Origin of the sequence: Xanthomonas sp. CPBF 426 (genome assembly GCF_903989465.1) — a bacterium.
In the GTDB taxonomy this organism is placed as follows: Bacteria; Pseudomonadota; Gammaproteobacteria; order Xanthomonadales; family Xanthomonadaceae; genus Xanthomonas; species Xanthomonas euroxanthea.
Genome location: NZ_LR861805.1, coordinates 2643565 through 2699024, shown reverse-complemented (window position 1 = coordinate 2699024; position 55460 = coordinate 2643565). Strand labels below are relative to the sequence as shown.

Below are 55460 nucleotides of genomic sequence, written 5' to 3'. Positions count from 1 at the left end.
GTATCGCAATGCGGACGACGCGATTCCGCTGTACCTGGCGATCCAGCAGCGCGCCGGCGGCAAGGACGCGGCCAGCCGGCGCGGGCTGGAACAGGCGCGGCGTCGCTTGATCGAGCTGGGCGAAGCGCTGATCGAGCAGACCGACCGCCAGGACAGTGCACTGGAACAGGCGCGTGAGCTGGCCATCGTGGCGCTGGCGCTCGCTCCGCAGGATCCGAAGGTGCGTACGCTGCAACGCGCGGTGGAAACCGCGCAGCGGGTGCTGAGCTTCAACCGTGCCGGCGAGGAGGATCTGCGCGGCGGCCGCCTGGGCGAGGACGGCAACGGGGCGCTGGTGAACTTTCGCGATGCGGCGCAGCTGGATCCGGACAACCCGCGCACGCGCCAGGGGCTGGCTGCGGTGGAAAGCGGACTGCTGGCACGCGCCGAGCAGGCCGCAGAAGCGAGCGACTTCATCGGCGCGCGCTACTGGTTGCAGATGGCCGGGCAGGTACGTGAGCGCGCCCCGACCATTGCCGACGCACGTGCGCGCATCGAGCGCATGCGCCGTGCCCAGATCGCCGCCTTGCACGACGCCGGCCTGCACGATCTGACCTCCCCGCGCGGCCTCAAGGCGGCCGGCGAGACCCTGGCCGAAGTGCTGCGCATCGCCGACCCGGGCGATGCGGTGGCCGGCGATCTGCGGCGTCGGCTGGAATTGGCCACCCATTACGGCAGTTTCCGCCCCGGGCAGGTGTTTACCGACGGGCTCAAGGTCGGCGGGCGTGGTCCGCAGATGATCGTGGTGCCGCATGGCGCGTTCCAGATGGGCGCAGGCGATGCCGAGCCCGGCGCTTCCGACAACGAGCGGCCGTCGCATTACGTGCGTTTCGCGCGCGGCTTTGCGTTGTCGATCACCGAAGTGACGGTCGCCGAGTTCCGCCAGTTCGTCGAGGCGACCGGCGCCCGCCCGCGCGCCACCCGGCGCGGGCATTCGGTGGTGTACGACGAGCGCAGCGGCAACTTCATCCGCCGCAGCGGTGTGGATTGGCAGTCCGACTACAACGGCGCGCAGGCCGCCCCCAACAGCCCGGTGATGCACGTCAGCATCCGCGACGCCGAAGCCTATGCGAGCTGGCTGTCGGAACAGACCGGCCGCCACTACCACGTGCCCAGCGAGGCCGAATTCGAATACGCGGTGCGCGCCGGCACCACCGGGCGCTATCCCTGGGGCAATGCCGGCTCGCCGCCGCTGGATGCGGGCAACTTCACCGGCGGCAACGATGTCTCGCGCAGCGGCCGGCACTGGAACAATGGCTTTGTCGGCTACGGCGATGGCTTCTGGGGCCCGGCGCCGGTCGGCAGCTTTCGCGCCAACGCCTGGGGACTGCACGACATGGGCGGCAACCTGAGCGAGTGGGTGGCCGACTGCTGGCATGCCAGCTACCGCCGCGCGCCGGCCGACGGTGCGGCGTGGTTCAACCCCGGCTGCCGGCAGCGCATGATCCGCGGCGGCAGCTGGGCCAATTCGCCGCAGCAGACGCGTGCGGCCTGGCGGCAGTCGCAGGATTCGGACAGCACCAGCGCGCGGATCGGCTTTCGCCTGGCGCGCGGCATCTAGGGCGCAGTTGCATTGCCGCTGCGCATGCGCGGTCTGCGCCCGCATGGCCAGTGATCGCCGATCGCCATGTTGTGTGCCATACCCGCGTCTCGGGGCACGACATCGACGACGACGTGCACGGTCTTCCGCGTCGCGGCGGCCACACACCGAGGTGAGCGCGCTGGCTTAACCGCAGCGAACACCGACCGTGATCGCGCTGGAACCGGTCACCCTGGCCGCGGTCCAAGCGCCAGCGCTTGCGAGGATTGCGGTGATGGGCTGGGGAATCAAACTGTTTCGTTGGGTCGTCGCACTACTGCTGATCGGCGGCAGCGGCTACGCCGTGGCGCGGCATCTGCAGGACGGAAATACCGCCGGGCATTACCGCTCGGTGGAGGTGCTGCGTCCGGAAGGCACGCCGAAGGCCATGGTGGTGCTGTTGCCCGACAGCGGCCATGCGCAGGACGGCCAGCGGCTTGCCGAGATGCTGAGCAACGATGGCGCGCTGGTCGCGGTGATCGACACCGCCAGCTATCGCGAACGCGTGCGCGCGCATCATGCGGCCTGCAGTTCCCTGGCCGACGATGCCGAACGCTTGGGCAAGAAGTTGCTGCGCGCCGAGCATGTCGACGCATTCCTGCCGCCGGTCCTGGTGGGGCAGGGCGATGGCGCGGTGCTAGCGCGGCAGGCGCTGGCCTCGGCCGCGCCCGACGTGCTGGGTGGCGCGGTTGTCGCCGATGGCGGCGCCAGCACTGGCGGCCTGGCCTGCGCACGCGACATGCCCGATGCCAACCAGGGCTTCCTCGACGATCTGGTCGACGCTGCCAGCCCCACGCAGATCGCTGCCGCCACCCGCGGCCATTTCCTCACGGCCCAGGCGCACGGTGTGGGCGATCTGCCGCTGGTCGAACTGCATGCGCCCGGCAGCGACCGCATGGTGGTGATGCTGTCCGGCGACGGCGGCTGGCGCGAACTGGACAAGGGCATCGCCGCGCAATTGCAGCAGCAGGGGGTGTCGGTGGTGGGCTGGAACAGCCTGCGCTACTTCTGGGCGAGCCGCACGCCGCAGCAGGTCGGGGCGGACCTGGATCGGGTGATCGCAAGCTATCGGCAGCGCTGGCATATCCAGCACGTTGCCTTGGTGGGCTACTCGTTCGGTGCCGATGTGCTGCCGTTTGCCTATCCCGAGCTGTCGCCGCAGCAACGTGCATCGGTGCAGTTTGTCAGCCTGCTGGGCCTGGCCCATCAAGCCGATTTCAAGGTGCGCGTCGGTGGCTGGCTGGGCTGGCACAACGATGCCGAGCGTGATGTGGAGCCGGCGATCCAGTCGCTGGACGCGCATCGCCTGCAATGCATCTACGGCGATCAGGAAAAGGACACGTTGTGCCCGGAGCTGCGCGCGCGTGGCGTGCAGGTGGTGGCGCGTCCGGGCGGGCATCATTTCGACCACGATCCGGTGGTGCTGGCCGGGCTGCTGCTGCAGGGCTGGCGGCAGGCGGCGCAGACGCCCAGTCACGGATAAAAAGCGTGCGAGGCCTGCCGGCGGGCATGCGGAGCGGTCGGTGGCGCGTTGAAGGGCCCGCCCCAGGTGTGGCCCGCCCGGGTAAAGCGGGTGACGCCGCATCGGCGCTCCCTCTGTCCCAATCCACGACGATGCGGGGGCGACCTCGGTAGGCGCATCGTCGCCGCGGCACTGCGATGCGTGTGTCCTTGGCGATTGCCCGCGGCAACCAGGCAGCACGCGTGGTTGCCGCCCTCAGTCCTCGTTGCCTGGCTCGACCCGCACTTCGATGCTGCCATCGGCCAGCTGCGCACGCAGGCGTTCGCCGGCGCTGACTTCGGCGGCGCTGCGCACCACGCTGCCATCGGTGGGGCGGGTCACGATGGCGTAGCCACGCGCGACGGTGGCGAGCGGGCTGACCGCTTCCAGCGAGCGTGCCAGGCTGCGTAGCCGCAGCTGGTCGTGCTGCAGGCGCCGCTGCATCGCTGCCTGCGGATGCAGTGCACGCAGCCGTTGTTGCAGCGTGGCCAGGTCGCGTTGCGGGTTGTGCGCCTGCAGGCGCGCCTGCGACCGTTGCACACGCGCCTGCAGGCGCTCCAGCACCTGGGTCAGGCGCGCGCGCAGCTGGCGTCCGGCATCCTGCTGGCGGCGTTGCAGCAGCCGCAGCCGCGCCTGCGGACTGTGTGCACGCAGGCGCAGGGCGAGCCGGTCGGCGCGCTGCATCGCAGTGGCCAGCGCATGCTGCTGCAGCTGGGCCATGCGCGCATGCGCGCGCCGCACGCGCGCAACCAGCTCGCGCTGATCGGGCACCAGCAGTTCGGCCGCCACCGACGGCGTGGGCGCACGCACATCGGCCACGAAATCGCTGAGGCTGAAGTCGGTCTCGTGCCCGACCGCCGACACCACCGGCGTGCGCGTGGCGGCAATCGTGCGGGCCAGGCGTTCGTCGTTGAAGGCCCACAGGTCTTCCAGCGAGCCACCACCACGGGTGATCAGAATGACGTCGTAGCGCCCGGACGCATCGGCGCGCTGCAACAGCGAGGTGATCTGCGCAGCGGCGCTGTCGCCCTGCACCAGCGAGGGCAACAGGTCCACTTCCAGCAACGGAAAGCGGCGCGCCAGGACGCTGAGCACGTCGCGTACCGCCGCGCCGCTGGGCGAGGTGATCACCGCCAGCCGCCGCACATGCGCCGGCAACGGCTGCTTGCGCTCGGCATCGAACAGGCCTTCGGCGGCCAGGCGCGCACGCAGTTCGTCGAAGGCGCGCCGCAGGGCGCCTTCGCCGGCCTCTTCCATGTGGTCGAGCACCAACTGGTAGTCGCCGCGCGCTTCGTACAGCGTCAGGCGTCCGCGCGCGAGCACACGCAGGCCTTCGCGCGGCTGGAACTTCAGCCAGGTGCTCTTGGGCTTGAACATCGCGCAACGGATCTGTGCGCGCGCGTCCTTGAGCGTGAAGTACAGATGGCCCGAGGACGGGCGCGTGACGCTGCTCAGCTCTGCTTCCACCCACACCAGCGGGAAGCTGCCTTCCAGCAGGTCGCGCGCGAGCGTGTTGAGCTGGCTGGGGGTGAGGATCTGTTCGTTGCGGTCGGCCATCGCCGCATTATCCCGCAGCGGCGATGCGCATGCGTGAGCGTATCCGGCGCAAAGCTACAAACCGTGTTGCGCCAGCGCCCAGCCGACGTGTTCGCGTACCAGTTCCGAGTCGTCGTGGCGGCGCGCCTCCAGCGCCGCCAGCACCTCCGGCGTGCCGGGCGCATTGCCCAGGCCGACGGCGATGTTGCGCAACCACCGCTGATGGCCGCTGCGGCGGATCGGGCTGCCTTCAGTGCGGCGCAGGAATTCGTCTTCGTCCCAGGCGAACAGTTGCGGCAGCGTTGCCACATCCAGCTCGTTGCGGGCGCGGAAATCGGCTTCGTCGGTGCGCTGGGCGAACTTGTTCCAGGGGCAGACCAGCTGGCAGTCGTCGCAGCCGAAGATGCGGTTGCCGATCGGCTTGCGCATCTGCTCGGGAATTGCGCCCTCGTGCTCGATGGTGAGATAGGCGATGCAGCGGCGCGCATCCAGCCGGTACGGGGCGATGATGGCCTGGGTCGGGCAGATGTCGATGCAGCGCGTGCAGGTGCCGCAATGCGCGGTGGCCGGGGTGTCGATGGGCAAGGGCAGGTCGAGGTAGATCTCGCCCAGGAAGAACCACGACCCGCCCTTGCGATCGATCAGGCAGGTGTGTTTGCCGATCCAGCCCAGGCCCGCGTTACGCGCCAGTGCCCGCTCCAGCACCGGCGCCGAATCGACGAACACCCGATAGCCGAATGCGCCGACTTCGCCCTGGATGCGCTCGGCCAGTTTCTGCAGCCGGTTGCGCATCAGCTTGTGATAGTCGCGCCCCAGCGCGTACCGCGCCACGTACGCGCGGCTGCCGTCGTGCAGGGTGTTCCAGGCTTCGCTGTCGTCCTTGCGGCCGTAGTCCATGCCCACCGACAACACGCGCAGGGTGCCGGGCACCAGCTCCTGCGGGCGCGAGCGCTTGTCGCCGTGCTGGGCCATCCAGTGCATGGTCCCGTAAAGGCCTTCTTCCAGCCAGCTGCGCAGGTGTCCCTCGTCTTCGCCCAGCTCGATGCCGGTGATGCCGCAGCGCTGGAAGCCCGCCTCGCGCGCAAGCGCACGGATGCGCGCAGCAGCGTCGGTGGGGTCGGGACGGGCGAGGACGGCAGACATGGCGACAAGTATAGAATTCCCGGCATGTACGCACCGCTCGATCTTTACGACACCGCCGCCGCGCGCAGGCTGGACACGCAAGCCACCACGCTGCTCGGCGGCGACGGCTATACCTTGATGCAACGCGCCGGGCAGGCCGCCTGGCAGGTCCTGCTGGAACGCTGGCCACGGGCACGCCGCATCGTGGTGGTCTGTGGCACCGGCAACAACGGGGGCGATGGCTATGTGCTGGCACGCCTGGCGCAGCGGGCCGGGCGCCAGGTGCAGGTGGTGCATCTTCCCGGGCACGGCCCGGCCGCGCCGCTGGCGCAGCGCGCCTGCACCGACTATCTGGGCGTGGGCGGTGCGATCGACCTGTTTCCATCTCCGCTGCCGCAGGCCGATGTGATCGTCGATGCGCTGTTCGGCATCGGCCTCAACCGCGCGCCCGACAGCGAGACCGGCGCGTTGATCGATGCCATCAACGCCGCCGGCGTGCCGGTGTTTGCGCTGGATGTGCCCAGCGGCATCGATGCCGATCACGGCGTGGCCTTCGGTGCCGCGGTGCGCGCGGACGCCACCTTGCAGTTCATCGTGCCGCACGTGGGGCTCTACACCGGCGATGCGCTGGAGCATGCGGGTACGCGCGCAGTCGCATCGCTGGACGTGCCGGATGCGGCATTCGACGGGCTGACGCCGGCCGCGCACAGCTGGGACATCGACGCCCTGGCCGCGCAGTTGCGCCCGCGCCGACGCAATACGCACAAGGGCGAATCCGGGCGCGTGTTGTGTGTCGGCGGCAACCTCGGCAGCGGCGGGGCGATCATGCTGACCGCCGAAGCGGCCTTGCGCAGCGGCGCCGGGCTGGTGCAGGTCGCCACCCGCGCCGAGCATGTCGCGCCGCTGCTGGCGCGCTGCCCGGAAGCGATGGTGCGCGCGCTGCAGGCCGGCGACGACATCGCCGCGCTGGCCGATGCGGCCGACGTGGTCGCACTGGGGCCGGGCCTGGGCCAGGACGCCTGGGCGCAGCCGTTGTGGCACAACGTGTTGGCGTCTGACAGTGCCGTCGTCATCGATGCCGATGGCCTGAACCTGCTGGCCGCCAACCAGGTGCCGACGCGCGGCCCGCGCGTGCTGACCCCGCATCCGGGCGAAGCCGGCCGTCTGCTGGGGATGTCGACCGGGCAGGTTCAGCACGATCGGCTGGCTGCCGCAGACGCCTTGGCCAAACGTTTCGATGCCGTGGTGGTGCTCAAGGGCGCCGGCAGCGTGATCGCCGCGCCGCACGCAGTGCCGCGCATCATCGACGCCGGTAATCCGGGCATGGCGGTCGGCGGCATGGGCGACCTGCTGACCGGCGTGATCGCCGCCTTGCTGGCGCAGGGTTGGTCGCCGTTCGATGCGGCAAGCCTGGGTGCCCTGCTGCATGCCTGCGCCGGCGATGCGGCTGCGCGCGCGGGCGAGCGCGGCCTGCTGCCGACCGATCTGCTGCCCGAGCTGCGCCGCCTCGCCAATGCCGGAGCCATTGCATGAGCCAACTCAGCGCACACCTGGCCGATGCGCAGGCCACCGAAAGCCTGGGGCAGGCCCTGGCCGCGGTACGGCCCGCCCGCGCGATGGTGCAACTGCACGGCGATCTCGGCGCAGGCAAGTCCACACTGGCGCGTGCGCTGCTGCGCGCACTCGGTGTCACCGGCCCGATTCGCAGCCCCACCTACACCCTGGTCGAACGTTATCCGCTCAGCACCGGCGACGAGGCCTGGCACCTGGATCTGTACCGCATCGGACAGGCCGGGGAACTGGATTTTCTCGGGCTCGACGAGGGCAGCGCGAGCCTGTGGCTGGTCGAATGGCCCGAGCGCGGCGCGGGCGCGCTGCCGCCAGTGGACCTGGACGTGGAACTGGCGGTCGATGGCGAGGGCCGCAGCGTCACGCTGCTGGGCCGCAGCCAAACCGGGCGCGACTGGCTGACGCGGCTGTCAGGCCTGCCGCAGTTGCAGCGTCTTTTTGCCGGCTCACAACAACAATGAACGCCAGGTTGTGGATTATTAAGGGAAATCACCTTGCAATTCACACGCTCGGGTGATTGAATCCAGCGCCATGACACCGGGGTTCCGCCAGTTCTGTGTTTCCGCCCTGACCGCCAGCCTCAGCCTGGCGGTTTTTGCTGCGTGGGCCGGCGAAATCAAGGGTGTCGGCATCAGCACCGGTGCCACCGGCACGCGTGCCGAGATCCAGCTGGCCGGCAGCGGCGGATTCAAGACCCTGTCGCTGGCCAACCCCAATCGCCTGGTGGTGGATTTTCCCGATTCCTCCGGTGTGCGTGGCCTCAAGTTGCCGCCCGCAGCCGGCCTGGTGACCTCGGTGCGGACCGGCCAACCGGTGCCGGGCACCTTTCGGGTGGTCTTCGAAATAGCGACGCCGGTCACGCCGTTGAAGCCGCAGATGCAGACGCTGGGCAGTGCGTCGACCCTGGTGATCGAGTGGCCGGGCGATTCGCCGGTCTCCGCCGCCACGGTGGCCGCCAACACGACAACACCTGCGACGCCGCCGCCGCGCCCGGCCAATGCACAGTCCGAGGCGGCCCGCGCGACCGCTGCGTTGGCGGCGTCTGCGCAGCGTGCGTCGGTGGTGCCGCCTGCGCCGGCGCCCGCACCGTATGTCCCTGCCTCGGCCATGCCCAGCGTGACCCCGGCGCCGGTACCGACGACGGTGGCCACCGGCGTGCCGACACCGCGTCCAGGCACGGCCGCGGTAACCACCAGCACGTCCACGCCAGCCGGCACTGCCGGCAACCCCTCCAATCGCACTGTCGCCACCGCCGGTACGTCGCCAGCACCCGCGATGACAGGCAACCCCGCATCGCCGGCTGCCATCTTGAATGGCGGCAATGCGCCGATGGGCGTCGCGTCGGGTAATGCCGTGACTGCCACACCGAATACCGCCGGCGGCGTTGCCGCGGCGGACAGCGATGACCTGCCGCCGCGTCCGGTGCTGCCCAGCGAGGCCTCGCGGATCAAGATGGCACCCGGAATGCGGCCGCTGATCGTTGCGATCGATCCGGGACATGGTGGCCAGGATCCGGGCGCCATGGGCCCCACCGGCAAGCGCGAAAAGGATGTCACCCTGGCCGTCGGACGTGAACTGGCGCGCCAGATCAACGCCACGCCCGGCATGAAGGCCTACCTGACACGCGATACCGACGTGTTCATTCCGCTGCCGATGCGCGCGCAGAAGGCACGCGCCGCCAAGGCCGACATCTTCATCTCCATCCATGCCGACGCTGCCGAGAATCGCAGTGCGACCGGCTCGTCGGTCTATGTGCTGTCGACCAAGGGGGCTTCCTCGCAGCGCGCGCGCTGGCTGGCCGACAAGGAAAATGCCGCCGACTTGGTCGGCGGCGTGCGTCTGCAGCAGACCGAAAGCACGCTGGCCAATGTGCTGCTGGATCTGGCCCAGAGCGGCCACATGAAGGCCTCCGAGGATGCGGCAGGGCACGTGCTCGGCGGCCTCAAGCGGATCGGCAACAACCACAAGCCGCAGCTGGAACGCGCCAACTTCGCGGTGCTGCGCACCTCCGACATGCCGGCGATGCTGGTGGAGACCGCCTTCATTTCCAATCCGGACGAAGAGCGTCGCCTGATCGACCCGGCCTACCAGCGCAAGATCGCCGCGGCCGTGCTGGATGGCATCGATACCTTCTTCACCCGCCAGCCACCGCCAGGCACCCTGTTTGCCGCGCGCGCGCAGGCCGAAGCCGATGCCGGCGTCGGCACCGTGGCCGGCGGCAGCCGCTGAGCCGCTCGGCTATCATTCCGCACTGATTCCTTGATGACGGCGCCCGTGCGCCGCCGGATTGCCGTGCCGACGTCTGCCTTACCTGTTACACCCTCGATGCGCGTGGACCTTTGCGTCCGGCACGAGCGCCTGCGCTGATGGCGATCCGTCAGCTCCCCGAGATCCTGATCAACCAGATTGCCGCCGGCGAAGTCGTCGAGCGGCCTGCGTCGGTGGTCAAGGAACTGGTCGAAAACGCACTCGATGCCGGTGCCACCCGCGTGGATATCGAGCTGGAAGAGGGCGGCGTGCGGCTGATCCGCATCCGCGACAACGGCGGCGGCATCACCCCCGACGAACTGCCGCTGGCGGTGTCGCGGCATGCCACCAGCAAGATCGCATCGCTGGACGATCTGGAGACCGTGGCCACGCTCGGTTTTCGTGGCGAAGCGTTGCCGTCGATCGCCTCGGTCAGCCGTTTCACCCTGATTTCGCGCCGCCACGATGCCGAACATGGCTCCGCGCTGGAGATCGACGGTGGCCGCCTGGGCGAGGTGATGCCACGTGCACACGCGCCCGGCACCACGGTCGAAGTGCGCGAGCTGTTCTTCAACGTACCGGCGCGGCGCAAGTTCCTGCGTGCCGAGCGCACCGAGCTGGGGCATATCGAAGAGTGGCTGCGTTCGTTGGCGTTGGCGCGGCCCGATGTGGAGTTGCGGGTTTCGCACAACGGCAAACCCTCGCGTCGCTACAAGCCGGGCGACCTGTATTCGGATGCGCGGTTGGGCGAAACCCTGGGCGAGGATTTCGCGCGACAGGCCTTGCGCGTCGATCACAGTGGCGCCGGTCTGCGGCTGCACGGCTGGGTCGCCCAACCGCATTACTCGCGCGCCAGTACCGACCAACAGTATCTTTACGTCAACGGCCGCTCGGTGCGCGATCGCAGCGTCGCGCACGCGGTCAAGATGGCCTATGGCGATGTGCTGTTCCATGGCCGCCAGCCAGCCTACGTGCTGTTCCTGGAGCTGGATCCGGCGCGCGTGGACGTCAACGTGCATCCGGCCAAGCACGAGGTGCGTTTCCGCGAGGCGCGGCTGATCCACGACTTCGTCTACCGCACCTTGCAGGACGCGCTGGCGCAGACGCGCGCCGGCGCGATGCCCAACAGCAGCGCTACGGAAGGCACCGGCGATGTCGGCGCGGTGCCGGGGAGCATGCTCGATCGTCCAGGCTACGGAAGCGGAAGCAGTAGTGGCGGCGGTGGTGCCGGCTACGGCCAGTGGACGCCATCGCAGACCCCGCTGGGCCTGCGCGTGGATGAGGCGCGTGCGGCCTACAGCGCGCTGTATGCGCCGCCGCCCAGCGGCGCGCAGCAGCAGTCGGCACGCTTGCCCGAGGGCTCGGGAATGGGCTTGCCGGCGACTGCCGCAGACAGCGGCGTGCCGCCGCTGGGCTATGCCGTGGCGCAGTTGCACGGCATCTACATCCTGGCCGAGAACGCCGAAGGCCTGATCGTGGTGGACATGCATGCCGCGCACGAACGCATCGGCTACGAGCGGCTCAAGAACGCGCACGACAGCATCGGCCTGCACGCGCAACCGCTGTTGGTGCCGATGACGCTGGCGGTGGGCGAGCGCGAGGCCGACACCGCCGAGCGCGAAGCCGACACGCTGGCCAGCCTGGGCTTCGAGGTCACCCGCGCCGGCCCGCAATCGCTGCACGTGCGCAGCATTCCCGCATTGCTTGCCAACGCCGACCCCGAGGCGCTGTTGCGCGATGTGCTCGGCGACCTGCGCGAACATGGCCAGAGCCGGCGCATTGCCGGGGCGCGCGACGAGCTGCTCTCCACCATGGCGTGCCACGGCGCGGTGCGCGCGAACCGGCGCCTGACCTTGCCGGAAATGAACGCACTGCTGCGCGATATGGAAATCACCGAGCGCTCGGGCCAATGCAACCATGGTCGGCCGACCTGGGCACGGTTTACGCTGGGCGAAATCGATCGCTGGTTCCTGAGGGGGCGCTGATGGCTGCATTGCACAGGGGGAACCGCTGGCTGCTCGGCATGCTGGTGTGTGCGGCGCTGGCCGGCTGCGGCAAGGACGCACCGCCGCCGGCGGCACCGGCCGCACTCGACAAGGCCTTCCTGGCCGACAACGCCGCCTGGCGCGAAGCGCGCCTGACCGAGCTGCGCGCGCCCGATGGCTGGACCAGCCTGGTCGGCCTGCACTGGCTGTCGCTAAAGGCGCACTACATCGGCAGCAGTGCCGACAGCGGCATCAGGCTGGCGGTCGGGCCGCCCAAGCTGGGCATGGTCTCCACCGAGGCCGACACGGTCTGGTTCGTGCCCGAGCGCGGCGCGGCACTGAGCGTCGATGGCAAGCCGTTGACCGGCCGGATCCGCTTCCAGTCCGATCGCGACCGGCAGCCGACCTTCATCCATTTCGATGGCGGCAAGGGCGTGTTGAGCCTGATCCATCGCGGCGACCGCAACGCGCTGCGGGTCAAGCATGCCGACGCGCCGTCGCGCAGCCACTTCGCCGGGCTGGAGTACTGGCCGGCCGATCCGTCCTGGCGCATCAGCGCACGCTATGTGCCCAACGATGTCGGCAAGACCATTCCGATCGTGGACATCGTCGGCATCAGCAGCGAGCAGCCCAATGCCGGGGCCATCGCCTTCGAGCGCGATGGCAAGGCGTATCGGCTGCAGACCATCGGCGAGCCGGGGCGGCCGATGTTCGTGGTGTTCGCCGACCGCACCAGCGGGCACGGCAGCTATCCGGCCGGGCGCTTCCTGGACCTGGACGTGCCCGACGCCTCCGGGCATGTGGTCCTGGATTTCAACCGTGCCTACAACCCGCCGTGCGCGTTCACTCCGTTTGCGACCTGTCCGCTGCCGCCGCCGGAAAATCGCATCGACCTGGCGGTATCGGCAGGCGAGAAAACCTACAAGGTGCCGCACTGACGTGGAGACAGCGACGTGGTAGAGGCAAGCATGCGCACCCGGCTGGCCACCTGGTGCTGCGGCGCGGTGATCGCGCTGGGGCTGTGGGGCGGGGCAGCCGCGCCGACCTGGGCACGTGCCGGCCACGACACGCCTGCCGGTCCGCCGGTGCCGTTGTTGTGGAAGGTCGATGGCAAGGGCGGCACGCTGTATCTGCTGGGCTCGTTCCATGTGCTCAAGCCCAGCGATTACCCCTTGTCGCCGGATGTGATGCAGGCATTCGCCGAGGCCGACCGGTTGGTGTTCGAATTGCCGCCGTCCGATGCGCAATCGCCCGAACTGGCCGGCCGCATGCTGCAGGCGGCGCGGCGCAGCGACGGGCGTCGCCTGCAGGACGTACTCGATCCAAAGACCTGGCAGGCGCTGACCAGCTACGCACGCAAGCGCGGGATGCAGGTGGACAGCTTGCAGCCACTGGAACCCTGGTTCGTGGCGTTGACGATCAGCCTGGCGGAGATGAGCCGGCAAGGTATGGATCCGGCTGCCGGCCTGGACCATTACCTGATGGCGCAGGCGCAAGCCCAGGGTAAACCGGCCGATGGGCTGGAGCGCGCCCAGGAGCAGATTGCCTTGCTCGACGGGATGTCGCCCACCGAGCAGCATCAGCTGCTGGAAGAGGCGCTGGACGACGCCGGCACCACCGATCAGCTGCGTCAGTTGCACGCGGCCTGGCGCAATGGCGATGTGCACACCCTGTCCACGCAGATGGCCGAGCAGATGCGGCAGCACTATCCGGCGCTGTACCAGGACATCAATGTCGAGCGCAATGCGCGCTGGGTGCCGCGGCTGGAACAGCGGCTGGGCAAAGGGAGCGGGACCACGCTGGTGGTGGTCGGTGCGCTGCATCTGCTGGGAAGCGATGGAGTGGTCGAGCGCCTGCGCGCGCGTGGGTACCACGTGGAGCGGATCTGCGCGGCCTGCGCGGAGCAGGCTGGCCGCTGACTGGCGGCGCCGTGGAGCGTCTCACGCTCCAGGCGCCGCGCTTGCGTTACCCGCGGTTGCGGGCCTTGCCGGTGGTGCCGGCGCTACCGGCGGCAGTGCCGTGGGTGCCGGTGCCCATCGGGCCGCTGCCCATGCCGCTCGCCCCCGGCGGCGTACCAGGGCCGCCCGGACGCCCGAAACCGGCGCCGAAGTTGCGCTGGAACTCCTGCCACAACTCCAGGTTGCGCTCGGTCAGCTGGTTCATCATCGCCCACGGGGTCTGCCCGAGCAGGTTGCCCATCTGCTGGCGGAACTGCTGCTGCTGGTCCAGGAACACCTGCATGCTGCGCTCCAGGTAGTTGCCCATGAAGCCCTGCAGCGAGTCGCCGTAGAAACGGATGATCTGGCTCAGCAACTGGGTCGACAGCATCGGCTCGCCGTCCTGTTCACGGTCGGCAATGATCTGTAGCAAGACGGCGCGACTGAGGTCTTCACCGCTCTTGGCGTCGCGTACTTCGAATTCTTCGCCGTCGATGATGAGCTGGCGCACATCTTCGATGGTGATGTAGCTGGAGATTTCCGTGTCGTAGAGACGGCGATTGGGATACTTCTTGATGATGCGAAGTCCGGCCATGGAACGTTCACTCACAACGATAGTGCGCGCAGGATGGCGCACCGCAGCAGCCCTTGCAACCGCCGCAAGGCCTTATTTTCTTAAGCGGACACCAAAAAAATGCTGCGCAGCATGATTTTCAAGGCTTTTTCATGCTGCATCGCGAAGTTGCAGCAAACGTTACCAGCCCATGTGGTGGCCGCCATTGATATCCAGATTGGAGCCCGTGATCCAGGCGGCCTCTTCCGCCACCAGGAAGGCCACCGCATAGGCGATTTCCTCCGGGCGGCCCAGGCGGCCGGTAGGGATGTCGGCGACGATCTTGGCGCGCACCTCTTCCGGGACCGCCATCACCATGTCGGTGGCCACATATCCCGGCGACACGGTATTGACGGTCACCCCGAACGCGGCATTTTCGCGTGCCAGCGAGATGGTGAAGCCGTGCATGCCGGCCTTGGCGGCCGCGTAGTTGGCCTGCCCGTACTGGCCCTTCAGGCCGTTGATCGAGCTGATCTGGATCACCCGTCCCCAGCCGCGCTGGCGCATGCCTTCGATCACCGGACGGGTGACGTTGAAGACCGAGTTGAGATTGGTGTTGATGACGTCATGCCATTGTTCGGCGGTCATGCGATGGAAGGTGGTGTCGCGGGTGATGCCGGCGTTGTTGACCAGAATTTCGATCGGCCCAAGCGCTGCCTGGACTTCTTCGACCAGGGCGCGCGCATGCTCGGAAGACGCCACGTCGCCGCGGAACAGGGCGATGTCGTAGCCCTGGCCCTGCATGCGCTGCTGCCAGGCCTGAGCTTTTTCGGCATTGCGGAAGTTGCTGGCCACCCGGTGGCCCTGGTCGGCCAGGCGCTTGCAGATGGCGGTGCCGATACCGCCGGTGCCGCCGGTGACCAATACGACGCGAGATGTCATGACGACTCCAATGGACAGAAGAAAGACTGCGGCGGTCAGGGCACAGGCGCGCTGCCTGGCCCGACGCCGGTGCTGGGGCGCAATTTTAGTCACGCCGAGGCGGTGATGCGCGTCCGTTGGCATCCAGATGCAGCTGCCGGGGCAACCGCTGCGGCAAAAAATGCTGCACCGCATGCTGCAGCACGGTGTCAAGCGCGGCACGGCGCGGCAATGCCGCCGGATCCTGTCCCAGGACCGCCCAGGCGGCGTGCAGCGCAGGTTGTGGGTCTGCATCGTCGAGCGCAGGCGCGGCGTGCGACTTGGACAGCTTGCGGCCGGCGTGGTCCAGGATCAGCGGCAGGTGCAGATAGCGTGGCTGCGGCAGGCCCAGCGCGCGCTGCAGCAGCAACTGACGTGGGGTGGAATCGAGCAGGTCGGCGCCGCGCACGACATCGGTGATGGCCTGCGCGGCATCGTCGACCACCACCGCCAGCTGGTACGCCCAGTAGCCGTCGGCGCGGCGCAGCACCACGTCGCCGACATCGGCATGCACGTCCTGCACCACGTGGCCCTGCAGCGCGTCGTCGAAGCCGACCGGTGGCTGTGGCGGCACCCGCAGGCGTACCGCGCGGCGGGCGCCCAGCGGCGCCACGCAGGCATGGTGGATGCCGCCCATGCCGGCAAGATCGGCGCGGCTGCAGCTGCATTCGAAGGCCAGTCCCGCCTCCAGCAAGCTGGTGACGGCGGCGTCGTAGTGCGCGTGGCGGTCGGATTGATACAGCACCGGCAGGTCCGGGCGCAGGCCGAAGGCGGCCAGGGTGCGCAGTTGACGTTCGCAGGCGCCGGGCTCGGCGCGCGGTGGATCGATGTCTTCGACGCGCACGCACCACTGACCACCGGCGTGCCGCGCGAGCAGCCAGCTGCCGAATGCCGCCAGCAGGGAGCCGAAGTGCAGCGGGCCGGTCGGGGAGGGCGCGAAGCGGCCGCGGTAGAGGAGGGCTGGCATGATCGGCTGAATCGTCGGTCAGGTGATCGCTTGATTTCAAGCGCTGACGACCGCAGATCCGCTGCAGGTCATCCTGCTCGCGTGGAGTCATCGCACCATGTTCAACCGCATTTTCCTGTTCCTGCTGACCAATTTTGCGGTGTTGATGCTGGCCGGCATCGTGATGTCGGTCGCGGGCGTCAATCCTGCGCAGATGAGCGGCCTGCTGGTGATGGCGGCCGTGTTCGGGTTCGGCGGCTCGTTCATCTCGTTGCTGCTGTCCAAGTTCATGGCCAAGCGCAGCACCGGTGCGCAGGTGATCACCGAGCCACGCACGCCGACCGAGCGCTGGTTGCTGGAGACGGTGCGCCGTCAGGCCCAGGCGGCCGGCATCGGCATGCCGGAAGTGGCGGTTTACGACGGCCCGGAAATCAATGCTTTCGCCACGGGCGCCAACCGCAACAATGCGCTGGTCGCGGTGTCCACCGGGCTGCTGCAGAACATGAGCCAGGACGAGGCCGAGGCGGTGCTGGGCCATGAAATCGCACATGTCGCCAATGGCGACATGGTCACCATGGCCTTGCTGCAAGGCGTGCTCAATACCTTCGTGATCGTGCTGGCACGCGTGGTCGGCGGCATCATCGATAGTGCCATGTCGGGCAACCGCGATGGTGGCCGCGGCTTTGCCTACTACATCATCGTGTTCGTGCTGGAGATGGTGTTCGGCCTGTTCGCGACGATGATCGCGATGTGGTTCTCGCGTCGCCGCGAATTCCGCGCCGATGCCGGTGGTGCGCAGCTGGCGGGTCGCGGCAAGATGATTGCCGCATTGGAGCGCCTGTCGCTGAACCACGGCCAGAGCACCTTGCCCTCGCAGGTGCAGGCCTTCGGCATCTCCGGCGGTGTGGGCGACGGGCTGCGCCGGCTGTTCCTGAGCCACCCGCCGCTGGCCGAGCGCATCGCCGCGTTGCGTGCCGCCAACGGTGCGGCGATGTAAGACGGCGCTGCCAGATGCCCGCGTGGCGCATTGGTTCACGCCAGCCGACAAAAAACCCGCAGTACGCGGGTTTTTTGTTGGCTGGCGCGAGGTGCCAGCAATGCGGCTGCGGGCCTCAGCCGAACTCGTAGTTCATCAACGGCCCGGTCGGTGCGACGAAATCGCCTTGCACATAGTCCACTCCCGCGCTGAAGAAGCTGCTCATCGACTGCGCATCGGCCACGAACTCGGCCACGGTAAGGATGCCGGCCGGCTGCGCGCGCGAGGTGATCTCGCGGATCTTTTCCTGGCTTTCGCGGGCCGAGGCCACTTCGCCGGTGATGCCGCGATCGAGCTTGAGGAAGGCCGGCTGGAAATGCGCCAGCAGCTGGAATGAATCCAGGCCCGAGCCGAACTGTTCCAGCCCGACCTTGCAGCCCATCGCCGACACCGCCGCCAGGAACTGCTGGGCATTGCGCAGGTGCGTGAACACTTTCGATTCCGGCGTCTGCAACCACAGCCGTTCGCCCGGCACGCCATACACGGCCAGCTGCTCGCGGATGATGTCGACCATCTGCGGATCGGAAAACGAGTTGGGCCCGATGCGTACCAGCAGGTGCGTGGCGTGTCCCGCACGCTGCCGCTCGCCAAGCTGGCGGATCGCGCGCGCCACCACCCAGCGGTCGATCTCGGTGATCAGATCGTGTTCTTCGGCGATCGCCATGAAGGCGTTTGGCGACATCATCTCGCCGTTGCGCTCCAGCCGCAGGAAGACCTGATACAGCTCCAGCGGCTCGCCCTGTAGGTTGAGCACCGGCTGGTAATGCAGCAGGAAGCCGTCGCCGGCCAGTGCCTCGCGCAGCTGTTGCACCCAGCGTTCGATGCGTTCCTCTTCGGCCCGGTCGGCCGCTGCCGGGTCGTAGATGCTGACTGCATTGCCGCCCAGCTCGGCGGTGGTGCGTACCGCCTCGGTGCCGCGGTTGAGCACCTGCCCGATGCTGGCGATCTTCTCGCCGATCTGCACGCCGCCGATGCTCACCGTCACCGTGGCCGAGCGCGCGCCAATGCTGAAGACGTGCTGCGCGAACGCGTCGCGCACCAGTTCCGCCAATGCGTGCGTGCGCGCGTAATTGCCGTCCATCAGCAACGCGAAGCTGTGCTCGCCGAAACGCGCGGCGACCACGCTGTCATCGGTCACGCTGGCCACATGCGCGGCCAGGGCAGCGATCAGCGCGTCAGCCGAATCCAGGCCGATCTCGGGCAGCAGGCGCGCGTAATGGTCGGGCTCGATCAGCAGGAAGCCGGACTGGCCTTCGCTGCGGCCGGCGCGCGCCACCGCCTGTTCCAGTGCCACCATGAAGGCGGGGCGGTTGAGCAGGCCGGTGACCTGGTCGCGCTGACGCAGGTCCTCGACCTCGCGCGCCAGCTCCGGGTCGAATTCCTCGCGGCGGCGGAACACCACCTGGATGCACGGCTCGCCTTCATACGTGGCGGTGGCGAACTCCATCGTCGCCGGGAAGGTGTCGCCTTCCAGCCGGCGCGCGTCAACCTTGTACTGCGCCGGCGGCGGCTCGCCCTTGGACATCGCCTTGAGCAACTGCTTGAAGTCGTCGACGTACTGCGCGGCGATCATGTCCAGCAGCGACACGCCCTCGACATCGTCGAACGACTCGAAGCCGAACATGTCCAGGTACGCCTCGTTGGCACGGATATGCATGCCTTCGTGCACATAGGCAATCGGGTCGCGCGAGGAGGCGATCAAGGCATCGCAGCGCCGTTCGGTTTCGCGCATCTGCGCCTCGATGCGGCGCAGCCCGCGGCGTGCCTGCAGGTCGGCCCATTCCGAGCGCACCAGCGCCAGCAGGTGTTCGGGGCGATGACGCAGCACGATGGCGCGGATGCCATGCGCGGCGGCCTCGACCAGCGCGTCTTCCTCGATCCGCTCGGCCAGCAGGATGATCGGGATGTCCTTGCCGCTGCCGGCGATCTGCTGCTGCAACACACTCATCGGGATCTGCAGCGCCTGCCCGTACAGGGCCAGGTCGATCTGCCCCGACAGCATGCTGGCGAGCTCTTCCGGGGTCTGCGGTCGCGATGGGCGCACCGCGATGCCGCCGTTGCGCAACGCGGTCACGATCGCCTCTGCGCCTTCGACGCTGTCGTCGACCATCATCAAGCGGAGGGTGAGATCTTTACCTTTTTGCATGCGCGTTTCCCTGGCGACGGGCTTTAATATACGAAGGAACTCGACTGCGTCCATGTCTGTGGACAAGGCCGCATCCGGGGTGAGACTCAGGCCACGTTTGCGCCTGTGGACGTTGCATCAGGCTACGCTCCCGGCGGCGTGACCGGACGCCCATGCCCACTGAAAGTTGTAGCCGCCCAGCCATCCGGTCACATCCAGCACCTCGCCGACGAAGTACAGGCCGGCCACCAGGCGCGACTCCATGCTCGCACTGGAGACCTGGTGGGTATCGACACCGCCCAGCGTTACTTCAGCGGTGCGATAGCCTTCGGTTCCACTGGCGATCAGCGGAAAGGCGGCCAGCAGGTCGGCGGCGGCCTGCAACTGCGGGGGGTCGAGCTGGCGGACCGGCTTGTCCGGTAACCACACCTCGCACAGGCGCTGGGCAAACCGCCGTGGCAGCACGTCGGCCAGCACGTTGCGCAGCTCGGTGGCGCCCCGCTGGCGTTTTTGTTCGCGCAGCCATGCCGCGGCGTCCTGGCCCGGCAGCAGGTCCAGGCGCAGCTCGTCGCCGGGTTGCCAGTACGAGGAGATCTGCAGGATGGCCGGGCCGCTGACGCCGCGATGGGTGATCAGCATGAAGTTGCGGAAGCTGGCGCCGTTGCACTGCGCCTGGACCGGTACCGCCAGCCCGGACAGATCCTGCAGCCGCTCCTGGTGCTTGCCGCTCAAGGTCAGCGGCACCAGCCCGGCGCGCGTCGGCAACAGCGTGTGGCCGAACTGCTGGGCCAGCGCGTAACCGAAGCCGCTGGCGCCCATGCTCGGGATCGACAGCCCGCCGGTGGCCACAATCAGCGACTGCGCCTGCACGCGTCCCTGGCTGGTCTCGACGGTGAAGCCATCGCTGTCACGCTGCACCGAATGCACCTTGCAGTCGGTGCGCACCTGCACGCCGGCCGCGTCGCATTCGTCCAGCAGCATGCGCACGATCTGCTTGGACGAGATGTCACAAAAAAGCTGGCCCAGCTCTTTCTCGTGATAGGCGATGCCGTGGCGCTCGACCATCTCCACGAAATCCAGCGGGCTGTAGCGGGCGAGGGCGGACTTGCAGAAGTGGCGGTTGGCCGAGAGGAAGTTGCCCGGGGTGGTGCCGGTATTGGTGAAGTTGCAGCGCCCGCCACCGGACATCAGGATCTTCTTGCCGACCTTGTTGGCATGGTCGATCACCAGCACCTGGCGGCCGCGCCGGCCGGCGGTGAAGGCGCTCATCAGTCCGGCCGCGCCGGCACCGACGACCAGCACGTCGCAACGCGTGCTCATTCGGCCGGAGCTTGCCGCACCATCGGGGTCAGGGTGACGCTGCCGTGGTCGGCCAGCATCTGCACCTCGCCGTCCTGGATGATCACATCGAAGCGCATGCCGCGCTGGATCAGCGCGCCCAGCGCCTCGGTGGCCTGCGACTCCAGTTCGAGCACCCGCAGGTTGCGGTGCCGGCCCAGCGCGTTGGCGTGCTTCTTCCACCAGGTTTCGGTGGCCTGGCCGCCGTAGCCGATCACCACCACCTCGCGCGAGCGGTTGCAGGCCTTGCGCACGCGGCTCTCGTCCGGCTGGCCGAGGTCGATCCACAGGTCCGGGTCGCCGGTGTAGTCGCGCCGCCACAGGTCGGGTTCGTCCTCGTTGCTGAGGCCGCGGCCGAATTCCAGGCGGTCGTCGGCAAACAGCGCGAACGCCAGCAGCCGCACCATCAGGCGTTCGTCGGTTTCGGAGGGGTGCTGGGCCAGGGTCAACGAATGGTTGGCGTAGTAGCCACGGTCCATGTCGCTGATCTGGAGTTCCGCCCTGCGGACGGTGGCGGTAAGGGCCATCAGGATGCCGGTTGCAAAGGGCGCCCATGATACGCCCCCGCTGCAACTCCGGCGTGCGGCGCTCAGCTGCGCGCCACCTCGGCCAGCCAGCGGTCCAGCTGGGCGGCAAATGCCTGACGGTCGCGCGGATGCAGGGCCGCAGGCCCGCCAGTGACGACGCCGGCGCCGCGCAGTTCTTCCAGAAAGCCGCGTACTGACAGGCGCTCGTTGATGCTGTCGCTGGTAAACGGCTCGCCACGCGGGCTGACGGCGGCCGCGCCGGCCTGCAGGACGCGGGCAGCCAGCGGGATGTCCTGGGTGACGACCAGGTCGCCCGCAGCCACCCGTCCGGCAATGAGGTCGTCGGCCGCGTCCGGCCCTCCGGGGACCTGCAGCGCACGCACATGCGCCAGGCGAGGGGTCTGCAGGAAATGATTGGCGACCAGTGTCACGGCCGCGCCGGTCCGTGCGGCAGCGCGGAAAAGAATGTCGCGAATGACTGCCGGGCAGGCGTCGGCATCGACCCAGATCTGCGGGCGGGATGGCAGGGGAGGCGTATTCATGTGCTGAAATCGGGAGGGAAAGGGCCTGACAGGTGGTCGGATCCGGCCTGACAGTAAAAAATTTGACGCAGGGTGTCGCTTTTTGCTGGGAACACGAGTACTGTGCACGCACTGTGTTTGCAAGGGTCACCGTGAATCGTGGCCTGATGCAGCCGGATCGTTACAGATCTCGCTTCATCGTTCCGCTTTACCAACGCCTGCAACTCAGTCTCAGCTCCGGCTTTTCGGACGCTGCGATTTATCCATCTATAGTTCAGGAGTTTGTAAATGTCAGATCGTCAGAGCGGTACCGTGAAGTGGTTCAACGATGCCAAGGGCTTCGGCTTCATCACCCCGGAAAGCGGCCCGGACCTGTTCGTGCACTTCCGTGCCATCCAGGGCACCGGCTTCAAGTCGCTGCAGGAAGGCCAGAAAGTGACCTTCGTCGCCGTGCAGGGCCAGAAGGGCATGCAGGCTGACCAGGTGCAGGCGGTCTAATCCGTCTGCAACCGTAAGGTTGCCAAAAACGCCGGTCGCGCAAGCGACCGGCGTTTTTTATTGGGCGCAATCTGATCGATGCGCTAGAGCCGGGCAGATCGACCCGCGCAGGTGAGCGCAGCGATGACACGCGGCTCGGTAGCATAGGTGCTTTCCGCGCGCAGTCCCTGCCATGATCACTGTCCACCATCTCAACAATTCCCGTTCCCAGCGCGTGCTGTGGCTGCTGGAAGAACTGGCGCTGCCGTACCAGATCGTCCGGCATGAGCGCGATCCCAAGACCATGCTGGCACCGGCGGCCTTGCGTGCCATTCATCCGCTCGGCAAGTCGCCCATCGTCGTGGACGGCGATCTGACCGTGGCCGAGTCCGGCGCGATCCTGGAGTACCTGACCGAACGCTACGACACCGAGTGCGCCTTGTCGCCGTCGTCGCGCCCGCTGGAGTCGCCGGAGCGCCTGCAATTCCGCTACTGGATGCATTACGCCGAAGGCTCGGCGATGCCGCCGTTGCTGATGACCCTGATCTTCGGGCGCATTCGCAGTGCGCCGATGCCGTTCTTCGCCAAGCCGATCGCACGCGCCATCGTGGACAAGGCGATGGCGGGCTTTGTCGGTCCGCAGCTCAAGTTGCACCTGGACTGGATGGAGCAGTCGCTACAGGCACGCGAGTGGTTTGCCGGCGAGCGTTTCACTGCGGCCGACATCCAGATGAGTTTCCCGGTGCAGGCGGCTGCTGCACGCGGCGGCGGGCTGGAGAGCTATCCACGCCTGCGTGCCTTTCTCGCGCGCATCGAAGCGCGCCCGGCATATCAGGCCGCGTTGAAGAAGGGCGGCCCGTTCGCGCTGATGGGGCGCAAGCCGGCCGGGTGACATTGCGGTCGCCGTGTCGACCGTGCGCCCACAGAAGCTGCAGGTCACCGTGCCTTGACGGTGTCCTGCCAGGGTTGGCGATTCCCGACTCCCGGCTCCCCAATCCGTTACCGCCCCATCACGGCGCCCGACACTGCCGCAGGAACTGCAGCGTGTCGCGCAGCACCGGCGAGCGCTCGGGCGATTTGCGCAGTGCCAGCACCAGGCCGAGATGACCCATGCCCGGGTAGATCTTCAACTCGGCCGTGCCGCCCGTGCGTTGCAGGGCCTGCTGCAACGAGGTGCTGTTCTGCAGCTCGACCACGTGGTCGGCATCGCCGTGCAGCAACAGCATCGACGGTTCGTCGCCGCCAACGAAGTGCACCGGCTGCGACTGCTGTTGCGTCTGCGGCGCCTTGCCGAAGATCTCCACCAGTTCCGGGTCGCTGGTGGGCAGGAAATCGTACGGCCCGGCCAGCCCCACCACCCCGCACAGCTGGCGGGGCTGCAGGCCCTGCGTCTGCAGCCAGCGCGCATCGGTACCCAGAAGCGCGGCCATATGCGCACCGGCGGAGTGGCCCATCACCGCCAGGCGCGTCGGGTCGCCGCCATAGGCGTGGGCATGCCGATAGCCCCAGCCGGTGGCAGCGGCGGCATCGGACATGAAGCCTTGCGGCCCCACCTGCGGATACTTGCGATAGTCGGCCACCATCGCCACCACGCCCTGGCGCGCGAGTGCACGCCCGACCCAGCGATAGTTGGCGCGCGTTCCGCGCTTCCAGGTGCCGCCATAGAAGAACACCACCACCGGTGCATCCACCGCGCCACGCGGCTGGTAGACGTCCAGTGCCAGATCATGCGCCGCATCGAACACCTGGTCGCGATGCTCGACGATGCCGTCGCGGCTGGATGCGGCGTTGATGCCACCGAAGAACACGCTGCTGCAGGCGGTCAGCGTCAGCGAACCGAGCAACAGGAGGGCGGGGCGAAACCAGCGATAAGCGCGCGAAGGCATGGGCGATGTCTGTCGAAGGGCAGGGAGGAATAACGCTGTGGTTGTCGCCAGCATGTGCAGGACGAGTCCGCTTGCTGGGGGCCAGCTGATCGAAGATACGGTACGTGCGCAAAGCCGGATGCGTGGTTGCCCATGCGAAGTTCATTGTCCTTGGCCTACGCTGGCAGCCATGACGACCCTGCAATTTGACAACCGCCTGCGCCAGCAGCTGCCTGGTGATCCGGAACAAGGTACACGCCGCCGCGAAGTGCGCGCCGCATGGTCGGCGGTGGCGCCGACACCGGTCGCCGCGCCGCGCCTGTTGGCGTATTCGGCAGATGTCGCGCAACGGCTGGGGCTGGACGCCGCGGAGATCGGCAGCGCGCGCTTTGCCGAGGTGTTTGCCGGCAATTCGTTGTATCCGGGCATGCAGCCATGGGCGGTCAATTATGGCGGGCATCAGTTCGGGCATTGGGCCGGCCAGCTGGGCGATGGCCGGGCGATTTCGCTGGGCGAGGCGATCGGGGTCGATGGCGGCCGCTACGAGCTGCAGCTCAAGGGCGCCGGCCCGACGCCCTACTCGCGCGGGGCCGATGGCCGGGCGGTGCTGCGCTCGTCGATTCGCGAATTCCTGTGCAGCGAAGCGATGCATCATCTGGGTGTGCCGACCACGCGCGCGCTGAGTCTGGTCGCCACCGGCGATGCGGTGGTGCGCGACATGTTCTACGACGGCCGGCCGCAGCGCGAACCGGGCGCGATCGTGTGCCGGGTGGCGCCCTCGTTCATCCGCTTCGGCAATTTCGAGTTGCCCGGTGCGCGCGGCGATCTTGCGCTGCTGCGGCAATGGGTGGATTTCACCATCGCACGCGATTTCCCGCAGCTGGAAGGTGCCGGTGAGGCGTTGTACGCGGCATGGTTCGCGCAGGTCTGCGAGCGCACCGCGGTGATGGTGGCGCACTGGATGCGGGTGGGCTTCGTGCACGGGGTGATGAATACCGACAACATGTCGATCCTGGGATTGACCATCGATTACGGCCCCTATGGCTGGGTCGACGACTACGACCCGGACTGGACGCCAAACACCACCGACGCGCAGGGGCGTCGCTATCGCTTTGGCACCCAGCCTCAGGTCGCCTATTGGAACCTGGGGCGCCTGGCCCAGGCGCTGGCGCCGCTGTTTGCCGACCAGGCGCGGTTGCAGCAGGGCCTGGACCGCTTCCGCGATACCTACCTGGCCTGCGACCGCCACGACACCGCTGCCAAACTGGGCCTGGCCGACTGCCGCGACGAGGATCTGCAGTTGATCGATGCGCTGCGCGCGCTGATGCTCGACGCCGAGATGGACATGACGCTGACATTCCGCGGCCTGATCGCGTTCGCGCAGGAAAATCCTGATCCGGATCTATTGCACGAGGCGTTCTACGACCAGGACAAGCGCCTCGCGCATGCCGTGCCATTGCAGGCATGGCTGCAGCGCTACGCGGCGCGGCTGCGCCAGGACACGCTGTCGCCGGAGCAGCGACGCGAACGCATGCGCCTGGCCAACCCGCGTTATGTGCTGCGCAACTACCTGGCGCAGCAGGCGATCGATCTGGCCGAGCAGGGCGATGCGTCGGGCGTGCAGGAATTGCTGGAGGTCATGCGCCGGCCCTACGACGACCAGCCGGGCCGCGACGCGTTTGCCGCGCGGCGGCCGGACTGGGCGCGCGACCGCGCCGGTTGCTCGATGCTGTCGTGCAGTTCCTGACGCGCTCAGATGCAGGTATGTCGTAAACCCAGCGTCGTCAGGCCGCGCAGCCTAGAATAGGGGCGTCCCCACCGGCCCTGATGCCACTCCCACCATGACTGACTGCACCCGCTGCGCCGGCACCCATTCTTCCGGACCCAATCAATGGTCCGAGCGAATCCGCGACATCGCCGATTTTCCCAAGCCGGGCATCGTCTTCAAGGACATCACGCCGCTGCTGTCCGACGGCCCGGATTTCGCTTCCGCGCTGGACGAAATGGCGCAGCCCTGGCGCACCACGCCGCTGGATGCGGTGCTGGGCATCGAAGCGCGCGGTTTCATCCTGGGGGCAGCCCTGGCGCGCGAACTGCGCACCGGCTTCGTGCCGGTGCGCAAGCCCGGCAAACTGCCCGGGCGGACGCTGATCCAGGAATATGCGCTGGAATACGGTACCGATCGCATCGAGATGCACGAGGACGCGTTGCCGCGCGGTGCCCGTGTCTTGATCGTCGACGACGTGCTGGCCACCGGCGGTACGCTGCGCGCGGCCTTGGGTCTGGCCGCACAGCTGGAACTGGAAGTGGTCGGCGCGGCGGTGCTGGTCGAGCTGCTGGCGCTGCAGGGCCGCGAGAAGTGGGCCAACGATGTGCCGCTGCTGGCCACGCTGAGCTATTGATCCAGGCCTCTTTCCGACTGCGCGTCTCGCTGCTCTGACGGCCTGCAAACCGGCGCAACGGTCGTGCTGCCGTGTGCAGATCGCCCATGTGCGCCAGCGTGCGCTGTCGCCGCCGCGCGATCGATTGGTCGGCAGGATCTCTGCCGCAGCTTGGTTACAGCTTGCTGACCCGGAACCGGCGGCCCTTGATCTTGCCCGCATGCAGATGCGCCAGTGCCTTGGCGACGTGCGCGCGGGCGATGGCGACATAGGAGCGCGTGGGGTAGATGGCGATCTTGCCGATCGCCGCGCCCGAGAGCCCGGCTTCGCCGGTCAGTGCGCCGAGGATGTCGCCGGCACGCAGCTTGTCGGTCTTGCCGCCATCGATGCGCAGCGTGGTCATGGCCGCCTGCGGCAGCTGCGCGGGGCGGGCGGTGGCCAGCGGTGCGCGCGACCAGGTCAGCGGCTGGCCTTGTTCGGCTTCCAGCGCCTGCGCGCGGCCGGTCTCGCGCGAGGCCACCAGGCTGAGCGCCAACCCGCGCTTGCCGGCGCGTGCGGTACGGCCAATGCGGTGGCGGTAGGTCTCGGTATCGGTGGGCAGCTCGTAGTTGACCACGGCCGACAGGTCTTCCACGTCCAGCCCGCGTGCGGCCACGTCGCTGGCCACCAGCACGTTGCAGCTGCGGTTGACGAAGCGCACCAGCACTTCGTCACGGTCGCGCTGTTCCATGTCGCCATGCAGCGCGAGCGCGGAAAAGCCGAACTCCTGCAGCGAGCCGGCCACTTCGTCCACTTCCTTGCGGGTATTGCAGAACACCACGCTGGATTCGGGATTGAAGCGCAGCAGCAGGCCGGCGACGGCCTTCTGCCGGTAGGTCGGGTCGACCTCGAAGAACTGCTGGTCGATTTCCGGCGCGTTGTCGGCGCCTTCGACGGTGATTTCGATCGGGTCCTTCAGGATCTCGCGCGCCAGCGTGCGGATGATGTCCGGGAAGGTGGCCGAGAACAGCAGGCTCTGGCGGTGCTTGTCGCAGCGGCTGGCGATCTCGCGGATGGGTTCCTCGAAGCCCATGTCGAGCATGCGGTCGGCCTCGTCCAGCACCAGCGTGCGCACGCCGCCCAGATGCAGGGCGCGCTTGCGGGCCAGTTCTTGGATGCGGCCGGGCGTGCCGACCACCACTTGCGGGTCATGCGCTTCCAGCGAGGCCAGTTGCGGGCCCAGCGGCATGCCGCCGGTGAGCACCACCAGCTTCATGTTGGGGATGCCGGTGGCCAGCTTGCGCAGCTGCTTGCCGACCTGGTCGGCCAGTTCGCGGGTGGGACAGAGCACCAGCGCCTGCGCACGGGTCACTGCCGGATCGAGCTTTTGCAGCAGGCCCAGCCCGAAGGCGGCGGTCTTGCCGCTGCCGGTCGGCGCCTGGGCGATGACGTCCAGCCCCTGCAGGATCGGCGGCAGGCTCTGTGCCTGGATGGGAGTGAGGACGGTGTAGCCAAGGGCGTCGATGCCGGGGGCCAGGGCCGGCGACAGCGGCAGCGCGGAGAATTCGTTCATGGCGCATTTTAGCGGGAATCGGGAGTGGGGAATGGGGAATCGCAACGGCGAGGCTTTTTCCATTCCCGATTCACCATTCCCGATTCCCGTACAATCAGCGCATGCCCTTAATCACTCTGCAAAGCGTCGACTACAGCGTCGGCGGCCCCTTGTTGCTGGAAAAAACCGACCTCACGATCGAGCCGGGCGAGCGTATCGCCCTGATCGGCCGCAACGGCGCCGGCAAATCGACCTTGATGAAACTGATTGCCGGCGAGCTCAAGCCCGACGATGGCGAAGTGCGCGTGCAACAAGGCGTGCGCATTGCGCGGCTGGAGCAGGAAGTACCGCAGGGCACCGGCGGCAGCGTGTTCGATGTGGTGGCCGATGGCCTGGGCGAGCTGGGTCATTGGCTGGCCGAGTTCCATCAGCTCAGCCATGCCGAGGTGTTCGATGCCGATGCATTCGGCAAGGTGCAGGCCAAGATCGATGCAGCCGAAGGCTGGGCGCTGGATCAGCGCGTCAGCGAAACGCTGACCAAGCTGGAACTGGACGGCGATGCGGAGTTTGCGCGGCTGTCCGGCGGCATGAAGCGGCGCGTGCTGCTTGCGCGCTCGCTGGTGTCCTCGCCGGATGTGCTGCTGCTGGACGAGCCGACCAACCATCTGGACATCGAAGCCATCGACTGGCTGGAGTCGTTCCTGAAGAACTGGAACGGCAGCGTGCTGTTCGTCACCCATGACCGGCGCTTCCTGCGTGCGCTGGCCACCCGCATCGTCGAGATCGATCGTGGCCAGGTCACCAGCTGGCCGGGCGACTGGGCCAATTACGAGCGCCGCCGCGAAGAGCGGCTCAATGCGCAGGCGCAGGAAAATGCGCGCTTCGACAAGATGCTGGCGCAGGAAGAGATCTGGATCCGCCAGGGCATCAAGGCGCGGCGCACCCGCGACGAAGGCCGCGTGCGGCGTCTGGAATCGATGCGCAACGAGCGTGTGCAACGCCGCGACCTGACCGGCAACGTGCGCATGGAAGTCTCGCAGGGCGAGTCCTCCGGCAAGAAGGTGATCGAGGCCAAGGAGGTCGGCTTCGCATTCGGTGCGCGCACGATGGTCAAGGATTTTTCGACCATCATCCAGCGTGGCGACCGCATCGGTCTGATCGGCCCCAACGGCAGCGGCAAGACCACCTTGCTCAAGCTGTTGCTGGGCGATCTGCAGGCGCAGCACGGCGAGATCCGCATCGGCACCAATCTGCAGATCGCCTACTTCGACCAATACCGTTCCACGCTGCGCGAGGACTGGAGCGCGATCGAGAACGTGGCCGAAGGCCGCGATTTCATCGAGATCAACGGCAAGCGCAAGCATGTACATGCGTATCTGCAGGACTTTTTGTTCACGCCCGAGCGCGCCCGTGCGCCGATCACCCGGCTGTCCGGGGGCGAGCGCAATCGGCTGCTGCTGGCACGCCTGTTCGCGCAGCCGTCCAACCTGCTGGTGATGGACGAACCGACCAACGATCTGGACGTGGAAACGCTGGAACTGCTGGAAGAGCTGCTTGGCGAATACACCGGCACCTTGTTGCTGGTCAGCCACGACCGCGACTTCCTCGACAACGTGGTGACCTCCACCTTGGTGATGGAAGGCGAGGGCCTGATCGGCGATTACGTCGGCGGGTACAGCGATTCGTTGCGTCAGCGTCGCACCCCTGCACCCAACGCGATGGCGGTTGCCAAGGCATCGGCAACGGCGGCGGCGACCACGCCGGTGGCGGCTGTGGTGCCGGCCGATGCCGCGCCCAAGCGCAAGCTCAGCTACAAGGACGCGCGTGAGCTGGAGCAGTTGCCGGCGTTGATCGAAACCCTGGAGCAGCAGGTCACGGCACTGACCGAGGCCATGAACGACCCGGCCTTCTATCAGCGCGACAGTGCGGCGATGGCCGCGCACACCGCCGCATTGGGCGCCGCGCAGGCGCAGCTGGATGCGGCGTTCGCGCGCTGGAGCGAACTGGATGGTTGACGATCGGGCCGGCGCGCGACTGCATGCCGGCCCTGTGGAGGTGCGGTGCCGATAGCTGGCACCACACATCCATGACGCGGTGGCAGGCGTTGGGGCCGCGCGTCAGGTAAAACGCGGGATAGATGCCCGCCGCCACTCACCGATCGCCCGCGCAGTGTCGGTCTTGGTCTGTTCCGTGATCGCAGGCTGGTCTTGCAGACCGCGCCTAGTCGCAGGCACTGGCAGGTGCCACGAACGCCGCGAACGTGTGCCCGCGCGTGGCCCAGGCGGTAGCGGCCTGGTCGAGAATATCCAGTAAGGTGTCGCGGTCGTTCGGCGCAGTGCGCGCGAGTGCGTCGGCGCCGTCGATCAGCAGCGCATAGCCCTGCGCTGCCGGCAGCCACGCCAGGTCGCGCAAGGCATCGGAGAGCGCGTCCCAGTTGCGGCCGAAGCTGGCCGGGAAGTCCAGTTGGGTAGCCAGGCGCATCAGCAACCTGTGCTTGTCGCTGCAACCGGCCAGGTCCACGCGCAGGATGTGCAGGCCGGCATCGCGGGCGAGCGCGGCCATGGTGTCCAGATCGTCGGTGTCGGCTTGGTAGACGCCCGATTGCTGCGAGTCGGACAGATCCAGCGCGAAGTCGCCTGCGCTCATGGCGTGTGCTCCGGGGCCGGGCCCTGGAACGATTTGAAACTCTGGTAATGATCGTCGCTGTAATACCACGCCTGCGGCGGCGTGCCGCCGGTGACGATGCGGCGCGCGCCGCGATCGGGGCTGCCTGGCGTTTCCACGGTGTATTCGTGGTAGTAGCCGCGTGGGCGCGCGGGCAGGTGCTGCTCATGATTGGCGAAAACGCTGCCGTCTTGCGGATGCGGGAACGGGCCGCCGCGCTGGATCAGCACGATCGTGGCCATCGCTTCGGTCGGCAGAAACCCCGGCAACTCGTGCTGCCGGGATGGCCGTTCCGCCGGTGCCTCCGCGGCGATCGGTGCGCTCAGCTGCGGCGCGAAGTGCGGCTTGGGCGTCTGCAGTGCACGCATGCCCCATAACCCGGCCACGAGCAGCACGATGGCGACGATCAGCAAAGCGGGCTTGCGCATGAAGACGTTCCGGAGGCGACGGTATGGACGGCAGGGCAAGTATGCCGTTGCCCGACTGTGTCGACTTTGAATGCATAGCTGCGCCGGTCCGGTTCACGCCCAAGTAACCGGGGCATGGTGCAAGGTGTGCAGCGAACACGACGCGGCATGCGATGGGATGAAGTTTCCCTGCCACCACCCTTGGTAAGCGCCGCCGCCGTCCTTACCATCTACCCCGCAACGCCCGGTCTTCGCCGGGCGGCACGTCCAGGAGACACCCATGGCTTACACCCTTCCGCAGTTGCCCTACGCCTACGACGCGCTGGAACCCAACATCGATGCGCAGACGATGGAAATCCATCACACCAAGCATCACCAGACCTACATCAACAACGTCAACGCGGCGCTGGAAGGGACTGAGTACGCCGATCTGCCGGTGGAAGAGCTGGTGTCCAAGCTGAAGAGCCTGCCGGAAAACCTGCAGGGCCCGGTGCGCAACAACGGTGGCGGCCACGCCAACCATTCGCTGTTCTGGACCGTGCTGTCGCCCAATGGCGGCGGTGAGCCCAAGGGCGAGGTCGCCAAAGCGATCGACAAGGACCTCGGTGGTTTCGAGAAGTTCAAGGAAGCCTTCACCAAGGCCGCCGTCAGCCGTTTCGGCTCGGGCTGGGCCTGGTTGAGCGTGACCCCGGACAGGAAGCTGGTGGTGGAAAGCACCGCCAACCAGGACAGCCCGCTGTTCGAAGGCAACACCCCGATCCTGGGTCTGGACGTGTGGGAACACGCGTACTACCTGAAGTACCAGAACCGTCGCCCGGAATACATCGGCGCGTTCTACAACGCGGTGAATTGGGAAGAAGTCGAGCGCCGTTACCACGCTGCGATCGCCTGACGTCCTGCATCAGCGCTGAGTCCTGTGTAGCGCTGTGACAGTGACACCCAACGCACAAGGCCGGGAGCGATCCCGGCCTTGTGCATTTTGCTGCACGCTGTTGTAGGAGCGACCCTGGTCGCGAGAGGCTTTACCGGGAAAGCCCGTCGCGCTCGGGCGCGCTCCTACATCGTGCGGCGCCATTGGTTGGCGTGGAGCTGGAACGCACAAGGCCGGGAGCGATTCCGGCCTTGTGCATTCTGCTGCACGCTGTTGTAGGAGCGACCCTGGTCGCGAGAGGCTTTACCGGGAAAGCCTGTCGCGCTCGGGCGCGCTCCTACATCGTGCGGCGCCATTGGGCGGCGTGGAGCTGAAACGTACAAGGCCGGGAGCGATCCCGGCCTTATGCACTTTGCTCCAAGCTGTTGTAGGAGCGACCCTGGTCGCGAGGGCTTTACCGGGAAAGCCCGTCGCGCTCGGGCGCGCTCCTACGTCGTGCGGCGCCATTGGTTGGCGTGGAGCTGGAAGTACAAGGCCGGGAGCGATCCCGGCCTTGTGCATTCTGCTGCACGCTGTGATGTAGGAGCGACCCTGGTCGCGAGAGGCTTTACCGGGAAAGCCCGTCGCGCTCGGGCGCGCTCCTACATCGTGCGGCGGCGATTGGAGTCTGGGTTCTCAGGCGGCGATCAGAACTTGGCGTCGAACTCGCGGGCGTAGCCGGTATTGACGATGACCTTCTGCAGGGCGTCGCTGATCTTGATGTTGCCGGCCACGATCTGCTGCGTTTCCGGACCCATGTTGTCCATCCGCGGCGGGGTGGCGCCCTTGTAGTCGCAGACGCGGCCACCGGCTTCGCGCACCAGCAGCACGCCGGCCGCGATGTCCCAGGCTTTGACGCCGGCTTCGAAATACGCATCGGCGCGGCCACAGGCCACATAGGCCAGGTCCAGTGCGGCAGAACCGGTACGACGCACGTCTTCGGCCTGCACCAGCAGCGCGTCGACGCACTTCAGCTGCGCACTGATGCGTGCGCGCTCGCGCGGCGGAAAGCCGGTGTGGACCATCGCGCCTTCCAGGTCCTTGCGTTCGGCAATGCGGATGCGACGGTCGTTGAGCACTGCGCCGGCGCCGCGGCTGGCGGTGAACAGCTCGTTGCGCAACGGGTCGAAGATCACCGCATCGGTCGGCTCGCCGTTTTCCACCAGCGCGATGGACACGCAGTAATGCGGGAAGCCGCGCAGGTAGTTGCTGGTGCCATCTAGCGGGTCGATGACCCAGGTGTAGCGGCCACTCTTGCCGCCTTGCACGCCGCCTTCCTCGCCGAACACGGCGTACTCGGGGTAGCCGCGCTTGAGTTCCTTGATGATGACCTTCTCGGCATCGGCATCGACTTCGCTGGCGTAGTCCATGCGGCCTTTCTGCACCACATTGAGCGCATCGAGCTTGTTGATGCCGCGCAACAGCACATTGCCGGCGAGGCGGGCGGCTTTGACCATGACGGTGACGGCGGGTTTCTGCATGGTTAAAGCTCCCGTGAAGGCAGAATCGAAAATGGCGAAGGTAAAAGAGCGGTCCGGCACCAAAGCCGGCCGCGCAGTTTACCATCTACGGCCGAATCGCTCCCCAATCTCCGTTCATGTCCGTCAGCCAGCGCATCCGTTTCGTTCTTGTCGGCACCCAGCATCCAGGCAACATCGGCGCCGCCGCGCGTGCGATGAAGACGATGGGCGTGTCGCGCCTGGTGCTGGTGGCGCCGGAGCGTGCGCTCGACGAAGACGCCTATCGGCGTTCGGCCGGCGCCGAGGACGTGCTCGGCGAGGCGCCGATCTTCGCCACCCTGGCCGAGGCGGTGGCCGATTGCACCCTGGTGATCGGCTGCACCGCGCGTGCGCGCCGGGTCGCGCTGGAAGAGCTGCCACCGGACGCAGGCGCGCGCCGCGCCTGGTCCAAGGCCAGCGAACCGGCCGAGGTGGCGATCGTGTTCGGCCGCGAGCGTACCGGCCTGACCAACGACGAGCTGCAGCTTTGCCACGCGGCGCTGCATATCCCCTCCGACCCGGCGTTCAGCTCGCTCAACCTGGCGGCGGCGGTACAGGTGGTGGCATACGAAGTCCGGCTGGCGCAGCTGGCGGCGGGCGAGGCAGAGCCGGCCCCGGCAGCGGCTGCAACCGGCGGCGCGCTGCGCGACGGCCCGGCCAGCCATGCGCAACTGGAGGGCATGTTCGGCCAGTTGGGCGACACCCTGGACGAGATCGACTTCCACAAGGGGCGCGCGCCGGAGTCGGCGATGCGCAAGCTGCGGCGGCTGCTGCTGCGCGCGGACATGAGCGAGCAGGAGGTGCGGTTGCTGCGCGGCATTCTGTCCGATGCGCAGCGCATGGCCATGCTGGCAAAGCGCGCCGGAAGCTGACGTCTGTCACATCTCGAAAGATTCGGCTAGGCTGTCGGCGGCTCTAGGGGAGTGTCCGTTTTGCGCGGTCTACGATGGTGTCTGATTGCCTGCGGGCTGTTGGCGGGGGCAGGCCTGGCCGCGACGGCGACGGCGGCGCCTTCCCCGGTCTTGGTGCTTGGACGGATCAGCGACGATCCCGCCACGCATTACGCGCAACTCAAGCCCTTGCTGGATTACGTGGTGCCGCGCATGCGCGAGGTGGGTATCCGCCGTGGCGAAATCCTGATGGCGCCGGATGCGCGGCAGATGTCCAGTTACCTGCGGCGTGGCCGGGTCGACTGGGTCAGCGAGACCACCGGCGCGGCGATGCTGCTGGAACAGCGCGGCAGTGCGCATCCGCTGGTGATGACCGAGCGCGATGGCCTGCGCGAGTTCCACACGGTGTTCTTCGTCCGCCGCGACAGCCCGATCCAGTCGCTCAAGCAATTGCGCGGCCACACCCTTGCATTGCAGAACGCCTCCTCCACCAGCGGCTATCTGCTGCCGATGCTGGAGCTGGTGCGCAATGGCATCGCCTGCGACGTGCTGCTGTCGCCGGACGACAGCCGGGTGCCGGGCTCGGTGGGTTACCTGATGGTCGGGTCGAAATTGAATATCGCCGCGTTCGTGCATCAGCACCTGATCGATGCGGGTGCTTTCAGCAATGCCGACTGGGACGACGAGCGCCACCTGCCACCGGTATTCAAGCGCGACTTCCGCATCGTGCATCGCAGTGCGCCGGTACCACGCGCGGTGGAGATGGTGCGCACCGGCATGGACCCGGCGGTGGAGCGGCGGCTGCGCGTGGTGCTGCTGCAGGCGGCGTCCGACCCGAAGGCCGGGCCGGCCTTGAAGCGCTTTTTCGGCACCACCGCCTTCCACCCGCTGGATGAGGCCAGCCGCCGGCGCCTGGATGCGCTGAGCGCCGGGTTGCGACGTGTCAGGGATCACGTGGAATGACTCAGATGCGCTTCGGGCTGCAGGCACGCTTTCTCTTGGTGATGGCACTGACGCTGTTGCTGGTCGGTGCCATCCTGGCGTCGCTGCTGCAGCGCCAGAGCGCGATGCAGCGCGAGGTGCGCGGGCTCAGTGCGCAGATCCTGCACGAGCTGTTCGATCGCAGCCTGCGCACGCGCGGCGAGACCCTGGCCACCGAACTGGCGAACGGTCTGGCCAATCCGCTGTACTACTCGGACCTGGGCGCAGTGGGGGCCCTGGTGCGCAATGCCGCGCGGCAGCAGGTGGTGAGCTACGTGCTGGTATTCGACCGTCGCGGCCGGCTGGTGCACGACGGCTCGCCCAACCTGCAGCATTACGGTCAGGCCATGACCGACCCGCTCGCCTTCAAGGCGGTGACGGCGCGCGCCATGGTGTTGCAGTCCTCGCCGGAGGTGCTGGACGTGACCATGCCGATCAAGATCGGCGACCAGCGTATCGGCGGGGTCCGGGTGGGCATGTCGCTCGAGCGGGTGCGCAGGATCGAATCGGGCGCCAACCTGACCCTGGTGCAGAACCTCAACGCGATCGGCAAGCGCGATCTGGGCTGGCTGCTGGTGCTGCTGGCCGCGTTGGTCGCGCTGGGTGTGCTGTTGGCCATCTATGTGCAGCGCACCCTGGTGGCGCCGGTGCGGCTGCTGGCCGCGGCCGCGCGCCAGATCGAGCGTGGCGACTATGCGGTGCAGCTGCCGCCGCATCCGCGCAACGACGAGATCGGCGAGCTGATCTCCGCCTTCGGCCGCATGAGCGAGAGCATCGCCCGGCACGATCGCGAGGTGCGCCACATGGCCTATACCGATGCGCTGACCGGCCTGACCAACCGGCTGGGATTTCGCGAAGGCCTGGATCATCTGCTCAACACCGCCCGCAGTACCGACAGCAAGCTGGCGCTGCTGTTTGCCGATATCGACGACTTCAAGCGCGTCAACGACACGCTGGGCCACGAGGCCGGCGACGAGGCCTTGCTGCAGTTCGCCAGCCGGATCAGCCGCGCGGTCGGCGCATTGGGCGGCGACGATGCGATCCTGGCGCGCTTCGGTGGCGATGAGTTCGTGATCCTGCTGCAGAACGGCGATGTCACCCTGCTCGCCGCCCAGCTCGCCGACCGGCTGGTGCACGAGTTGAGCCGCCCCTTGAACGTGCAGGGCCGGGAGGTGTTCCTGGGCACCTCGATCGGCATCACGCTGTTCCCGGACGATGCCAGCAATGCCACTGCGTTGTTGAAGAACGGCGACATCGCGATGTATCAGGCCAAGGTCGCCGGCAAGAACTGCCATCGTTTCTACAGCCGCGCCGCCGACCATGCGGTGGAGCGGCGTGTGCACATGGAGCACGAGCTGCGCGGGGCCTGGGATCGCGATGAGTTGCGGCTGGTCTATCAGCCGATCTACCGCACCAGCGACCGTGTGCTGGTGGGGGTGGAAGTGCTGTTGCGCTGGCAGCACCCGGCGCTGGGCACGATTGCGCCGTCCACCTTCATCGATATCGCCGAGCAGAGCGGCCTGATCGAGGTGATTGGCCCCAAGGTGCTGCGCGCGGCCTGCCTGGAAGCGGCGCAATGGCCGGTGGTGGGCGATGGCCTGTTCATCTCGGTCAATGTCTCGCCGCGTCAGCTGCGCAGTGGCGACCTGATCGACACGGTGGCCGAGTGCCTGGCCGAGTCCGGCCTGCCGGCTGCGCGGCTGCATCTGGAGCTGACCGAAACGGCGGTGATCGGCGACGAAATGATGGCCGCCAGCCTGCTCGATCAGCTGCACCGCACCGGCGTGAAGGTCTGGCTGGATGACTTCGGTACCGGTTTCTCCGGCCTGAGCCACCTGCGCCAGGTGCCGGTGGACGGGGTCAAGATCGACAAGAGCTTCATCGCCGACCTGCAGCGCGACCCGGACGATCTGGCGCTGACCACGGCCATCATCGGCATGGCCCATTCGCTGGGCATCACGGTGGTGGCCGAGGGCATCGAGCAGGAAGCGCAGTTCAACCTGCTGCGCGAGCGCGGCTGCGACCTGGGCCAGGGCTACTGGTTCAGCCGCCCGCTGAGCCCGGCCGATCTGGTCAAGCTGATCGCGGCCGGCTGATCAGCGTAGGAGCGCACCTGGGCGCGACGGCGGGGCTTTACCGGGCAGCCGAGGCTTTATCAGGAAGGCTTCGTCGCGCCCGGGTGCGCTCCTACGGGTCCCGTGTGTGGCGGCCTTGGTTACAGCGGCCGCTTGCCGGTATCGCCGGGGATTTCGCGCACCAGGCGCGGCACCAGATAGCCGGACAGGCGCGCGGCCAGCTCGGTGTGCAAGGCGCGCGCGCGGGCATCGTCCACTTCGAAGTGCGCCACGCCGGCAACCCGGTCGAGCTGGTGCAGGTAATACGGCAGCACGCCGGCGGCAAAGCTGCGTTCGCTCAGTGCCGCCAACGCGTCCACGCTGTCGTTCACGCCGCGCAGCAGCACGGCCTGATTGAGCAGCTGCGCACCGGCCTCGCGCAGGGCGCGCATGGCGGCGTCCACCGCGCCGTCGAATTCGTTGGCATGGTTGGCATGGACCACGAAGGCCACCGGCCAGGGCAGGCTGCGCAGCCAGGCCAGCAACGGCGCATCGACGCGCTCGGGCAGCACGATCGGCAGCCGGCTGTGGATGCGCAGGCGTTTGACATGCCCGATGGCGGCCAGCGCGTCGGTGAGTTCGGCCAGCTTGCCGGTGGCCAGCGACAGCGGGTCGCCGCCGGACAGCAGCACTTCGTCGATGCCGGGGTCGGCCGCGATCGCGGCGACCGCGTCGCGCCATCCGTCGCGCGCGGCGGTTTCCTCGGCATACGGGAAGTGGCGGCGGAAGCAGTAGCGGCAGTGCACCGCGCAGCTGCCGGTGGCGATCAGCAGGGCGCGTCCGCGGTATTTCTGGATCACGCCGTCCGCAGTCTTGGCGGCACCATCGCCGACCGCATCCAGGCCAAAGCCCGGCACCAGCCGCATTTCATCGTCCAGCGGCAGCACCTGGCGCAGCAGCGGGTCGTGCCGGTCGCCACGGCGCATGCGCGCCACGAATGCCTGCGGCACCCGCAGCGGGAACTGGGCGGCGGCTGCGTCGCTGATCCCGGACGCCTGCGCCTCCAGGCCCAGCAGCGCCAGCAGCGCGCGCGGGTCGCGCACGGCGTCGCGCCACTGCTGCTGCCAGCGTGGCGGTTGCAGGGTGGGAGGCGGAGATGGCTGCAAGGCGAGGGGGGCTGCGGGTATCATATGCGGTCACAAAACCAATGCCCGCCGGTTGCGGCGGGCGCCCCATTCTAATCCGACCTGCCACGGCCTGTGGCAGGTCGTGGTCTTATCGAGGAGCTGCACCATGGCCACTGTTGGCATGAACGACGTCAAGAACGGCATGAAGATCCTGGTCAACAACGAGCCGGCGGTCATCACCGAGACCGAATACGTCAAGCCGGGCAAGGGCCAGGCCTTCACCCGCATGAAGTACCGCTTCATCAAGTCCGGCCGCGTGGTCGAAATGACCATGAAGGCGACCGACGACGTGGAAGTGGCCGACGTGGTCGATACCGACATGCGTTACCTGTACAGCGATGGCGAGTACTGGCACTTCATGGACCCGGAAACCTTCGAGCAGGTGCAGACCGACAAGGCCGGCATGGGCGGCGCCGACAAGTGGCTCAAGGGCGAGGAAGACTGCATCGTGACCTTGTGGAACGGCACCCCGATCTGGGTGCAGCCGCCGAACTTCGTCGAGCTCAAGATCACCGAGACCGACCCGGGCGTGCGCGGCGACACCTCCGGCGGCGGCGGCAAGCCGGCCACGCTGGAAACCGGCGCAGTGGTACGCGTGCCGTTGTTCGTCAACCAGGACGAGATCATCAAGGTCGACACCCGTTCGGGCGAATATTCGGCGCGCGTCAAGTAAGACGATGCGTCCGGGACACTGGCCTGAGCTAGCGGTACGCGGTGCCAGTGTCGGGTTGGGACTGTGGGCTACGCTGCTTGCGTGCCCGGCGTTGGCGCAATCGGCGGCCGCAACCTGCGACGCCGGTGACGTGGCCGCCGTTGCGGCCATTGCAACGTCCGGCGTCGTGGGCGGCGCTGCCGCCACGGTGCCGGTCGACCGTCTGGTTGCCCAGGCCTGCAAGCCGTGGCCGAACGACCCGGCGATCCGGCTGGCGGCACTCGCATTTGCTGGTGACACGGAGGCCGTGCCTGGCGAGCGCGACCTTGAGTTGCGCGTGGCCATGCTCGATGCCGCCAGCGGCAAGGTGCTGGCGTTCTACGCGCAGGCAATGGGGGAGGACGCCGCCTTCGAACTCGCTGCCGACAGCCTGCGGCTGGATACCGCGCGTTACGACCTGGCCAAGGGCGCGCGCGCGATCGGCCTGGTGGTGCGGAGTGCTGCGCGCGGGCCCAGCTGCCCGGATTTTTACAGCAATCAGGCGTTGACCCTGCTGGTGCGCGAGGGGCGCAGCCTGCGCCCGGTGCTGCAGCGCGATCTCTATGCATGGCGACGTGTGAAAGGCGAGCCGTGCAGTCTGGGGAAGGGCGATGTGATCACCGACGTCGCCAATCTGAGCGTGAGCATGGCGCCGCAGGGACATGCCGGCTATGCGGACATCATGCTGACAGCCAATGTGTCTACCGTGGAGAGCACCGCTGGCAGCGACACCGATACCGAACGCACCCGTCGCGTGCGCCAGGTGCTGCACTACAACGGCCAGCGCTATGTGCCGGTGGCCGATGGCGATCCCCGCTGGCCATTCGACAACTAACCTTTTATGGATCCGCTCATGACCAATGCCCCTCCCGAAGCGTGCGACCTGTTGATCGAAGCCGGTTACGTGGTGCCGATCGAGCCGCATGCGGTGGTGCTCGACGATCACGCGGTGGCGGTGCACAACGGCGTCATCGTGGCGATCCTGCCGACCGCCGAGGCGCGCCTGCGATTTGCGCCGACCCGGACCGTCTCGCGTCCGGAGGCAGCCTTGATCCCGGGCCTGGTCAACGCGCATACCCACAACCCGATGACGCTGCTGCGCGGGGTGGCCGACGATCTGCCGCTGATGGTGTGGCTGCAGCAGCACATCTGGCCGGTGGAGGCGGCGGTGATCGGGCCGGAATTCGTGGCTGACGGCACCACGCTGGCGATCGCCGAAATGCTGCGTGGCGGGACCACCTGCGTCAACGAGAACTACTTCTTCGCCGATGTGCAGGCGGCCGTCTACAAGCAGCACGGCTTCCGCGCGCTGGTCGGCGCGGTGATCATCGATTTCCCCACCGCCTGGGCATCGTCGGACGACGAATACTTCGCACGGGCCGGCGAGCTGCACGACCAGTGGCGCGACGATCCGCTGATCAGCACCGCGTTCGCGCCGCATGCGCCGTACACGGTCAACGACGCCAACTTCGAACGCGTGCGCATGCTGGCCGACCAGCTGGATCTACCGGTGCATCTGCATACGCACGAAACCGCGCAGGAAGTGGCCGATTCGATGGCGCAGTACGGGCAGCGGCCGCTGGCACGCCTGGACCGCCTGGGGCTGGTCAACGACCGCCTGATCGCCGTCCACATGACCCAGCTCACCGACGCGGAAATCCATCTGTGCGCCGAGCGCGGTGTCAGCGTGGTGCACTGCCCGGAGTCCAACCTCAAGCTTGCCTCGGGCTTTTGCCCGGCCTGCGCGCTGCAACGTGCCGGCGTGAATCTGGCCATCGGCACCGACGGCTGCGCCAGCAACAACGACCTGGACATGTTCAGCGAGAACCGTACCGCAGCGATCCTGGCCAAGGCAGTGGCCAACGATGCGACCGCGCTGGATGCTGCCACCACGCTGCGCGCGGCCACGCTGGGCGGCGCGCGTGCATTGGGCTTCGGCGACAGGATCGGCTCGATCGAAATCGGCAAGCAGGCCGATCTGGTCTGCGTCGACTTGTCTGCACTGGAGACCCAGCCGCTGCATCATGTGCTGTCGCAACTGATCTACGCCGCCGGCCGTCACCAGGTCACCGATGTGTGGATCGCCGGCAAGCCCAAGCTGGTGCAGCGCGAGCTCATCGACATGGATACCGCTGCCCTGGTCGCCAATGCGCGGCAGTGGCGCGAGCGCATCCGCACCGTCCGCGCCTGAGCGCGCGTCATCCCATCACGGAGCTCCGCATGAATCCGAATCCCCAATCCACGTCCAGCAACTTCCATCAGAGCGAACTGGACAAGTTCGCGGCATTGGCCAACCGCTGGTGGGATGCCGACGGCCCGCAGAAGCCGCTGCATGCGCTCAATCCGGTGCGCCTGGACTATGTGTCCGCACGGCTGGGCCTGGCCGGTGCGCGCGTGCTCGATGTCGGCTGCGGCGGCGGCCTGCTCAGCGAGTCGATGGCGCGCCTGGGCGCGCAGGTCACGGCGATCGATCTGGCGCCGGAGCTGGTCAAGGTGGCGCGCCTGCACAGCCTGGAATCGGGCGTGCAGGTGGATTACCGCGTACAGTCGGTGGAAGACCTGGCCGCCGAACAGCCGGGCAGTTTCGATGCGGTAACCTGCATGGAGATGCTCGAGCACGTGCCGGACCCGACCGCGATCATCCGCGCCTGCGCCAGCCTGCTCAGGCCCGGCGGCAAGCTGTTCCTGTCCACGCTCAATCGCACCCCGGCCGCGTTCGCGCTGGCGGTGGTCGGCGCCGAATACATCGCACGGCTGCTGCCCAGGGGCACGCATCACTACAAGGATTTCATCAAGCCGGCAGAACTTGCGGCCTGGTTGCGCAGCGCCGAGCTGCAGCTGGCAGACGTCAGCGGCATGCTGTACGAGCCGTGGCGCAATCGCGCGCGCCTGTCGTCGCGCACCGAGGTCAATTACCTGGCCTATGCGGTGAAGCCGTGACGAGCGGGGATTGGGCAGTGGAGATTCGGCATTCGCAACGGCACGTGCGTGTTTGATGTCGGCCGAATCGCAGGTTACCGATGACAGCAGGCAAGCGCAGAGCGGCGGGGCGGCGATGAGGTTTCCGCGTGCGGTGTTGTTCGATCTGGATGGCACCTTGCTGGATAGTGCGCCGGACATGCTGGCGACCGTCAATGCGATGCTGGAGGAACGTGGGCGTGCGCCGATGGCGTTGGCGCAGTTGCGTCCGGTGGTGTCCAAGGGCGCGCGCGCGATGCTGGCAGCGGCGTTTGCCGAACGCGATGCGGTCGAACGTGACGCGCTGGTGCCGGAATTCCTGCGTCGTTACGAAGGCTTGATCGGCACGCAGTCGCAGCTGTTCGACGGTGTCGACGAACTGCTGCTGCGGCTGGAGCGCGCCGGTTGCATCTGGGGCGTGGTCACCAACAAGCCCGAATATCTGGCCCGGCTGATCCTGCCGCAGCTGGGGTGGGAGCGGCGCTGCGCGGTGCTGATCGGCGGCGATACGCTGGCCGAGCGCAAGCCGCACCCGTTGCCCTTGCTGACAGCGGCCGAGCGCATCGGCGTTGCGCCGGCGCAGTGCGTCTACGTCGGCGACGACGAGCGCGACATTCTCGCCGCGCGCGCGGCGGCGATGCCGTCTGTGGCGGTGTTGTGGGGCTATCGGCTGCACGACGACGAGCCATCGCGCTGGCAGGCCGACGTGCTCGTGGCGCAGCCGCAGGCACTGTGGGACGCCGTGGCGTGGCCGCAGATCTGATCCTCTTTCGTTTTCTTCTGGACCCGCCATGAGCCAATCCAGCGCTCTCGACAGTTTTCTCGACAAGTGGCGCACCCGCTGGCCGGAGTGGTCGGTTGCCGAGCCATTCATTCCCGAGCCGCAGCGACGCCTCACGGCGGCCTGGTTTGCGCTGCTGCAGGAATGGGAAGACATCATGAACATCGCCGGCGACCCGTTGCCGGCCGACGCCAAGCTGGCATGGTGGCAGCAGGAGTTGCGCGATTGGTCGCAGCAGCGCTCGCGCCATCCGCTGGGGCGTGTGCTGGAGCCGGTGCCTGCGCCATGGGCGCAACTGGCCGATGCCTTGCCGGCCATGCAGGACGCGCGGGCGCAGCCGCAATCGCTGCAGCAGGCGTTGGCGAGATTGCGGGCCTTCGCCGACGCCGTGGTCGCCGTGGAAGCCGCGCTATTTGCGCGCACCCATCCTGGCGATGCCGCTGCGGTGGCGCTGCAATGGCTGGACGCCCGCCAGCGGGTGGCCGGCGACAGCGCCGCGCCCGGTGACATGACGCTCGCCGCATGGCGCACGCAGTTGCTGCGCGCCTGGCCGCGCAAAGCGGCGTTGGCGCGCCCGCATCGGGTATGGTCGCGGCTGGCCCGCTTGCGCCTGCAGCGCGAGCTTGCCGGCAAGGCAGCGTATCCACCGCCGGTGCAGCAGCTGTGGCATAGCTGGCGTGCTGCCAGCGGCGCCGACTGAGCGCGCGCATCTGCGGTTCCGTCAGTGCACGACCAACGACGTGGCGAAGGTGTCGCAATCCCAGGAAACGCCAACGCCTGTTGGCGTACCGCATCACACGGCTTGCCGACAGGCGAGGGTGGCAACGTCTACGCGTTGCGATCCGGCGACGCGGATGACCTGGTGTGGCAGCCGTCAGTCCGCGCTGCCGGCACCGCTATTGCCGTATTCGTAGCAACGGTTGGCCGAATTGACACAGGTGCTGCTGCAGTACGGGCGGCTGACGGTGGATGCATTGCATGGTGCGGTCTTGCGGATGTGGCTGCCCAGGCCGGAATTGCGCACCGTGACCTGGCCATTGGGCGAGCTACCGTTGACGTAGGCGGACAGGCTGCTGCCGATGCCCTCGTGCCAGGCGCGCCCAGGTCGGCGCGATACATTTATTTATATGAAGGTGAAGATGCATTTTTTAACTGAAACACCATTTATCGTCGGCATTTTAATGACTGCCATTGGTTTGTTCGTGATGTTTTCAATCTTCAAGCCTGATAAAAACGAGTTGGTGGATATAAGAAACTGGAAGACCAAGGGGGAATGGCATGGTGAAATAATGACTACCGAGCCTAAAAGTTGGTCGCCAACAGACACCAAGCATGGTGATGAATTCTTCTATGATTTCAAGGTATCACTTAATATTGCTGGAAAACGGAATCTACATACTGCGAAAGGGTTGGTAAGGCCAAACGACATTCATAAATTAAAGAAAGGCATTAAAGTCATTGTTAAATATAGTGAGGATAAGCCGCCAAAAGTCGCTGTAATTGATGTCTTGTACTAGTCCTTGCGGCAAGGAAAGGACACAAAAAAGGGCCTTGAGGCGCTATCCGCCGATCTGCGCTGTCCTACATCAGGCCGGCGGCGCGGGCGCAGCCGCCCACATGCACGGCCAACTTCGGCGCCAGCTTGGTGCGCTGGGTGGCGATGCTGGTGTACGGGATACGGTGGCGCATCGCGTAAGCCGCCGAATGTGTCGACAGATCGTGGGCCAGCAGGGCAATCCCGCTAATCTGCAGATCGGGCGGCAGGCCCAGATCACCCTGTATGGCTGCATTACCCAGCGCCTCTCTCAAGAGCCGTTGAGGATTCTCCGCAAGGTCATCGCGATTCAGATCAGCAAACGATCGATCAACGCCTGCTCGTAATCGTTGAGAGGCTGATTTTCGTAGAGCTTGTCGGAGGCGTCGACTAGCGTCCGGCCCTCGACTTCACGCCCACTTTCGCCATACACGTGGCCAAGGTTCTCCAGCGACTGCAGGTTGCCGTGCTTGGAGAAGGAAATCAGATACCAGCGCTCGGCCGCCTCGAGTTCGCCCAGGCGGTGGTAGGCCACCGCCAGATTGTGCTGGGCGTAGACGTGATCGGATTCCAGCGCCTGCAACAATGCCTGCCTGGCCTGCTGGTAGTCCTCGAGCTGCAGGTACAGCAGGCCGAGGTTGTTGTAGCCGTCGACATTCCCCAGCTCGGCAGCGCGCCGATAGGCCTGCTCGGCCTGCGGGTAGCGCTTGGCGTGCAGATGGACGTCGCCAAGCAGGTTCAGCGCCTCCGCATGATCGTGGCGCACGGCGTTGTCGAGGTGCTCGACGGCGGCGTCGTGATCGCCGTCCTGATAGGCCATGCTGCCGAGGTAGAAGTGGCTGCGGGGGCAATCGTACGCGGCGGCCTTCTGGAAGTATTGGCGGGCGGCGTCGTGATCACCCTCCTGGAAAGCCATGCTGCCGAGGTTGTAGTGGCTGCCCGGATAATCGTGCTCGGCGGCCCTTTGGAAGTGGTGGCGGGCAGCGTCGTGATCACCGTCCTGATAGGCCAAGATGCCGAGGTTGTAGTGGCCGCCGGGATAATCGTGCTCGGCGGCCATCTGGAAGTGTCGATGAGCGTCGGCGTGATCTTCACGCGCCAGGCTCACCGCGCCAACGCCGTTCATCCAGCGCGGGTCGGCGGGGCACGCCTTGGCAAGGGTCTGGAAGGACTCCAGCGCGGTGTCCAGATCCTGCTCGCGAAAGGCCGCCCACGCCTGCTCACTGAGCGCGGTCGCCTGCTCGTCACTGAGGTTTTTTTTATTCATGAACCACATGATGTTTCCTGCCTTGCGAGCAGGTCAAGGATGTGTGCCGTGAGCCGGGTATTTCCGATGCGACGTACTACGTCTGGAAATCCAGGTGCGGCGGCACGGAAGCCTCCGACGTGCAGCGGCTGCGTGATGTTGAAGCCGAGCACGCCAAGCACAAGTGGATGTATGCCGAGTTGGCGATGGAAAACCATGCGTTGAAGGATCTGATCGCAAAAAAGCTGTAGACCCGGCGCATAAGCGCCCGCTTCTTGCCTGGCTCATTGAGCAGCATGGCTGCGGCGAGCGCCGGGATGAAGCTCAATCAGCGTCGTGGCAGCAGGCGTCGGGTCCCTACGCGCTATCCCCAACCGTTGGCGTGCGGAGCAAGCTCCAATGCCGAGCGGCCTGGCAGGCGAGCTTACTGACATGGTTGCTACAGCTGCCCGGTGTCGAGGCGCAATGTTCAAGGGCTTGCTGGCATCACGCTCTGCAAGGTGACAGCGTCGCAAACACGCAGCATGGGCGGTCGCCATTTATGCAGGTGCACCATTGCGGAGGGGCCGATCGCGTTGCCGCCGTGTGCAGGCGCGAGTGCGCATCGTCACATGCCGTGGGCAGGGAGACTTCCAGACTGAGCCACCCGCGTAGACACGCGCATGTGAGATAGCGAGATGGCAGATCCCAAAGAGCTGCAGGAAAAATTCTGGAAAGCCCTGAAGTCCGATCGCACCGTGATGCTGGGCCTGGATGGCGTGGAAGATGGGCATGCACGCCCGATGACGGCACAGATTGAAGGCGATAGCGGTGGCCCGATCTGGTTCTTCACCTCCAAGGACAATGCGCTGATTGCCATGCTGGGACAGGGCCGCCGCGTCATCGGTGCCTTCAGCAGCAAAGGGCACGACCTGTTCGCCAGCATCAGCGGCTCGTTGCGCGAGGACACCGATCCGGCCGTGGTCGAACGTCTGTGGAACCCGCATGTCGCGGCCTGGTATGAAGGCGGCAAGGACGATCCCAAGCTGGCGCTGCTGCGCCTGGATACCGATCACGCGCAGATCTGGCTCAACGGTTCCAGTCTGCTGGCCGGCATCAAGGTGCTGTTCGGCGTCGACCCGAAGAAGGATTACCAGGACAAGGTGGCGGACGTTCCGCTGCGCTGAGGCCTGAACGATGCAGGCGCGATCTTCGCGATGGCGCCTGCATCGTCTTCATTCACGTGCTGTCGCTTGCGCAAGTTCCGGCCCGGTTGTGAGGCTGGGTCGGCACTCGCGGCTGACTGCATGCAGGAACGCCAACGGCGCCACGCGTCCATGTGCCGTGCGCCTTCCACAGGAGAAGCGAGATGCAACAGATCGAAATTGGTCAGATGGTGTTTTTGCGCGACGGCGAAGTCGGCGTCGGTGCAATTCGCGAGATCCGCAAGGATGGCGCCGAGCTCGTCGTCAATATCGAAAACGGTGGCGACTTCGTGCTGCCGGCGACGGTGGTGCGCGATGTGCATTCCGGCAAGGTGATGCTGGATGTCGAACAACTACCGGAAGAGGTACGCAATGCCTTGCGTCACCCACACGACAATGAATTGCCGACCAGCACCTACGCGGCCAGCGATCCGCAGGATGGCGCGCTCAAGTAGATCGGCTAACGTCGACTACGTTCGACATCCTGCGGCAAACCATCGGGGAGTAGAAACGTCCGTGGTGCGGCGTCGGACAGGCCGGCCGACGGCAGCGCCGGTTGCTCGGCCTTGTCCTTGAGTTGCACGCCGGACAGCTTGCGTCGGAACGATTCGCGCAGCAGATACCCGAGCTTGTGGGTGGCGTCGGCGTAGCTCAGTCCTTCGGTGCGGATGTTGGAGATGCAGTTGCGCGCTGCGTCGGTCAGGCCCACCCGCGGGGTGTAGGTCAGATACAAGCCCAGGCTGTCGGGCGAGCTCAGGCCTGGCCGTTCGCCGATCAACACGATCACCAGGCGGGCCTTGAGCAGTTCGCCGACCTCGTCGCCGATGGCGACGCGGCCTTGCGCGACCAACACCACCGGCGCCAGCGACCAGCCTTCGTGCGCGGCCAGGGCGTCGACATGTTCCACCATCTGCGCTGCATGCCGATGCACGGCCAATGCAGAGAGTCCGTCGGCGACCACGACAGCCACATCGTGCCCGCCGCCATGTACGGCGGTCAGGCCACGCAGATGCGCGGCCGCCTCCTCGCCCAGGCGCCGGCCCAGATCCGGACGTTGCAGGTAGGCATGCCGATCCACCGCCGCGCTGTGCAGCAGAATGCTGTCGCGCCCACGCTGTTTCAGCGCTGTTTGCAGTGGCTGTGGATCGAACGCCAGATGCACCGCATCGCGTGCCTGCGCATGCGCCAGCTGGAAATCCAGGTGCGCGGCGGTCGGCAGGCTGGTGCCGACGCGTCCCAGCGCGATGCGCGCCGGTGTGAGCCGGCGCAGGTGTGCCCAGGCATCGCGTGGTGGGGTGGTCGGATCGCTCATTGCGCGCCGCCGGTGTGCAACTGCTCCAGCGCACGCCGGAACGGTGCGGGAAGCTCGCTGCCGAGTTCGAAGCGGCCATCGCGCAGCCGCAGGATGCCTTGCTGTTCCAGCCAGTGTTCGAACTCGGGCGCGGCGCGCAGGCCGAGCGCCTGGCGCGCATACAGCGCATCGTGGAACGAGGTGGTCTGGTAGTTGAGCATGACATCGTCCGAGCCGGGAATGCCCATGATGAAATTGATGCCGGCGGTGCCGAGCAGGGTCAGCAGCACGTCCATGTCGTCCTGATCGGCTTCGGCATGATTGGTGTAGCAGATGTCGCAGCCCATCGGCACGCCGAGCAGCTTGCCGCAGAAGTGATCCTCCAGCCCGGCACGGATGATCTGCTTGCCGTCGTAGAGATACTCCGGGCCGATGAAGCCCACCACCGTGTTGACCAGCAGCGGCTTGAACTGCCGTGCCACCGCATAGGCGCGCACCTCGCAGGTCTGCTGATCGACGCCATGATGCGCGTTGGCCGACAACGCGCTGCCCTGGCCGGTCTCGAAATACATCACGTTGTCGCCGACGCTGCCGCGCCGCAACGCCACCCCGGCGTCATGGCCTTCCTGCAACAGCGCCAGATTGATGCCGAAGCTGGCATTGGCCGCCTCGGTGCCGGCGATGGACTGGAACACCAGGTCCACCGGCACGCCGCGGTTGATCGCCTCGATGGTGGTGGTGATATGCGCCAGCACGCAGGACTGGGTCGGGATCTGGTAACCGCTGATCACCGCATCGAGCATGCGCAGCAACGCGGTGGTGGCGGCCAGGCTGTCGCTGGCAGGATTGATGCCGATCACCGCATCGCCATTGCCGTACAACAGGCCGTCGAGCACGCTGGCGGCGATGCCGGTGGCATCGTCGGTGGGGTGGTTGGGCTGCAGGCGTGTAGACAGCCGCCCGCGCAAGCCCAGCGTGTTGCGAAAGCGCGTGACCACGCGGGTCTTCTGCGCGACCAGGATCAGGTCCTGCACGCGCATCAACTTCGAGACCGCTGCCACCATCTCCGGCGTCAGCCCGGGTGCCAGTGCGGTCAGCGCCGCTTCGTCGGCCTGCGCACTCAGCAGCCAATCGCGAAAGCCGCCGACGGTGAGGTGCGCCACCGCGGCAAACGCGGCCGCATCGTGCTGGTCGACGATCAGGCGGGTGACCTCGTCCGCTTCATACGGCACCACCGCTTCCTCGAGGAAGTGCCGCAGCGGCAGATCGGCCAGCGCCATCTGCGCCGCCACCCGCTGCAGCCCGGAGTCGGCGGCGAGCCCGGCCAGTTGGTCGCCCGAGCGCGGCGGCGTGGCCTTGGCCAGCAGTGTCTTGAGATCGGCAAACCGGAAGCGCTCGCCGCCTGCGCTGAACGCGAACCCGCTCATCTGGCACTGGCCGCCGGCGTGGCCTGGCCGCGCAGGCTCAGCACGCAGCACAGCCCGCCGAACAGCAGCAGGCCCACGAAGATCAGCGCCACGATCGGGTTGAACCAGACCATCGCCACCAGGCACACCAGCGCCAGCAGCAGCGCGATGGCCGGCACCACCGGATAGCCCGGCGCGCGAAAGCTGCGCTCCAGCCCGGGTTCGGCGCGCCGCAGCTTGAACAGGCTGAGCATGCTCATCACATACATCACGATCGCGCCGAACACCGACATGGTGATCATCGCCGCGGTCAGCGACATGCCCTGGATCTTGACCACGCTGTCGCTGCAGATCGCCGCGATGCCGATCGCGCCACCGGCCAGGATCGCCCGATGCGGCGTGCGAAAGCGCGACAGCCTGGCCAGGCCGTGCGGCAGGAAACCGGCACGCGCCAACGCGAAGAACTGGCGCGAATAGCCCAGGATGATGCCGTGGAAGCTGGCCACCAGGCCGAACAGGCCGATCCACACCAGCATATGCAGCCAGGTCGAACTGTTGCCGACCACCGCCTTCATCGCCTGCGGCAACGGGTCGTTGATGTTGGAGAGCTGACGCCAGTCGCCGACCCCGCCTGCGAACACCATCACGCCCAATGCCAGCACCACCAGGGTGAGGATGCCGGCGATGTAGGCACGCGGAATCGTACGCTTCGGCTCCTTCGCTTCCTCGGCCGCCATCGCCGCGCCCTCGATCGCCAGAAAGAACCAGATCGCGAACGGGATCGCGGCGAAGATGCCGGAGATCGCCGCCGGGCCGAACGTGTTGCTGCCGGCCCAGCCGTTGGCGGCAAAGCGCGCAACGCTGAACCCCGGCGCCACCACGCCCATGAACACCAGCAGCTCGATCACCGCCAGCAAGGTCACGATCAGTTCGAAGGTGGCGGCGATCGCCACACCGACGATGTTCAAGCCCATGAAGATCGCATACGCACCGATCGCGGCGATGCGCGGGTCCAGGGTCGGGAATTGCACATTGAGATAGGCGCCGATGGCCATCGCAATGGCCGGCGGCGCGAACACGAACTCGATCAGCGTGGCCAGGCCCGCCAGCATGCCGCCGTAGGTGCCGAATGCGCGCAGGCTGTAGGCGAACGGCCCGCCCGCATTGGGGATGGCGGTGGTCAGCTCGGTAAAGCTGAAGATGAAGCAGGTATACATCACCGCGACCAGCAGCGTGGTCACCAGAAAGCCCAGCGTGCCGGCGGTGCCCCACCCGTAGCTCCAGCCGAAATATTCGCCGGAAATCACCAGACCCACGGCGATCCCCCAGAGTTGCCAGGTGCCCAGGGTGGGTTTGAGCTGCTCGTTGCGCATGTCGCACATCTCCTGCGGTCGGGGGAGGGGAGATGAAGCGGTCCGGCGCCTAAACGCGGGACCGACCGCCAGCGACCGCCCGCCCGCTGCTGCAGGACGACGATCCACGGTCGTTCCGGTTATACCCCAAAGGCCCGCGGCGAACACGAGCACGGCGGGTGGGGCGCAGCGACCATGCCGCCACGCTCCGGCCTTGTTCGGATCCCGACGCTCCGACTATTGATTGCGTTCCAGCACCAGTAACGGATCGATCCGCACGTCGAACCAGTTCATTCCCCAATGCAGGTGTGGCCCGGTGGCGCGCCCGGTGGCACCGACCGCGGCAATCACCTGGCCTTGCTCCACCCGGTCACCCACCTTCACGTCGATGCGCGACAGGTGCAGGAAATTGGAGCTCACCCCGAAGCCATGGTCCAGCAGCACGGTGCCGCCGGTCAGGTACAGGTCCGGCGCGGCGAAGGTCACCACGCCGGCGGCCGGCGCCTTGACCGGCGTGCCGGTGGGCACGGCGATATCCATGCCCGAATGGCCGGCACCGGGCTGGCCGTTGTAGACGCGTGCATTGCCGAAGCGCCCGCTGATGCGGCCCTGCACCGGCCAGATGAAGGCTTGCGCGAAATCGGGGCGGGCATCGTCGCGATCGCGCGCGGCGGTGACCTGCGCCTGCTCGCGCTTGATCCGCTCGGCGATCGCCGCAGGCGGATTGACCGTCTTGGGCGGCACGCCGTTGACGCGTTCCACCGGCCAGTCGCGCGGCGTCACTGCAATGCTGGCGGTCTGCGTGCTGCCATCGGGCCGGGTGATCTGCACCTGCAACGGGCCGGTGGCATCGCGGCCGATGCCGAACACCACGCTGCCGTAGCCGCTGACGCGCAGCGTGCGGCCGGCGTACTGCACCTGGCTACCCGCCGGGACCTTGCCGATCACCAGCGCGCCCTGCGACGCGCTTTGCGGAAACACCACGTCCGCCGCAGCGGACTGCGCAGCGGCGCTGCCGACGGCGAGCGACAGCGGCGCCAGCGCAAGCCAGGCGCCAAACAGGGCTGCGCGCATCAGCGGTCGAAGGTCAGGCGCTGGCCGGCGGCACTGCCGAGCAACTGTTCGCCATCCCACACCTGCTGGCCGTTGACCCAGGTCGCGGCGATGCGCGAGCGGAACGTGGTGCCTTCGAACGGCGACCAACCGCACTTGGACAGCACCTGCTCACGCTTCACGGTGAACGGGGTGTTGTCGATCATCACCAGGTCGGCGAAATAGCCTTCGCGCAGGAAGCCGCGTTCTTCCACATCGAACAACTGCGCCGGGGCATGCGCGAACTTGTGCACGATGCGGGTGATCGGCAGCTTGCCCTCGTGCACCAGTTCCAGCGCGGCGACCAGCGCGTACTGCACCAGCGGCAGGCCGGAGGGCGCCTGCGCGTAGGGCTTCTGCTTCTCTTCCCAGGTGTGCGGCGCATGGTCGGTGGCGAGCACGTCGATGACGTCCTCGGCCAGCGCCTCGATCAGCGCCACGCGGTCCTCGGCGTCCTTGATCGCGGGGTTGCACTTGATCAGGTTGCCCAGCCGCGCGTAATCGCTGCGGTCAAAGCGCAAGAAGTGGATGCAGGTCTCGGCGGTGATGCGCTTGCGCAGCTTGCCGTCGGCATCGACCAGCGGGCCGGCCTCGAACAGCGCCAGCTCGTCGGCGGTGGAGATATGCAGCACGTGCAGGCGGGTGTTGTGCCTGCGCGCCAGCGCCACCGCCAGCTGCGACGACTTCAGGCAGGCCTGCCGCGAACGGATGTCCGGATGCATCTCCGGGGTCAGCGCGTCGCCGTATTTCTCCTTGTACTGCGCCAGCGTCGCATCGATGGTCGGGGTGTCTTCGCAGTGGGTGATGATCGGCGTCGGTGCGTCACGGAAGATCGCGTCCAGCGTCTCGGGGTTGTCGACCAGCATGTTGCCGGTGGAGGCGCCCATGAACACCTTGATGCCCGGCGCGGTCTTCGGGTCCAGGGTCTGGATCGCGGCCAGGTTGTCGTTGCTGGCGCCCATGTAGAAGCCGTAGTTGGCCCAGGCGCGCCCGGCTGCAGCGTCGTACTTGGCCTGCAGTGCGGCCGCGTCCAGGGTCGGCGGATTGGTGTTGGGCATGTCCATGAAGCTGGTCAGGCCACCGGCCACCGCGGCGCCGGATTCGGTCGCGATGTCGCCCTTGTGGGTCAGGCCCGGCTCGCGGAAGTGCACCTGGTCGTCGATCATGCCCGGCAGCACCCAGCGTCCGGCGGCGTCCACCACGGTGTCGCCGGCAGCCGGGGGGATCTTGCTGGCGATCTTCGCGATGCGGCCGGCGTCGATCAGCAGATCGGCGTCGAATTCCTTGCCTTCATTGACCAGGCGGGCGTTGACGATGAGGGTTCGGCTCATGGATGAGGTCCTTTGCAACTGCAGGAAGGGGAAACGGGCGAGGCTGCGGACGCAGGCGCGTCGGGCACGGGATCGAACCCGCCCGGATGGAATGGATGGCAGCGGCCGAGCCGGCGCGTGGCCAGCCAGCAACCGCGCAGTGGGCCGAAGCGGCCGATCGCGGTCATCGCATACTCCGAGCAACTGGGCGCAAAACGGCAGCGCGGCCCCAGCAAGGGGCTGATGAACCGCTTGTAGAAGCGCAGCAGCGCGATGAGCAGGCGTGAGATCACTTGCCAATGATATGCCACTTGGATTAATACGTGGTTGCCGGGGGTCCGTGGGGTAAGCTATAAAGGCCCGCTTTCCCGGGCCCCGGGGGAACCAAGGATGAGCGTTTCGTGGCTGCTAAAAAACCTGCAAAAAAGGCCGTAGAGGCCGCCAAGAAGTCCGCCAGACCCGTTGCGAAGAAGGCAGCGGCGCCCGCCGCTGCAAAACCGGCCGCCAAGCAGGCGACACCGCCCGCCAAGCCGCCTGTCGCCAAGAAGGCAGCTGCGACGAAGACCACGGCCAAGCCGGCGCCGGTCTCCAAGAGCGCAGCGTCCAAACCCGCGGCCTCCAAACCTGTAAAATCTCCTGTCGCCAAGAGTGCTGCCAAGCCGGCGGCGAACAAGGCAGCTCCGGCTGCCGCCAAACCGGCCGCCAAGCCGGTGGCGCCCAAGTCCGCACCGAAGCCGGCTACCAAGTCGGCTCCGGCCAAGTCAGTCCCGGTCAAGGCTGAAAAGCCCGCGCCCGCACCGGTCTCCAAGGCCGTCCCTGCGAAGCCGGCAAAGCCTGCGACCCCGTCACCTAAGAATCCCGTGCCCGTTTCGAAATCTTCAGCAAAAACGCCAACCAAAACCGAAGCCCCCGCCAAGCCCGCTGCGACCCGTCCGGTCGGCAAGGTGGCCGTGGCCGTGACCTCCAAGCCGTCCAGCCCGACCCCCAAGACCAAGTACAAGGTGGTCGAGTACAAGACCGATGAAGCCACCGGTCGTCCGATCCTGCCGCAGGGCTACAAGCCTGCAGCCGATGAGGAGTACATGAGCAAGCTGCAGCAGGAGTACTTCCGTCAGCGGCTGCAGAGCTGGCGCAACGACCTGGTCGAAGAGTCCAAGCAGACCATCGAAAACCTGCGCGAAGAAGTGCGCGACATCGGCGACGAAGCCGAGCGTGCCACGCGCGAGACCGAGAACTCGCTGGAGCTGCGTACCCGCGACCGTCACCGCAAGCTGATCGGCAAGATCGACAGCACGCTCAAGCGCCTGGAAGACGGCGATTACGGCTATTGCGTGGACACCGGCGAAGAGATCGGCATCGACCGCCTGGAAGCGCGTCTGACCGCTGAGCGCACCATCGACGCCCAGGAGCGTTGGGAGCACCTGCAGAAGCAGCAGGGCGACTGATCGTTCGACAAGGTCCAGGCCTTGTCCGTCGACTGAAAAACCCCGCCATGTGCGGGGTTTTTTGTGCGCATCGCGCACACGCAATGGCGTTTCGATGCATCGACATGCCTGACGCAGGGCGGGCGGCCTGGTGGGCGTCGCTTGCCTGATGTGGGCCAGATGTACGGGCGTGCCGTGCCCGGCCCGGCATACGCGGCGAAACAGTGCCGGCTGCATTGGCGCAACCGGCACCGCATCGTTGCAGGGCTCACTGCAGGTCGCGCAGATCCAGCGTGCGCAGCTTGGGCGCCTTCCACGCGGTGGTGGCGACCACGCCCAGGGTCACGCAGCCGCCGATCACCACCGCCGGCACCAGGCCGACCAGGCGCGCCATCACCCCGTCGTAGAACGCGCCCAGCTCGTTGGACGAGCCGATGAAGATGCCGTTGATCGACGACACCCGGCCGCGCATCGCATCGGGCGTGGCCAGCTGCAGGATGGTCTGACGCACCACCACCGACACGCCGTCGCACATGCCGTACACCAGCAGGATCGCCGCCGACAGCCAGAAGTGCCGCGACAGGCCGAATGCGATCGTGCACAGCCCGAAGCCGGCCACCGACAGCATCAGGATGCGCCCGGCATTGCGTTGCAGCGGGTGCCGGGCCAGCCACACCCCGACCACGATCGACCCCAGCGCCGGGGCACCGCGCAGGATGCCCAGGCCTTCCGGGCCGTAATGCAGGATGTCGTGGATGAAGGCCGGCAGCATCGACACCGCGCCGCCCAGCAGCACCGAGAACATGTCCAGCGCCATCGCGCCC

Annotated in this window: 52 protein-coding genes and 2 pseudogenes (2 of these 54 only partly in view); 29 read left to right on the top strand and 25 right to left on the bottom strand. The window is 67.1% G+C overall.

What is annotated here, in order from left to right:
- Together H7A87_RS11615 and H7A87_RS11610 are read left to right on the top strand one after the other, a co-directional pair.
- Nucleotides 1-1600 carry the 3' portion of a formylglycine-generating enzyme family protein gene (locus H7A87_RS11615; protein ID WP_164739861.1) on the top strand. It extends 263 nt beyond the left edge of the window, so 1600 of the gene's 1863 nt are visible here — the last part of the coding sequence; the start codon falls outside the window, past its left edge; its stop codon occupies nucleotides 1598-1600.
- 253 nt (nucleotides 1601-1853) lie between these two features.
- Entirely contained in the window at nucleotides 1854-3101 is a 1248-nt protein-coding gene (locus H7A87_RS11610) for a virulence factor (RefSeq protein ID WP_119128860.1), read from the top strand.
- 234 nt (nucleotides 3102-3335) lie between these two features.
- Here the strand turns inward: H7A87_RS11610 and xseA are convergent, their stop codons facing one another.
- The gene (xseA, locus tag H7A87_RS11605; RefSeq protein ID WP_119128648.1) at nucleotides 3336-4676 is read right to left on the bottom strand and encodes an exodeoxyribonuclease VII large subunit; all 1341 of its coding nucleotides are present in this window, start codon (nucleotides 4674-4676) and stop codon (nucleotides 3336-3338) included.
- A gap of 54 nt (nucleotides 4677-4730) precedes the next feature.
- Nucleotides 4731-5798: a tRNA epoxyqueuosine(34) reductase QueG gene (gene queG / locus H7A87_RS11600; RefSeq protein WP_119128649.1), complete on the bottom strand. Its 1068-nt coding sequence runs from the start codon at nucleotides 5796-5798 to the stop codon at nucleotides 4731-4733.
- Between the two features lie 24 nt (nucleotides 5799-5822).
- Between queG and H7A87_RS11595 the strand changes: the two genes are divergently transcribed.
- From H7A87_RS11595 to H7A87_RS11570, 6 genes are all read left to right on the top strand, one after another.
- Complete coding sequence (locus H7A87_RS11595; RefSeq protein WP_119128650.1) at nucleotides 5823-7310, top strand: NAD(P)H-hydrate dehydratase; 1488 nt, start codon at nucleotides 5823-5825, stop codon at nucleotides 7308-7310.
- On the top strand, nucleotides 7307-7807 hold the full coding sequence (gene tsaE / locus H7A87_RS11590) for a tRNA (adenosine(37)-N6)-threonylcarbamoyltransferase complex ATPase subunit type 1 TsaE (protein WP_119128651.1): 501 nt from the start codon (nucleotides 7307-7309) through the stop codon (nucleotides 7805-7807). Before H7A87_RS11595 ends, tsaE begins: the two co-directional genes overlap by 4 nt.
- Before the next feature lie 70 nt (nucleotides 7808-7877).
- Nucleotides 7878-9575, top strand: a complete 1698-nt coding sequence (locus H7A87_RS11585) for an N-acetylmuramoyl-L-alanine amidase (RefSeq protein ID WP_119128652.1) — start codon at nucleotides 7878-7880, stop codon at nucleotides 9573-9575.
- Nucleotides 9576-9712: 137 nt separating this feature from the next.
- Complete coding sequence (gene mutL, locus H7A87_RS11580) at nucleotides 9713-11578, top strand: DNA mismatch repair endonuclease MutL (protein ID WP_119128653.1); 1866 nt, start codon at nucleotides 9713-9715, stop codon at nucleotides 11576-11578.
- Complete coding sequence (locus H7A87_RS11575; protein WP_180496643.1) at nucleotides 11578-12516, top strand: DUF1684 domain-containing protein; 939 nt, start codon at nucleotides 11578-11580, stop codon at nucleotides 12514-12516. Before mutL ends, H7A87_RS11575 begins: the two co-directional genes overlap by 1 nt.
- A gap of 30 nt (nucleotides 12517-12546) precedes the next feature.
- Nucleotides 12547-13497 carry a TraB/GumN family protein gene (locus H7A87_RS11570; RefSeq protein ID WP_119128655.1) on the top strand — a complete coding sequence of 317 codons (951 nt, stop codon included), beginning with the start codon at nucleotides 12547-12549 and terminating at the stop codon, nucleotides 13495-13497.
- Between the two features lie 46 nt (nucleotides 13498-13543).
- Here H7A87_RS11570 and phaR read toward each other — a convergent pair whose 3' ends face one another.
- From phaR to gluQRS, 3 genes are all read right to left on the bottom strand, one after another.
- On the bottom strand, nucleotides 13544-14110 hold the full coding sequence (gene phaR, locus H7A87_RS11565; RefSeq protein ID WP_104649045.1) for a polyhydroxyalkanoate synthesis repressor PhaR: 567 nt from the start codon (nucleotides 14108-14110) through the stop codon (nucleotides 13544-13546).
- A 159-nt stretch (nucleotides 14111-14269) separates the two neighbouring features.
- The gene (locus H7A87_RS11560) at nucleotides 14270-15010 is read right to left on the bottom strand and encodes a beta-ketoacyl-ACP reductase (protein ID WP_104649044.1); all 741 of its coding nucleotides are present in this window, start codon (nucleotides 15008-15010) and stop codon (nucleotides 14270-14272) included.
- Between the two features lie 85 nt (nucleotides 15011-15095).
- Entirely contained in the window at nucleotides 15096-15995 is a 900-nt protein-coding gene (gene gluQRS, locus H7A87_RS11555; RefSeq protein WP_119128656.1) for a tRNA glutamyl-Q(34) synthetase GluQRS, read from the bottom strand.
- 97 nt (nucleotides 15996-16092) lie between these two features.
- Here gluQRS and htpX point away from each other — a divergent pair, with 97 nt between their 5' ends.
- Nucleotides 16093-16971: a protease HtpX gene (gene htpX / locus H7A87_RS11550; RefSeq protein ID WP_119128657.1), complete on the top strand. Its 879-nt coding sequence runs from the start codon at nucleotides 16093-16095 to the stop codon at nucleotides 16969-16971.
- Between the two features lie 115 nt (nucleotides 16972-17086).
- On the opposite strand, the gene H7A87_RS11545 is transcribed toward htpX, so the two are convergent.
- The 4 genes from H7A87_RS11545 to H7A87_RS11530 form a co-directional block, all read right to left on the bottom strand.
- Nucleotides 17087-19156, bottom strand: coding sequence for an EAL domain-containing protein (locus H7A87_RS11545; protein ID WP_104649041.1), 2070 nt, complete (start codon nucleotides 19154-19156; stop codon nucleotides 17087-17089).
- Between the two features lie 117 nt (nucleotides 19157-19273).
- Nucleotides 19274-20455 (bottom strand): NAD(P)/FAD-dependent oxidoreductase, encoded by a 1182-nt coding sequence (locus H7A87_RS11540; RefSeq protein WP_115676883.1) that lies wholly within the window; start codon nucleotides 20453-20455, stop codon nucleotides 19274-19276.
- Nucleotides 20452-21000 (bottom strand): YaeQ family protein, encoded by a 549-nt coding sequence (locus H7A87_RS11535; RefSeq protein WP_104582185.1) that lies wholly within the window; start codon nucleotides 20998-21000, stop codon nucleotides 20452-20454. Before H7A87_RS11535 ends, H7A87_RS11540 begins: the two co-directional genes overlap by 4 nt.
- Before the next feature lie 62 nt (nucleotides 21001-21062).
- Nucleotides 21063-21542 carry a YaiI/YqxD family protein gene (locus H7A87_RS11530; RefSeq protein WP_115676884.1) on the bottom strand — a complete coding sequence of 160 codons (480 nt, stop codon included), beginning with the start codon at nucleotides 21540-21542 and terminating at the stop codon, nucleotides 21063-21065.
- A gap of 267 nt (nucleotides 21543-21809) precedes the next feature.
- Between H7A87_RS11530 and H7A87_RS11525 the strand changes: the two genes are divergently transcribed.
- Both H7A87_RS11525 and H7A87_RS11520 read left to right on the top strand, forming a co-directional pair.
- On the top strand, nucleotides 21810-22019 hold the full coding sequence (locus H7A87_RS11525; RefSeq protein WP_006451993.1) for a cold-shock protein: 210 nt from the start codon (nucleotides 21810-21812) through the stop codon (nucleotides 22017-22019).
- A gap of 172 nt (nucleotides 22020-22191) precedes the next feature.
- Nucleotides 22192-22890, top strand: a complete 699-nt coding sequence (locus H7A87_RS11520) for a glutathione S-transferase (RefSeq protein WP_119128658.1) — start codon at nucleotides 22192-22194, stop codon at nucleotides 22888-22890.
- A gap of 118 nt (nucleotides 22891-23008) precedes the next feature.
- Here H7A87_RS11520 and H7A87_RS11515 read toward each other — a convergent pair whose 3' ends face one another.
- On the bottom strand, nucleotides 23009-23884 hold the full coding sequence (locus H7A87_RS11515) for an alpha/beta hydrolase (protein WP_119128659.1): 876 nt from the start codon (nucleotides 23882-23884) through the stop codon (nucleotides 23009-23011).
- Nucleotides 23885-24053: 169 nt separating this feature from the next.
- Here H7A87_RS11515 and H7A87_RS11510 point away from each other — a divergent pair, with 169 nt between their 5' ends.
- Together H7A87_RS11510 and H7A87_RS11505 are read left to right on the top strand one after the other, a co-directional pair.
- Nucleotides 24054-25610: a YdiU family protein gene (locus tag H7A87_RS11510; RefSeq protein WP_119128660.1), complete on the top strand. Its 1557-nt coding sequence runs from the start codon at nucleotides 24054-24056 to the stop codon at nucleotides 25608-25610.
- A 94-nt stretch (nucleotides 25611-25704) separates the two neighbouring features.
- Nucleotides 25705-26265: an adenine phosphoribosyltransferase gene (locus H7A87_RS11505; protein WP_104582190.1), complete on the top strand. Its 561-nt coding sequence runs from the start codon at nucleotides 25705-25707 to the stop codon at nucleotides 26263-26265.
- Between the two features lie 154 nt (nucleotides 26266-26419).
- Here H7A87_RS11505 and dbpA read toward each other — a convergent pair whose 3' ends face one another.
- Nucleotides 26420-27796: an ATP-dependent RNA helicase DbpA gene (gene dbpA / locus H7A87_RS11500; RefSeq protein WP_104649036.1), complete on the bottom strand. Its 1377-nt coding sequence runs from the start codon at nucleotides 27794-27796 to the stop codon at nucleotides 26420-26422.
- Between the two features lie 101 nt (nucleotides 27797-27897).
- Between dbpA and H7A87_RS11495 the strand changes: the two genes are divergently transcribed.
- Nucleotides 27898-29790, top strand: a complete 1893-nt coding sequence (locus tag H7A87_RS11495; protein ID WP_104649035.1) for an ATP-binding cassette domain-containing protein — start codon at nucleotides 27898-27900, stop codon at nucleotides 29788-29790.
- A gap of 205 nt (nucleotides 29791-29995) precedes the next feature.
- Here the strand turns inward: H7A87_RS11495 and H7A87_RS11490 are convergent, their stop codons facing one another.
- Nucleotides 29996-30421 carry a barstar family protein gene (locus tag H7A87_RS11490; RefSeq protein WP_119128661.1) on the bottom strand — a complete coding sequence of 142 codons (426 nt, stop codon included), beginning with the start codon at nucleotides 30419-30421 and terminating at the stop codon, nucleotides 29996-29998.
- Nucleotides 30418-30867: a ribonuclease domain-containing protein gene (locus H7A87_RS11485; protein ID WP_119128662.1), complete on the bottom strand. Its 450-nt coding sequence runs from the start codon at nucleotides 30865-30867 to the stop codon at nucleotides 30418-30420. The genes H7A87_RS11490 and H7A87_RS11485 overlap by 4 nt, the downstream gene beginning before the upstream one ends.
- Before the next feature lie 259 nt (nucleotides 30868-31126).
- Between H7A87_RS11485 and H7A87_RS11480 the strand changes: the two genes are divergently transcribed.
- Nucleotides 31127-31738 (top strand): superoxide dismutase, encoded by a 612-nt coding sequence (locus tag H7A87_RS11480; protein ID WP_119128663.1) that lies wholly within the window; start codon nucleotides 31127-31129, stop codon nucleotides 31736-31738.
- Between the two features lie 665 nt (nucleotides 31739-32403).
- Here the strand turns inward: H7A87_RS11480 and H7A87_RS11475 are convergent.
- Nucleotides 32404-33237, bottom strand: coding sequence for an inositol monophosphatase family protein (locus tag H7A87_RS11475; RefSeq protein ID WP_016905058.1), 834 nt, complete (start codon nucleotides 33235-33237; stop codon nucleotides 32404-32406).
- Nucleotides 33238-33353: 116 nt separating this feature from the next.
- Here H7A87_RS11475 and H7A87_RS11470 point away from each other — a divergent pair, with 116 nt between their 5' ends.
- From H7A87_RS11470 to H7A87_RS11460, 3 genes are read left to right on the top strand one after another with little or no spacing between them, the layout of a single operon-like run.
- A complete protein-coding gene (locus tag H7A87_RS11470) occupies nucleotides 33354-34127 on the top strand; it encodes an RNA methyltransferase (RefSeq protein ID WP_104649033.1) in 774 nt (257 codons plus the stop codon).
- Between the two features lie 51 nt (nucleotides 34128-34178).
- Nucleotides 34179-35108 (top strand): phosphate/phosphite/phosphonate ABC transporter substrate-binding protein, encoded by a 930-nt coding sequence (locus H7A87_RS11465; RefSeq protein WP_164739863.1) that lies wholly within the window; start codon nucleotides 34179-34181, stop codon nucleotides 35106-35108.
- Entirely contained in the window at nucleotides 35105-37222 is a 2118-nt protein-coding gene (locus H7A87_RS11460; RefSeq protein ID WP_119128664.1) for an EAL domain-containing protein, read from the top strand. Before H7A87_RS11465 ends, H7A87_RS11460 begins: the two co-directional genes overlap by 4 nt.
- Before the next feature lie 119 nt (nucleotides 37223-37341).
- On the opposite strand, the gene epmB is transcribed toward H7A87_RS11460, so the two are convergent.
- Entirely contained in the window at nucleotides 37342-38370 is a 1029-nt protein-coding gene (epmB, locus tag H7A87_RS11455) for an EF-P beta-lysylation protein EpmB (RefSeq protein ID WP_119128665.1), read from the bottom strand.
- Nucleotides 38371-38473: 103 nt separating this feature from the next.
- Between epmB and efp the strand changes: the two genes are divergently transcribed.
- From efp to H7A87_RS11425, 6 genes are read left to right on the top strand one after another with little or no spacing between them, the layout of a single operon-like run.
- Nucleotides 38474-39040 carry an elongation factor P gene (efp, locus tag H7A87_RS11450; RefSeq protein ID WP_007962665.1) on the top strand — a complete coding sequence of 189 codons (567 nt, stop codon included), beginning with the start codon at nucleotides 38474-38476 and terminating at the stop codon, nucleotides 39038-39040.
- A 4-nt stretch (nucleotides 39041-39044) separates the two neighbouring features.
- Nucleotides 39045-39893, top strand: a complete 849-nt coding sequence (locus H7A87_RS11445) for a hypothetical protein (RefSeq protein WP_232087848.1) — start codon at nucleotides 39045-39047, stop codon at nucleotides 39891-39893.
- Nucleotides 39894-39911: 18 nt separating this feature from the next.
- On the top strand, nucleotides 39912-41249 hold the full coding sequence (locus tag H7A87_RS11440; protein ID WP_180496641.1) for a TRZ/ATZ family hydrolase: 1338 nt from the start codon (nucleotides 39912-39914) through the stop codon (nucleotides 41247-41249).
- A gap of 29 nt (nucleotides 41250-41278) precedes the next feature.
- A complete protein-coding gene (ubiG, locus tag H7A87_RS11435) occupies nucleotides 41279-41998 on the top strand; it encodes a bifunctional 2-polyprenyl-6-hydroxyphenol methylase/3-demethylubiquinol 3-O-methyltransferase UbiG (protein ID WP_119128861.1) in 720 nt (239 codons plus the stop codon).
- A 55-nt stretch (nucleotides 41999-42053) separates the two neighbouring features.
- The gene (locus H7A87_RS11430) at nucleotides 42054-42779 is read left to right on the top strand and encodes a phosphoglycolate phosphatase (RefSeq protein WP_321186778.1); all 726 of its coding nucleotides are present in this window, start codon (nucleotides 42054-42056) and stop codon (nucleotides 42777-42779) included.
- A gap of 28 nt (nucleotides 42780-42807) precedes the next feature.
- On the top strand, nucleotides 42808-43497 hold the full coding sequence (locus H7A87_RS11425) for a phytoene/squalene synthase family protein (RefSeq protein WP_119128668.1): 690 nt from the start codon (nucleotides 42808-42810) through the stop codon (nucleotides 43495-43497).
- Nucleotides 43498-43671: 174 nt separating this feature from the next.
- On the opposite strand, the pseudogene H7A87_RS11420 reads toward H7A87_RS11425, so the two are convergent.
- Nucleotides 43672-43899, bottom strand: a pseudogene (locus tag H7A87_RS11420) (acyl-CoA thioesterase); the annotation flags it as partial.
- A 25-nt stretch (nucleotides 43900-43924) separates the two neighbouring features.
- Here H7A87_RS11420 and H7A87_RS11415 point away from each other — a divergent pair.
- Nucleotides 43925-44314: a hypothetical protein gene (locus tag H7A87_RS11415; RefSeq protein WP_197942516.1), complete on the top strand. Its 390-nt coding sequence runs from the start codon at nucleotides 43925-43927 to the stop codon at nucleotides 44312-44314.
- Nucleotides 44315-44378: 64 nt separating this feature from the next.
- On the opposite strand, the gene H7A87_RS11410 is transcribed toward H7A87_RS11415, so the two are convergent.
- Nucleotides 44379-44606 (bottom strand): hypothetical protein, encoded by a 228-nt coding sequence (locus H7A87_RS11410; RefSeq protein ID WP_119128669.1) that lies wholly within the window; start codon nucleotides 44604-44606, stop codon nucleotides 44379-44381.
- Nucleotides 44607-44641: 35 nt separating this feature from the next.
- Nucleotides 44642-45607, bottom strand: coding sequence for a tetratricopeptide repeat protein (locus H7A87_RS11405; RefSeq protein WP_119128670.1), 966 nt, complete (start codon nucleotides 45605-45607; stop codon nucleotides 44642-44644).
- A gap of 20 nt (nucleotides 45608-45627) precedes the next feature.
- On the opposite strand from H7A87_RS11405, the pseudogene H7A87_RS11400 reads away from it, so the two are divergent.
- The 3 genes and pseudogenes from H7A87_RS11400 to H7A87_RS11390 form a co-directional block, all read left to right on the top strand.
- Nucleotides 45628-45966 (top strand): annotated as a pseudogene (locus H7A87_RS11400) (transposase); the annotation flags it as partial.
- A 288-nt stretch (nucleotides 45967-46254) separates the two neighbouring features.
- Nucleotides 46255-46743 carry a pyridoxamine 5'-phosphate oxidase family protein gene (locus H7A87_RS11395; RefSeq protein ID WP_024940409.1) on the top strand — a complete coding sequence of 163 codons (489 nt, stop codon included), beginning with the start codon at nucleotides 46255-46257 and terminating at the stop codon, nucleotides 46741-46743.
- Nucleotides 46744-46925: 182 nt separating this feature from the next.
- On the top strand, nucleotides 46926-47216 hold the full coding sequence (locus H7A87_RS11390; protein ID WP_024940408.1) for a hypothetical protein: 291 nt from the start codon (nucleotides 46926-46928) through the stop codon (nucleotides 47214-47216).
- A gap of 5 nt (nucleotides 47217-47221) precedes the next feature.
- Here H7A87_RS11390 and eutC read toward each other — a convergent pair whose 3' ends face one another.
- The 6 genes from eutC to yidD form a co-directional block, all read right to left on the bottom strand.
- On the bottom strand, nucleotides 47222-48073 hold the full coding sequence (gene eutC / locus H7A87_RS11385) for an ethanolamine ammonia-lyase subunit EutC (protein WP_119128671.1): 852 nt from the start codon (nucleotides 48071-48073) through the stop codon (nucleotides 47222-47224).
- Nucleotides 48070-49479, bottom strand: coding sequence for an ethanolamine ammonia-lyase subunit EutB (locus H7A87_RS11380; protein ID WP_119128672.1), 1410 nt, complete (start codon nucleotides 49477-49479; stop codon nucleotides 48070-48072). Before H7A87_RS11380 ends, eutC begins: the two co-directional genes overlap by 4 nt.
- The gene (gene eat, locus H7A87_RS11375; RefSeq protein WP_115676897.1) at nucleotides 49476-50840 is read right to left on the bottom strand and encodes an ethanolamine permease; all 1365 of its coding nucleotides are present in this window, start codon (nucleotides 50838-50840) and stop codon (nucleotides 49476-49478) included. Before eat ends, H7A87_RS11380 begins: the two co-directional genes overlap by 4 nt.
- Before the next feature lie 207 nt (nucleotides 50841-51047).
- Entirely contained in the window at nucleotides 51048-51884 is an 837-nt protein-coding gene (locus tag H7A87_RS11370; RefSeq protein WP_180496639.1) for a M23 family metallopeptidase, read from the bottom strand.
- Nucleotides 51884-53233: a dihydroorotase gene (locus H7A87_RS11365; protein ID WP_119128674.1), complete on the bottom strand. Its 1350-nt coding sequence runs from the start codon at nucleotides 53231-53233 to the stop codon at nucleotides 51884-51886. Before H7A87_RS11365 ends, H7A87_RS11370 begins: the two co-directional genes overlap by 1 nt.
- Nucleotides 53230-53523: a membrane protein insertion efficiency factor YidD gene (gene yidD, locus H7A87_RS11360; protein WP_104586168.1), complete on the bottom strand. Its 294-nt coding sequence runs from the start codon at nucleotides 53521-53523 to the stop codon at nucleotides 53230-53232. Before yidD ends, H7A87_RS11365 begins: the two co-directional genes overlap by 4 nt.
- Before the next feature lie 90 nt (nucleotides 53524-53613).
- On the opposite strand from yidD, the gene dksA reads away from it, so the two are divergent.
- The gene (dksA, locus tag H7A87_RS21000) at nucleotides 53614-54657 is read left to right on the top strand and encodes an RNA polymerase-binding protein DksA (RefSeq protein WP_119128675.1); all 1044 of its coding nucleotides are present in this window, start codon (nucleotides 53614-53616) and stop codon (nucleotides 54655-54657) included.
- Between the two features lie 247 nt (nucleotides 54658-54904).
- Here the strand turns inward: dksA and H7A87_RS11350 are convergent, their stop codons facing one another.
- Nucleotides 54905-55460 carry the 3' end of an MFS transporter gene (locus tag H7A87_RS11350; protein ID WP_104586172.1) on the bottom strand. The gene runs 695 nt beyond the window's last position, so the window shows 556 of its 1251 coding nt (coding positions 696-1251); the start codon falls outside the window, past its right edge; its stop codon occupies nucleotides 54905-54907.

What these genes read in the sequence shown, in the direction of transcription:
- H7A87_RS11610 (WP_119128860.1), top strand. Translation starts at nt 1,854, where the DNA reads ATGGGCTGGGGAATCAAACTGTTTCGTTGGGTCGTCGCACTACTGCTG.
- xseA (WP_119128648.1), bottom strand. Translation starts at nt 4,676, where the DNA reads ATGGCCGACCGCAACGAACAGATCCTCACCCCCAGCCAGCTCAACACG.
- queG (WP_119128649.1), bottom strand. Translation starts at nt 5,798, where the DNA reads ATGTCTGCCGTCCTCGCCCGTCCCGACCCCACCGACGCTGCTGCGCGC.
- H7A87_RS11595 (WP_119128650.1), top strand. Translation starts at nt 5,823, where the DNA reads ATGTACGCACCGCTCGATCTTTACGACACCGCCGCCGCGCGCAGGCTG.
- tsaE (WP_119128651.1), top strand. Translation starts at nt 7,307, where the DNA reads ATGAGCCAACTCAGCGCACACCTGGCCGATGCGCAGGCCACCGAAAGC.
- H7A87_RS11585 (WP_119128652.1), top strand. Translation starts at nt 7,878, where the DNA reads ATGACACCGGGGTTCCGCCAGTTCTGTGTTTCCGCCCTGACCGCCAGC.
- mutL (WP_119128653.1), top strand. Translation starts at nt 9,713, where the DNA reads ATGGCGATCCGTCAGCTCCCCGAGATCCTGATCAACCAGATTGCCGCC.
- H7A87_RS11575 (WP_180496643.1), top strand. Translation starts at nt 11,578, where the DNA reads ATGGCTGCATTGCACAGGGGGAACCGCTGGCTGCTCGGCATGCTGGTG.
- H7A87_RS11570 (WP_119128655.1), top strand. Translation starts at nt 12,547, where the DNA reads ATGCGCACCCGGCTGGCCACCTGGTGCTGCGGCGCGGTGATCGCGCTG.
- phaR (WP_104649045.1), bottom strand. Translation starts at nt 14,110, where the DNA reads ATGGCCGGACTTCGCATCATCAAGAAGTATCCCAATCGCCGTCTCTAC.
- H7A87_RS11560 (WP_104649044.1), bottom strand. Translation starts at nt 15,010, where the DNA reads ATGACATCTCGCGTCGTATTGGTCACCGGCGGCACCGGCGGTATCGGC.
- gluQRS (WP_119128656.1), bottom strand. Translation starts at nt 15,995, where the DNA reads ATGCCAGCCCTCCTCTACCGCGGCCGCTTCGCGCCCTCCCCGACCGGC.
- htpX (WP_119128657.1), top strand. Translation starts at nt 16,093, where the DNA reads ATGTTCAACCGCATTTTCCTGTTCCTGCTGACCAATTTTGCGGTGTTG.
- H7A87_RS11545 (WP_104649041.1), bottom strand. Translation starts at nt 19,156, where the DNA reads ATGCAAAAAGGTAAAGATCTCACCCTCCGCTTGATGATGGTCGACGAC.
- H7A87_RS11540 (WP_115676883.1), bottom strand. Translation starts at nt 20,455, where the DNA reads ATGAGCACGCGTTGCGACGTGCTGGTCGTCGGTGCCGGCGCGGCCGGA.
- H7A87_RS11535 (WP_104582185.1), bottom strand. Translation starts at nt 21,000, where the DNA reads ATGGCCCTTACCGCCACCGTCCGCAGGGCGGAACTCCAGATCAGCGAC.
- H7A87_RS11530 (WP_115676884.1), bottom strand. Translation starts at nt 21,542, where the DNA reads ATGAATACGCCTCCCCTGCCATCCCGCCCGCAGATCTGGGTCGATGCC.
- H7A87_RS11525 (WP_006451993.1), top strand. Translation starts at nt 21,810, where the DNA reads ATGTCAGATCGTCAGAGCGGTACCGTGAAGTGGTTCAACGATGCCAAG.
- H7A87_RS11520 (WP_119128658.1), top strand. Translation starts at nt 22,192, where the DNA reads ATGATCACTGTCCACCATCTCAACAATTCCCGTTCCCAGCGCGTGCTG.
- H7A87_RS11515 (WP_119128659.1), bottom strand. Translation starts at nt 23,884, where the DNA reads ATGCCTTCGCGCGCTTATCGCTGGTTTCGCCCCGCCCTCCTGTTGCTC.
- H7A87_RS11510 (WP_119128660.1), top strand. Translation starts at nt 24,054, where the DNA reads ATGACGACCCTGCAATTTGACAACCGCCTGCGCCAGCAGCTGCCTGGT.
- H7A87_RS11505 (WP_104582190.1), top strand. Translation starts at nt 25,705, where the DNA reads ATGACTGACTGCACCCGCTGCGCCGGCACCCATTCTTCCGGACCCAAT.
- dbpA (WP_104649036.1), bottom strand. Translation starts at nt 27,796, where the DNA reads ATGAACGAATTCTCCGCGCTGCCGCTGTCGCCGGCCCTGGCCCCCGGC.
- H7A87_RS11495 (WP_104649035.1), top strand. Translation starts at nt 27,898, where the DNA reads ATGCCCTTAATCACTCTGCAAAGCGTCGACTACAGCGTCGGCGGCCCC.
- H7A87_RS11490 (WP_119128661.1), bottom strand. Translation starts at nt 30,421, where the DNA reads ATGAGCGCAGGCGACTTCGCGCTGGATCTGTCCGACTCGCAGCAATCG.
- H7A87_RS11485 (WP_119128662.1), bottom strand. Translation starts at nt 30,867, where the DNA reads ATGCGCAAGCCCGCTTTGCTGATCGTCGCCATCGTGCTGCTCGTGGCC.
- H7A87_RS11480 (WP_119128663.1), top strand. Translation starts at nt 31,127, where the DNA reads ATGGCTTACACCCTTCCGCAGTTGCCCTACGCCTACGACGCGCTGGAA.
- H7A87_RS11475 (WP_016905058.1), bottom strand. Translation starts at nt 33,237, where the DNA reads ATGCAGAAACCCGCCGTCACCGTCATGGTCAAAGCCGCCCGCCTCGCC.
- H7A87_RS11470 (WP_104649033.1), top strand. Translation starts at nt 33,354, where the DNA reads ATGTCCGTCAGCCAGCGCATCCGTTTCGTTCTTGTCGGCACCCAGCAT.
- H7A87_RS11460 (WP_119128664.1), top strand. Translation starts at nt 35,105, where the DNA reads ATGACTCAGATGCGCTTCGGGCTGCAGGCACGCTTTCTCTTGGTGATG.
- epmB (WP_119128665.1), bottom strand. Translation starts at nt 38,370, where the DNA reads ATGATACCCGCAGCCCCCCTCGCCTTGCAGCCATCTCCGCCTCCCACC.
- efp (WP_007962665.1), top strand. Translation starts at nt 38,474, where the DNA reads ATGGCCACTGTTGGCATGAACGACGTCAAGAACGGCATGAAGATCCTG.
- H7A87_RS11445 (WP_232087848.1), top strand. Translation starts at nt 39,045, where the DNA reads ATGCGTCCGGGACACTGGCCTGAGCTAGCGGTACGCGGTGCCAGTGTC.
- H7A87_RS11440 (WP_180496641.1), top strand. Translation starts at nt 39,912, where the DNA reads ATGACCAATGCCCCTCCCGAAGCGTGCGACCTGTTGATCGAAGCCGGT.
- ubiG (WP_119128861.1), top strand. Translation starts at nt 41,279, where the DNA reads ATGAATCCGAATCCCCAATCCACGTCCAGCAACTTCCATCAGAGCGAA.
- H7A87_RS11430 (WP_321186778.1), top strand. Translation starts at nt 42,054, where the DNA reads ATGTCGGCCGAATCGCAGGTTACCGATGACAGCAGGCAAGCGCAGAGC.
- H7A87_RS11425 (WP_119128668.1), top strand. Translation starts at nt 42,808, where the DNA reads ATGAGCCAATCCAGCGCTCTCGACAGTTTTCTCGACAAGTGGCGCACC.
- H7A87_RS11415 (WP_197942516.1), top strand. Translation starts at nt 43,925, where the DNA reads ATGAAGGTGAAGATGCATTTTTTAACTGAAACACCATTTATCGTCGGC.
- H7A87_RS11405 (WP_119128670.1), bottom strand. Translation starts at nt 45,607, where the DNA reads ATGTGGTTCATGAATAAAAAAAACCTCAGTGACGAGCAGGCGACCGCG.
- H7A87_RS11395 (WP_024940409.1), top strand. Translation starts at nt 46,255, where the DNA reads ATGGCAGATCCCAAAGAGCTGCAGGAAAAATTCTGGAAAGCCCTGAAG.
- H7A87_RS11390 (WP_024940408.1), top strand. Translation starts at nt 46,926, where the DNA reads ATGCAACAGATCGAAATTGGTCAGATGGTGTTTTTGCGCGACGGCGAA.
- eutC (WP_119128671.1), bottom strand. Translation starts at nt 48,073, where the DNA reads ATGAGCGATCCGACCACCCCACCACGCGATGCCTGGGCACACCTGCGC.
- H7A87_RS11380 (WP_119128672.1), bottom strand. Translation starts at nt 49,479, where the DNA reads ATGAGCGGGTTCGCGTTCAGCGCAGGCGGCGAGCGCTTCCGGTTTGCC.
- eat (WP_115676897.1), bottom strand. Translation starts at nt 50,840, where the DNA reads ATGTGCGACATGCGCAACGAGCAGCTCAAACCCACCCTGGGCACCTGG.
- H7A87_RS11370 (WP_180496639.1), bottom strand. Translation starts at nt 51,884, where the DNA reads ATGCGCGCAGCCCTGTTTGGCGCCTGGCTTGCGCTGGCGCCGCTGTCG.
- H7A87_RS11365 (WP_119128674.1), bottom strand. Translation starts at nt 53,233, where the DNA reads ATGAGCCGAACCCTCATCGTCAACGCCCGCCTGGTCAATGAAGGCAAG.